This is a genomic window from Enterocloster sp., from assembly GCF_057861365.1.
Window position 1 is genome coordinate 57,672 of the sequence record NZ_DBMACH010000011.1, and the last position, 41,097, is coordinate 98,768.

42 protein-coding genes and 1 pseudogene (1 of these 43 cut by a window edge) are annotated in these 41,097 nt (G+C 46.9%); 7 read left to right on the forward strand and 36 right to left on the reverse strand.

Going from position 1 to position 41,097, the window contains the following annotated elements; genetic code table 11:
- The 5 genes from hflX to mscL all read right to left on the reverse strand — a co-directional run.
- Positions 1 to 405, reverse strand: partial view of a GTPase HflX gene (gene hflX, locus ACZM6M_RS12265; RefSeq protein WP_337932822.1) — the start only. 858 nt of this gene lie to the left of the window's left edge; 405 of the gene's 1,263 nt are visible here — the first part of the coding sequence; the start codon lies at positions 403 to 405; the stop codon falls past the left edge of the window.
- Positions 406 to 413: 8 nt separating this feature from the next.
- Complete coding sequence (locus ACZM6M_RS12270) at positions 414 to 1,451, reverse strand: tetratricopeptide repeat protein (protein WP_418926518.1); 1,038 nt, start codon at positions 1,449 to 1,451, stop codon at positions 414 to 416.
- Between the two features lie 2 nt (positions 1,452 to 1,453).
- Entirely contained in the window at positions 1,454 to 1,969 is a 516-nt protein-coding gene (locus ACZM6M_RS12275) for a dCTP deaminase/dUTPase family protein (protein ID WP_066544017.1), read from the reverse strand.
- An 83-nt stretch (positions 1,970 to 2,052) separates the two neighbouring features.
- Positions 2,053 to 2,553 (reverse strand): anaerobic ribonucleoside-triphosphate reductase activating protein, encoded by a 501-nt coding sequence (nrdG, locus tag ACZM6M_RS12280; RefSeq protein ID WP_337433220.1) that lies wholly within the window; start codon positions 2,551 to 2,553, stop codon positions 2,053 to 2,055.
- Positions 2,554 to 2,571: 18 nt separating this feature from the next.
- A complete protein-coding gene (gene mscL / locus ACZM6M_RS12285; RefSeq protein ID WP_066543613.1) occupies positions 2,572 to 3,033 on the reverse strand; it encodes a large conductance mechanosensitive channel protein MscL in 462 nt (153 codons plus the stop codon).
- A 462-nt stretch (positions 3,034 to 3,495) separates the two neighbouring features.
- Here mscL and ACZM6M_RS12290 point away from each other — a divergent pair, with 462 nt between their 5' ends.
- Positions 3,496 to 3,789 carry a helix-turn-helix domain-containing protein gene (locus ACZM6M_RS12290; protein ID WP_296037354.1) on the forward strand — a complete coding sequence of 98 codons (294 nt, stop codon included), beginning with the start codon at positions 3,496 to 3,498 and terminating at the stop codon, positions 3,787 to 3,789.
- Positions 3,790 to 3,969: 180 nt separating this feature from the next.
- Positions 3,970 to 4,308 (forward strand): helix-turn-helix transcriptional regulator, encoded by a 339-nt coding sequence (locus ACZM6M_RS12295; protein WP_331623664.1) that lies wholly within the window; start codon positions 3,970 to 3,972, stop codon positions 4,306 to 4,308.
- A 56-nt stretch (positions 4,309 to 4,364) separates the two neighbouring features.
- Here the strand turns inward: ACZM6M_RS12295 and nrdD are convergent, their stop codons facing one another.
- The 6 genes from nrdD to ACZM6M_RS12325 form a co-directional block, all read right to left on the reverse strand.
- Positions 4,365 to 6,497, reverse strand: coding sequence for an anaerobic ribonucleoside-triphosphate reductase (nrdD, locus tag ACZM6M_RS12300; RefSeq protein WP_066543607.1), 2,133 nt, complete (start codon positions 6,495 to 6,497; stop codon positions 4,365 to 4,367).
- A 153-nt stretch (positions 6,498 to 6,650) separates the two neighbouring features.
- A complete protein-coding gene (locus ACZM6M_RS12305) occupies positions 6,651 to 8,057 on the reverse strand; it encodes an alanine/glycine:cation symporter family protein (protein WP_337433221.1) in 1,407 nt (468 codons plus the stop codon).
- 121 nt (positions 8,058 to 8,178) lie between these two features.
- Positions 8,179 to 8,799 carry a manganese efflux pump gene (locus ACZM6M_RS12310; protein WP_337932465.1) on the reverse strand — a complete coding sequence of 207 codons (621 nt, stop codon included), beginning with the start codon at positions 8,797 to 8,799 and terminating at the stop codon, positions 8,179 to 8,181.
- Between the two features lie 102 nt (positions 8,800 to 8,901).
- On the reverse strand, positions 8,902 to 9,531 hold the full coding sequence (gene scpB / locus ACZM6M_RS12315; RefSeq protein WP_066543603.1) for an SMC-Scp complex subunit ScpB: 630 nt from the start codon (positions 9,529 to 9,531) through the stop codon (positions 8,902 to 8,904).
- Positions 9,532 to 9,534: 3 nt separating this feature from the next.
- Positions 9,535 to 10,335 (reverse strand): segregation and condensation protein A, encoded by an 801-nt coding sequence (locus ACZM6M_RS12320; protein WP_418926515.1) that lies wholly within the window; start codon positions 10,333 to 10,335, stop codon positions 9,535 to 9,537.
- 2 nt (positions 10,336 to 10,337) lie between these two features.
- Complete coding sequence (locus tag ACZM6M_RS12325; protein WP_418926514.1) at positions 10,338 to 11,213, reverse strand: metallophosphoesterase; 876 nt, start codon at positions 11,211 to 11,213, stop codon at positions 10,338 to 10,340.
- A 149-nt stretch (positions 11,214 to 11,362) separates the two neighbouring features.
- On the opposite strand from ACZM6M_RS12325, the gene ACZM6M_RS12330 reads away from it, so the two are divergent.
- From ACZM6M_RS12330 to ACZM6M_RS12340, 3 genes and pseudogenes are all read left to right on the forward strand, one after another.
- A complete protein-coding gene (locus ACZM6M_RS12330; RefSeq protein WP_317437718.1) occupies positions 11,363 to 11,773 on the forward strand; it encodes a helix-turn-helix domain-containing protein in 411 nt (136 codons plus the stop codon).
- Positions 11,774 to 11,841: 68 nt separating this feature from the next.
- Positions 11,842 to 12,114, forward strand: a complete 273-nt coding sequence (locus ACZM6M_RS12335) for a type II toxin-antitoxin system RelB/DinJ family antitoxin (RefSeq protein ID WP_066543598.1) — start codon at positions 11,842 to 11,844, stop codon at positions 12,112 to 12,114.
- Positions 12,115 to 12,393 (forward strand): annotated as a pseudogene (locus ACZM6M_RS12340) (type II toxin-antitoxin system YafQ family toxin).
- A 102-nt stretch (positions 12,394 to 12,495) separates the two neighbouring features.
- Here the strand turns inward: ACZM6M_RS12340 and ACZM6M_RS12345 are convergent.
- The 5 genes from ACZM6M_RS12345 to argC all read right to left on the reverse strand — a co-directional run bounded on the left by ACZM6M_RS12345 (position 12,496) and on the right by argC (position 17,479).
- On the reverse strand, positions 12,496 to 13,734 hold the full coding sequence (locus ACZM6M_RS12345) for an aspartate aminotransferase family protein (protein ID WP_417301564.1): 1,239 nt from the start codon (positions 13,732 to 13,734) through the stop codon (positions 12,496 to 12,498).
- Positions 13,727 to 14,617, reverse strand: coding sequence for an acetylglutamate kinase (argB, locus tag ACZM6M_RS12350; RefSeq protein ID WP_340276671.1), 891 nt, complete (start codon positions 14,615 to 14,617; stop codon positions 13,727 to 13,729). The genes ACZM6M_RS12345 and argB overlap by 8 nt, the downstream gene beginning before the upstream one ends.
- Positions 14,618 to 14,671: 54 nt before the next feature.
- Complete coding sequence (gene argJ / locus ACZM6M_RS12355) at positions 14,672 to 15,898, reverse strand: bifunctional glutamate N-acetyltransferase/amino-acid acetyltransferase ArgJ (RefSeq protein WP_489490452.1); 1,227 nt, start codon at positions 15,896 to 15,898, stop codon at positions 14,672 to 14,674.
- A gap of 13 nt (positions 15,899 to 15,911) precedes the next feature.
- Positions 15,912 to 16,376 (reverse strand): GNAT family N-acetyltransferase, encoded by a 465-nt coding sequence (locus ACZM6M_RS12360; protein WP_317437725.1) that lies wholly within the window; start codon positions 16,374 to 16,376, stop codon positions 15,912 to 15,914.
- A gap of 62 nt (positions 16,377 to 16,438) precedes the next feature.
- The gene (argC, locus tag ACZM6M_RS12365; protein ID WP_337433238.1) at positions 16,439 to 17,479 is read right to left on the reverse strand and encodes an N-acetyl-gamma-glutamyl-phosphate reductase; all 1,041 of its coding nucleotides are present in this window, start codon (positions 17,477 to 17,479) and stop codon (positions 16,439 to 16,441) included.
- Positions 17,480 to 17,727: 248 nt separating this feature from the next.
- Here argC and ACZM6M_RS12370 point away from each other — a divergent pair, with 248 nt between their 5' ends.
- Entirely contained in the window at positions 17,728 to 18,960 is a 1,233-nt protein-coding gene (locus tag ACZM6M_RS12370; protein ID WP_066543591.1) for an argininosuccinate synthase, read from the forward strand.
- Positions 18,961 to 19,373: 413 nt separating this feature from the next.
- Here ACZM6M_RS12370 and ACZM6M_RS12375 read toward each other — a convergent pair whose 3' ends face one another.
- The 9 genes from ACZM6M_RS12375 to ACZM6M_RS12415 form a co-directional block, all read right to left on the reverse strand.
- Positions 19,374 to 20,111 (reverse strand): MgtC/SapB family protein, encoded by a 738-nt coding sequence (locus ACZM6M_RS12375; RefSeq protein WP_242962920.1) that lies wholly within the window; start codon positions 20,109 to 20,111, stop codon positions 19,374 to 19,376.
- A 36-nt stretch (positions 20,112 to 20,147) separates the two neighbouring features.
- Entirely contained in the window at positions 20,148 to 20,816 is a 669-nt protein-coding gene (gene deoC / locus ACZM6M_RS12380; protein WP_296037382.1) for a deoxyribose-phosphate aldolase, read from the reverse strand.
- An 89-nt stretch (positions 20,817 to 20,905) separates the two neighbouring features.
- Positions 20,906 to 22,264: an ABC transporter substrate-binding protein gene (locus tag ACZM6M_RS12385; protein WP_489490453.1), complete on the reverse strand. Its 1,359-nt coding sequence runs from the start codon at positions 22,262 to 22,264 to the stop codon at positions 20,906 to 20,908.
- A gap of 34 nt (positions 22,265 to 22,298) precedes the next feature.
- Complete coding sequence (locus ACZM6M_RS12390) at positions 22,299 to 23,597, reverse strand: alkaline phosphatase family protein (protein WP_489490454.1); 1,299 nt, start codon at positions 23,595 to 23,597, stop codon at positions 22,299 to 22,301.
- A 15-nt stretch (positions 23,598 to 23,612) separates the two neighbouring features.
- Positions 23,613 to 24,458 carry a carbohydrate ABC transporter permease gene (locus ACZM6M_RS12395; protein WP_242962919.1) on the reverse strand — a complete coding sequence of 282 codons (846 nt, stop codon included), beginning with the start codon at positions 24,456 to 24,458 and terminating at the stop codon, positions 23,613 to 23,615.
- Positions 24,459 to 24,473: 15 nt separating this feature from the next.
- Entirely contained in the window at positions 24,474 to 25,400 is a 927-nt protein-coding gene (locus ACZM6M_RS12400; protein ID WP_066543586.1) for a carbohydrate ABC transporter permease, read from the reverse strand.
- A 3-nt stretch (positions 25,401 to 25,403) separates the two neighbouring features.
- Positions 25,404 to 26,438 (reverse strand): ABC transporter ATP-binding protein, encoded by a 1,035-nt coding sequence (locus tag ACZM6M_RS12405; protein WP_296037391.1) that lies wholly within the window; start codon positions 26,436 to 26,438, stop codon positions 25,404 to 25,406.
- 15 nt (positions 26,439 to 26,453) lie between these two features.
- Positions 26,454 to 27,386, reverse strand: a complete 933-nt coding sequence (gene rbsK, locus ACZM6M_RS12410; RefSeq protein ID WP_066543583.1) for a ribokinase — start codon at positions 27,384 to 27,386, stop codon at positions 26,454 to 26,456.
- A 24-nt stretch (positions 27,387 to 27,410) separates the two neighbouring features.
- On the reverse strand, positions 27,411 to 28,469 hold the full coding sequence (locus ACZM6M_RS12415) for a LacI family DNA-binding transcriptional regulator (RefSeq protein WP_167544848.1): 1,059 nt from the start codon (positions 28,467 to 28,469) through the stop codon (positions 27,411 to 27,413).
- Positions 28,470 to 29,046: 577 nt separating this feature from the next.
- On the opposite strand from ACZM6M_RS12415, the gene ACZM6M_RS12420 reads away from it, so the two are divergent.
- Complete coding sequence (locus ACZM6M_RS12420) at positions 29,047 to 29,484, forward strand: RbsD/FucU family protein (protein ID WP_066543581.1); 438 nt, start codon at positions 29,047 to 29,049, stop codon at positions 29,482 to 29,484.
- A gap of 130 nt (positions 29,485 to 29,614) precedes the next feature.
- Here ACZM6M_RS12420 and ACZM6M_RS12425 read toward each other — a convergent pair whose 3' ends face one another.
- From ACZM6M_RS12425 to yfcC, 11 genes are all read right to left on the reverse strand, one after another.
- Complete coding sequence (locus ACZM6M_RS12425) at positions 29,615 to 30,619, reverse strand: LacI family DNA-binding transcriptional regulator (protein WP_066543580.1); 1,005 nt, start codon at positions 30,617 to 30,619, stop codon at positions 29,615 to 29,617.
- Between the two features lie 85 nt (positions 30,620 to 30,704).
- Positions 30,705 to 32,783: a heparinase II/III family protein gene (locus tag ACZM6M_RS12430; protein ID WP_337934125.1), complete on the reverse strand. Its 2,079-nt coding sequence runs from the start codon at positions 32,781 to 32,783 to the stop codon at positions 30,705 to 30,707.
- Positions 32,784 to 32,864: 81 nt separating this feature from the next.
- Positions 32,865 to 33,674 carry a PTS system mannose/fructose/sorbose family transporter subunit IID gene (locus tag ACZM6M_RS12435; RefSeq protein ID WP_066543574.1) on the reverse strand — a complete coding sequence of 270 codons (810 nt, stop codon included), beginning with the start codon at positions 33,672 to 33,674 and terminating at the stop codon, positions 32,865 to 32,867.
- Entirely contained in the window at positions 33,664 to 34,452 is a 789-nt protein-coding gene (locus ACZM6M_RS12440; RefSeq protein ID WP_317437731.1) for a PTS mannose/fructose/sorbose/N-acetylgalactosamine transporter subunit IIC, read from the reverse strand. Before ACZM6M_RS12440 ends, ACZM6M_RS12435 begins: the two co-directional genes overlap by 11 nt.
- Positions 34,453 to 34,473: 21 nt before the next feature.
- Positions 34,474 to 34,965: a PTS sugar transporter subunit IIB gene (locus ACZM6M_RS12445; RefSeq protein WP_317437732.1), complete on the reverse strand. Its 492-nt coding sequence runs from the start codon at positions 34,963 to 34,965 to the stop codon at positions 34,474 to 34,476.
- A gap of 18 nt (positions 34,966 to 34,983) precedes the next feature.
- Positions 34,984 to 36,120 carry a glycoside hydrolase family 88 protein gene (locus tag ACZM6M_RS12450; RefSeq protein ID WP_489490456.1) on the reverse strand — a complete coding sequence of 379 codons (1,137 nt, stop codon included), beginning with the start codon at positions 36,118 to 36,120 and terminating at the stop codon, positions 34,984 to 34,986.
- Positions 36,121 to 36,214: 94 nt separating this feature from the next.
- The gene (locus ACZM6M_RS12455) at positions 36,215 to 36,658 is read right to left on the reverse strand and encodes a PTS sugar transporter subunit IIA (protein ID WP_066543569.1); all 444 of its coding nucleotides are present in this window, start codon (positions 36,656 to 36,658) and stop codon (positions 36,215 to 36,217) included.
- A gap of 569 nt (positions 36,659 to 37,227) precedes the next feature.
- Positions 37,228 to 37,851, reverse strand: a complete 624-nt coding sequence (locus ACZM6M_RS12460) for a DUF47 domain-containing protein (protein WP_317437734.1) — start codon at positions 37,849 to 37,851, stop codon at positions 37,228 to 37,230.
- Between the two features lie 26 nt (positions 37,852 to 37,877).
- Positions 37,878 to 38,930: an inorganic phosphate transporter gene (locus tag ACZM6M_RS12465; RefSeq protein WP_296037412.1), complete on the reverse strand. Its 1,053-nt coding sequence runs from the start codon at positions 38,928 to 38,930 to the stop codon at positions 37,878 to 37,880.
- Between the two features lie 71 nt (positions 38,931 to 39,001).
- Positions 39,002 to 39,322 carry a cyclic-di-AMP receptor gene (locus tag ACZM6M_RS12470; protein ID WP_418762175.1) on the reverse strand — a complete coding sequence of 107 codons (321 nt, stop codon included), beginning with the start codon at positions 39,320 to 39,322 and terminating at the stop codon, positions 39,002 to 39,004.
- Between the two features lie 21 nt (positions 39,323 to 39,343).
- Positions 39,344 to 40,861 carry a putative basic amino acid antiporter YfcC gene (gene yfcC, locus ACZM6M_RS12475; RefSeq protein ID WP_337433234.1) on the reverse strand — a complete coding sequence of 506 codons (1,518 nt, stop codon included), beginning with the start codon at positions 40,859 to 40,861 and terminating at the stop codon, positions 39,344 to 39,346.
- Positions 40,862 to 41,097 lie beyond the last annotated feature (236 nt).

Sequence of the window (41,097 nt, forward strand, 5' to 3'; positions counted from 1 at the left end):
GTAACGCAGCTGCGCCAGTTCCACCTGGATCTTTCCTTCTCTTGTATGAGCCCTGGAGGCAAAAATATCCAGGATCACCATGGTGCGGTCCATGACCTTTGTATCCAGCGCATCTTCCAGATTGCGCAGCTGGGCCGGGGAAAGCTCATCATCACAGATGACACCCGTTGCCCCCGTGTCAGCCAGGAGCTCTCGAACCTCTAAAATCTTCCCTTTTCCCAGATAGGTCCCAGGATGAACAGCTTCACGGTTCTGAACGATCCTTGCAATGGGGACTGCTCCCGCAGTCTGAGCCAGTTCTTCCAGTTCATCCAGAGAAGCTGACGTCTCCCTCTCATCGCCCACATTTACAGCGATCAGGATCACCCGCTCCTCCAGTTCCTTTAAATCAATCAGTTCTGCCATATATCTCCCTACCGTATCCTGGTATTTAAAAAGTCAATCTCATGCTGCGCCGCCTCATCCGGCCCAAATACCTGGATATATGTTTCAAAACGGCTTTTGGCCTCTTCATAGTTCTGCATATACTCACAGACAGCCGCCTGGTAAAACGCCAGCTTCTTAAGAAGCTGCCAGTCTGCCTGATTTTCCTCTGTGATTGCTGCCGCTGCCTGATCCAGGCTGGCTCCCGTACCTGCCTTATAACTGGTGATCAGCCGGTCATATCCCTGATAAAACGAATCAGCAGCTCCTTCGTAGTCCTCTTCAGCCATCTGGTATAAGCCCATCTGGCAGCGAACCCTGCTTTCAAATCTCCCATCTCCTCCTGTCGTTCTTAAGGCCTCTTCATATAATACCTTGGCGCCCTCATGGTCTCCTGCCTCCATACAGGCTTCTCCTGCTGCCAAAAGAGCCTGTTCATAACCAGGGGATGTTTTTCCTTTTTCTTCCATCCCCAGAGTCTCTCTGTATAAAGCCACTGCCTGATCCTTATTCCCCAGACGGCTCTCGCAAAAGCTCTTCATATACCGCCCGGAAATGGGATCTCCTCCCTGTTCCAGGATCAGATCCCAGCTGTGTTTTGCTGCCTCAAAATCATCCAGCATCATCTCTGCCTCGGCCCGATAAGAAAGAACGTCGATATTAAAGGTTTTGCTTTTATCTCCCGCCGCTGCTAAGGCCTCATCAAACGCAGAAACGGCGCCGCCTGCATCTCCTCCCCTTAAAAGCTCAATACCCTGAGCTCTGAGCTTCTTTTTCTTTGAAAAATGAAAGGAGCCTGCCAGACGGCTTACGCCAAAGGCGATTCCTCCTGTGAGAATAAGGCAGAACGCTGCTGTGAGAATCCGTTTCATCAGGCGCTTTCTCCTTCTCCGCCTGGGGTTTCCCCCATTTCTCCGGCCGGATGAAGAGCCGGCCCTTACCGGCCGCCGGCCTGCATCACCGGGACGGCCTGCTCCCAGCGGACGGCTCCCCCCTGGATAGGAGCTTCTTCTCCTGCTGCCTTCCATGATCAGTTCCTTCCTTTATCTGTGCTTCCAAAGCCGCCGTTTCTCTGTCCGCTGCTGGCGTCATCTAAGGTGATGCCGAAAGGCAGGAAAATCCCCTGGACAACGCCTGCGCCCTTTGGCAGTTCCAGCGTTTTATCTTCATTGGAATCATTCGTTATCTTAATAAACATATGGCCTTCATTATCTGAGTAAAAATAATCGCTGTCAATAATACCTACCGTATTATTAAGCTGCAGGCGGTACTTAAATCCCAGGCTGCTTCTTGGAAATAAAGCCAGCACCCAGCCCTCATCAATTTCTGCCCGGATGCCTGTAGGGATCTTTACCGTTTCCCCCGGCTGAATGACAAATGCTTTTGGAGCAAAAAAATCGTACCCTGCAGAGCCTGAAGTAGCACGCTCTGGAAGACGGATATCCTCATAAATACTGCGTATATCCTCCTGCTTTCCAAAGGTATCCTCCCAGTCTCCTTTAAATTGTTCAAAGCTTACTTTATGAAATTTTGCAATACGGCTGATCATCGTTTTTCTGTTCTCCTGTATTTTGTTCTCAATCTCTTATTTTATCCCTTTTCGCCGGTTTTCTGCCAAAGGGCTCTGCCTCATGTGTCCGGCTCCTCATACAGAACCGCTTCCCCCATAAGAAGGGATCTCTGCACATCGATCACTCTCTGATTGGAGCTTCCCTTCCAGTGAAGGCTGACGTCCTTATATGCTTCTATGAATTCTCCATCCACCACTACATCTATATTTTTAAGCAGCGCAAATTCACAGATCTGCTCCCAGTCATAGCCTGTATACAGCCATATGGTCTTATTGGGATAACGCCCGCGGATCTCCTCTGCCAGACGGGCTATGTCCTCTCTGTTGGCCGGATGAAGGGGATCTCCTCCGCTGAAGGTCACACCTGAAATATAATCCTTCTCCAGTTCAGCAAACAGCTCCTCTTTTGCCGCCTCATCAAACGGCAGTCCGCCCCTCACATCCCAGGTCACGGGATTGTGGCAGCCGGGACAGTTATGGCTGCATCCTGCCACCCACAGCACAGTCCGCAGCCCTTCTCCGTTCAGCATATCATCCTTTGTAATATTGTGATACCGCATCTTATTTATTCTCCTGCTTTATTTTTCCTGTTCATCCAGATTAGAGGTGCAGTGAGGGCACCGCACAGCACTCAACGGGATCATGGTGCTGCAGTAGGGGCATTTTTTCTCCGTAGGAGCTTTAGGCGCTTCCGGCTGTTTTCCTATTTTTTCCAGACGACTGATGGCCTTTACTGCCAGAAATACCACCAGAGCCATTAACAGAAAATTGATGGTCTGAGTAATAAAAGAACCATAGTTAATGGTAGCCGTCACTTCTTTAGCCGCCTCCAAGGTAGGATATTTATTCCCATCCAGAGCAATAAACATATTGGAAAAATCGATTTTTCCCGTAAAAATACTCAGCACAGGCATAAAAATATCATTCACCAGCGAATTAACAATACTGGTAAACGCACTGCCGATAATCATACCAACTGCCAGATCGACCATATTGCCCTTCAGTGCAAATGCCTTAAACTCTTCAATAAACTTTTTCATATACGCCAGCCTTTCTTTTGTACTACCTACCAGTCTAACATAAACCCGCTTTTTTTTCCACCTGATTTTCCCTCATGGAAATTCATGGAAGTGCATACTTCCTTCCTCACAGTATCCCAAGCCCCCTCCTCCATCCGTTTCCCAGGGCGACTTTGAAGGCTGTTAGTAAATCTTAGAGGATCAAATTTTTCGTTAAACGGCATATCAAGCCTGTCTGAGCGCAGCGAGTTTTTGATATGCCGTTTGTTTTTAGAAAAATTTCAGCCTCTTAGATTTACTTACAGCCGGAAACCGGAGCCCTGGGAAACGGACGGAGGAGGGGGCGACCCCTATTCCACAAAATTTATTTTCCCAAATTTCATTATTGGAACCTTTTTTTCGATTTTCTTCATTACAATCAGTTAGTACATAACCATTATTTTACAGGTGTGCCTTGTGTACACCATTAATTCAGGAGTTTTTATGCGAAAGATAACCACCAGTGAGCAGAAAAATATCATTGGCAGCCGGATCCGCCAGCTGCGGATGGCTCGAAAGCTGACTCAGGATGAACTGGCCGCCAGACTGCAGGTCAATGGCTACAATTTTTCCAAGCTGACCATTCTGCGGATCGAGCTCGGCAAACGTCTGGTGACTGACATTGAACTGAAAGGCCTGTGTGAATTCTTTGAAACAGACCCAAACAGCCTCCTTGGCTACCGCCCCGACTCTCCCAAAGAAGAAGCGCTTAAAGATCCTTTCATCCGCAGATTCTAACTGTATATTTCTGCGCATAAGGTAATTTTTATTCATTTGTACACTATTTCGTGCATAAATCATGCACTCTATTTCAGCCTGATGTTTTTTATAACTGTGGGATACAATAATACAAAGCACGAAAATGACAGCACAACAGGAGGCAGAAGCAGATGATCCTCTAAGGATGTCTCTTCTGATATGACTACAATGAGTTTTGAGCTGGAACGTATTGAAGAACTCTGCCGCATCAGAGGCTGGAGCCATTACCGCCTTGCAAAGGAAATGGACGTTTCCCCAAACAGCATAGGAAATCTTTTCCGCCGCACTTCCATCCCCAGTGTCCCCACCATACGCCATATCTGCGAGGCCATGGGCATTACCATTTCCCAGTTTTACAGTACGGACGGCTCCGCCGCTACAATCACAGAGCAGCAAAAGGCCTTTCTGGAACTGTTTGACCGGTTAAGTCCGGGAGATAAGAAAAAGGCAGAAGGATATATAGAAGGGTTACTGGCTAAATCCCAGTCTGAGCCATAAAAGGCCGCCGGTCTGATGAACGCATCAGATACCGACGGCCTTTTTGCTCATTTCTCTTACATGCTCTTTCTCTCTGCTATTTCAGCCATCTTGGCTTCATTCAAACGGGTATCTCCCTTTACTCTCGAATAACTCAGGTAACCGTTCATACGGTCAATCTTTGTCAGGTTGCGGCTGCCGCAGACAGGACACACATCCATCTCCAGTTCCTCATGGCCGCAGTCGTCACAGTAAGCCAGCGACAGATTTACTCCCTCATAAAAGCCCATCTTCATCGCCCGGCGCACCAGAGTACGGATGGCTTCTTTATTGTAGCTGATGGGGTATTTCACATACTGGATCTTTCCTCCGTTGCTCAGTTCCCAGAAACGGTACTCCAGATCCTGCTTTTCAATCGGCGTAATGTCCTCTGTCACATGACAATGGAAGCCGTTGCTCACATACTCCCTGTCCGACACATTTTCAATGATGCCGTACTTTTCACGGAACTGCTTTACCTGAAGGCCGCAGAGATTTTCCGCCGGAGTCGCATAAATGGCATACAGATTGCCATCCTCTTCCTTAAATTCCTCAATCTTTTTATTGATATGCTCCAGAACCTCCAGCGCAAACTGTCCATCTTCTACCAGAGACTTTTTGTTATACAGCTGCTGAAGCTCATTAAAGGCTGTGATGCCAAAGGATGCTGTGGCAGTTTTAAGAAGGGGCTTGATCTTATCATGCAGACCCAGATGACCGCCGTAAAAACCGCCTTCACAGTAGGCCAGCGGATTGGTAGATGCCTTCAGCTCGCCCAGGTAAGCGTAGGTGCGGATATGGATCTTGCGGATCAGCTCCAGATAGTAGTCCAGCACCTCGTAGAAATCCCGGCTCTCCTGTCTTGCCTTTGCAAGGATCATAGGAAGGTGAAGGCTGACTACGCCGATATTAAACCGTCCCACAAATACGGGAGAGTCCTTATCATCTGCCGGATACATTCCGCCCCGCTCATACCAGGGGGATAAAAAGGCACGGCAGCCCATAGGGGAAATGATTTTGCCATAGCGCTTATACATACTGGCGATATACCCCTTTCCCGTCAGGGACAGCCAGTCGGGATACATGGTCTTGCTGGAGCAGTCGATCCCTGCCTCAAACACATCCTCCAGCTCGCCTCCCGGCCCGTGAAGAGCCTCATCATAAAGGAATACGATCTTCGGGAAAAGCACAGGCTTTTTATGATCCTTCTTTCCCTGTCCGCCCTTGCGCACATTGAGCATGGTCATAGTCGCCATCTTGGCAAAACGGCTCGTTCCCGTGCCTGCTGTCATGGTGATAAAGGGGTAATCTCCCCGGCTGGAAGAAACGGAGTTAAACTTGTACTCCCATCCCTGAAAGCCCTGCTCCATATCCCTCTGTACATCCTTCCAGGCCACCTCTTTGGCCTTGTCCGCTGCAAGACCCAGATCCAGATATTTTTCAATGTACTTTTCATAAGACTTTTCCGCATAGGGCGCCAGGATCTCCTCCACGCTGGGAACCGTAAAACCTCCGTACTGCTGGCTGGCCGCACTTAAGACAATATCCCCGATCACATCAAAGGCCACATCCAACGTTTTCGGCTCGTTATACCAGAGATTTCCCATCTCAAAGCCCCCGGTCAGAACCGCCTTTACATCAAACAGACAGCAGTTCATGGTGTCGCGTCTGGCAGACATATCATGGATGTAAATATACCCCTCTCGGCAGGCCTGAAGCTCCTCCACGGTCATAAAAAACTTCTGATACAGGGATTTATTTAATTCATTAAAAATCAGGCTGCGCTTCGTAGATACCAGGGCGCTGTCCGTATTGCTGTTCTCCTTATCACCGATGTACATAATAGACTGGCTCTTCTTATACACATCATCCAGCATCCGGACAAAATCCTGCTTATAGTTTCTGTAATCCCGATAGCTCTTTGCCACCAGAGGATTTACCTTTTCAAGAGCGCCTTCTACAATATTGTGCATCTGGGGAATTGGGATCAGCTCCTGATCCAGCTCCTGAACCTTCTCTTCTACAAATTCGCAGATAAAATTCAGTTCTGCCTTTGAAAATGTGATCATGGCCCTCTCAGCGGACTTGCTGATGGCGGAAATCACCTTCTGAACGTTAAAATCCTCTTTTGTTCCGTCTTTTTTTACTACCTTTACTCTGGTTAGATCCATACGTCACCTCTCAATAGAACGATTACATTATATACTATATATTGTGTTTTATCTTTTTTGTCAGCACACTATGTATTGTGTCTTAATTGGTGATGCTATCTTACCATGGATACAAGGCTCCGTCAATAGGCGTATTAAAATCAGACTTCTATCTTATTTTTTCATTCGTTTCCAGTAATCTCCCGTTTCTGCTGCAACAACTCCGCTGAGGGCAAGTACCGCAATCAGATTGGGAATTGCCATCAGCGCATTAAAGATATCGGCAATCGTCCAGACCGCCTCAACCGTCATAAACGGCCCGATAAAAATAGCAAGGATATATAAGAAACGATACGTCATTACTGCACGTCTGCTTCCTCCTGACAAATACTCCAGACAGCGTTCCCCATAATAATTCCATCCTATAATAGTTGTAAATGCAAAGAAAATCAGGCACGCCATCAGAAGAAAGGAACTGGCCCAGGCGGGCAGAGGAAGCCCGTGATTAAAGGCATAAGTGGTTACTGCAACCCCCTCCAGACCTGTCTCATAGGCTCCGGTCAGCACAATTGAAAGACCTGTCATGGTACAGATTATAATCGTATCTATAAAGGTTCCCGTCATCGAAACCAGTCCCTGACGAACCGGTTCTCTGGTACGGGCTGCTGCAGCAGCAATGGGAGCGCTTCCCAATCCTGCCTCATTTGAAAAAATGCCTCTTGCGATTCCCTTCTGCATTGCAAGAAGAATGCTTCCCAAAGCGCCTCCTGCTGCCGGCCGAAGCCCAAAGGCGCTTTCCAGTATCATCTTAAATGCCATAGGAACCCTTTGTGCATTTACACATAAAATCGTAATGCATGCAGCCACATAAAAGACAGCCATAAACGGCACGATAATCTGGGAAACAGTAGCAATACGCTCCAATCCACCCAAAACCACCAGTGCAACACAAATTGTCAAAATCAGTCCGGCGATCAGCACGGCCACCGTATACTCTCTTCCAAACAGCGCCACTGTACAGGCTTTCTGACTATCAAAAAAATCTCCTACTGCAGAAGTAATGCCATTAACCTGAGTAAAGGTTCCGATTCCCAGAAGACCGACACCGGCGCCAAAAAAAGCAAATATTTTTCCCAGCCATCTCCATTTCTTTCCCATTCCGTTTTCGATATAGTAAAAGGGACCTCCCAAAACATGACCGGTTTCTTTGTCTACACTTCGATAGCAGATTGCCAGAACACCCTCTGCATATTTGGTTGCCATTCCAAATAAAGCGGCAATCCACATCCAGAATAAAGCGCCCGGTCCACCAGCCACAATGGCGGTCGCTACACCTACAATATTTCCCGTTCCGATCGTTGCTGACATGGCAGTACAAAGAGCTCCAAAGCTGGTAACCTCTCCGCTTCCCTCTTCTTCATTCTGAACCATGTAGCGCAGAGCAGCGGGAAGTTTTCGGATCTGCATCCCCTTCAGACGTACCGTCAGATAAATCCCTGTTGCCAAAATCAGCACAATCAGCGGAACTCCCCATACAAGATCATCAATGGCCTTTAACGCAGTATTCAAAAATTGCAGCATCTTCCTGTCCTCCCTTTGCATTGTAAATACACTTCTTCACTTTACCAGAGTAATGTATCATACAATCAAAGGGGTTGCAAGTTTTTTTATGTGTACATTTTTACCAAGAGCTTCCGCCCCCCTACAGCTTCCCAATCCCCACCGCTATCAAAAGCAGACCGCTGAGCCATCCCAGGTCTCTCTGCCCTTTCTCAGCGGCAAAGCGGCCGGCCATAAGCCCGGCTTCTGTGACCGCAGTTCCCACCAAAAGAGACAAAAGCACTGTAAGAGCAATTCTTCCCTCTGAAAGGGCTGCTGCAGCTCCGGCAGCCAGACTGTCTAAGGACATTGCAAGGCTTAAAATAAATGTTTCCTTCCATTCCAGACTGTGAGAGCCATCTGCATCTGCTTCCATGGGATCACTCCAGATCCGTATAAGCACATGAATACCGGAACGAGAAAAGCAGAAACTGCGTCCATTCTCCCAATGCATCCGGATCCATCTTCGCAGAGAAAAGTCCGTGAGACGAAACAATCCCATAAAAATAAGGCTTCCTCCGCAGAGAGTGCGAAGATTGATCCCCGAAAGCCTCTCTGCGGCAAAAAAGCCTGCTGTCATAGCCAGTCCCAGACAGACGCTGCAGATTCCATTTAAAAACAGCACCTTTCCAAAACCGACCCGTATTCGATTTGTCCCATAGGCAAGACCTGCCCCAAAGGTGTCGGCACACAGCGCCAGCACCAGAATAAAACTCTGAAACACAAAACCGCTCCTCTTCAAACGGGTTACCCTAGCATATTCCCATTTGTCCCCTGAGGTGACGGACTGCGGCATCAGTTTCCGGCACCTGATTCTTTTCTCCGGCTATTCCTCCATATCTTTCTGAAGCTCCTCCACGCTCAGCTGCAGCTCCTCCTCTACCTCTGCCCGGATGAGAGCCTCCTGTTCCGGATCCACATCCGGAAGCTCTCCCAGAGAATCCACACCGAACCGGCGCATAAATTCCTCTGTAGTGGCAAACAGGGCGGGACGGCCCGGTGCATCCAGACGGCCCGCCTCATAGACCAGATCATACTCCACCAGACGGTTTACCGCATGATCCGACTTTACCCCGCGGATCTTCTCAATCTCCATCTTTGTCACCGGCTGCCGGTAAGCAATAATAGACAGTGTTTCCAGAACCACATCGGACAACACCTGCTTTTTAGGCGCTGCCGCCACGCGGATGAGGTTTTCATAATATTCAGAGCGGGTACACATCTGATAGCTGTCCTCTAACTGTTTAATCTCCATTCCCCTTGTTTCTTCCCGGTAACGCTTTGCCAGCCGCTCTACCGCCCTTTTGGCCGTTTCCTTATCCTGTCCAATGGCCGCTGCCAGCTGGCGCAGCTCCACGGCCCCGCCTATGGTAAAAAGCACTGCCTCAATAACGGCCTCCTGATCCTTTTCATTTTCCACAGGCTCAAAATTTACATTGATACTGCTGTTTTCCATTTCCTATTCCTCAAAATCACTCAGTTCTGCAAGATCCGGCTCTTCATCCATGCCCTCCGGTTCCAGAGCTTCAATATCCATATCTCCAAAGGTTTCCTCCTGGGTCAGATGGATCTTTCCAATTTTCATCAGCTCCAGCACTGCCAGAAAGGTTACTACGATCTCCAGCTTATCGGACTGGCGCTCTAAAAGCTGGCGAAAACTGAAACGCCGTTTTTTTCTCGCATAAGCCAGTACAGAACCTATCTTTGTTTCAAGACTTACCGGCTCTCTCCGGATCGTTCCAAATTTACTGCGGATAGGATCCACCTTATTTTCCTGGCGTTTCATCACCTGCTCAAAAATCCGTTTCAGCTTTGCAAGCGTCATTCCATCCAAAAGCTCATCCAGATCTACCGGCGGCTGGTATTTTGCAACCTCAGGCGGAAGGGTAGACGCCTTATAAAAATGCATCAGCGCTCCCTCCTCCCGCTCTGCCAGTTCTTCTGCCAAAAGTTTATAACGCTTGTATTCCAGCAGACGGCTCACAAGCTCTGCCCTGGGGTCTATTTCCTCCCCTTCCTCATTTACTTCCTTCGGAAGAAGCATCCTGGCCTTGATATCCAGAAGGGTTGCAGCCATGACAAGAAAGTCGCTGACTATATTTAAGTCTTCCCGTTCCATCCGGCGCACATAGGCCAGATATTGAGCCGTAATTTCCACAATGGGAATATCATAGATATCAATCTTGTTCTTTTCGATCAGATGGAGCAGAAGATCCAGAGGGCCTTCAAAATGCTCCAGTTTATAGGTAATTGTTTCCATAATTACGTTATTTTCCTCTTTAACCGGACGACTAAAAGCTGAGGCCGGTTATTTAACCGGATATTGATGGAATGAGTTCCAAGGCCTCTGCTCACCGCCATATATTTCCCGCCCTTTTCATGGGTTCCGGCACATTCCGGCAGAAAAAACTGATACTGGGGCGTCATCACGCCTCCCAAAACCGGAAGCCGTATGGTGCCTCCATGAAAATGGCCGGACAGCGTCAAATCGGCTCCCCACTTCCTGTATGCCTCAAAAAAGAGCGGCGAATGGGCCAGAAGGATCTGAAAATGATCCCTGCTGGCAGGCCCCAGCTTTTTCTCTATATAAGCTTGATCCATCAATGCCAGTTTTTTGGAATATGCCTTTTTATAAAAACAGGGATCCAGTTCCAGCCCGGAAACCCGTATCTCGTCTCCGACCAGTACAGACTGATCTTCTAAAAGACAGATTCCCAGCTTCTTAAGATATGCTCTGTATTGTTCATAGCCATCTTTGTATTCTTCCTTCCGCCATCTCATGCGGCTTTCGTGATTGCCGTTTCCGCAGTATATGGGATAACGGGAAGCCAGCGCGGCCAGAAGGGTCTCCGATACTCTTGTTCTTGCCTGTCCCTTTTTCGTGACGATCAGATCGCCTCCAATTAAAATCCCATCCGGCTTTATGCGGTCAATGGCTGCTATCAGCTGTTCATTTTCCGGCCCAAATTCATTTTCATGGAGATCGGAAAGAAATACAAAGATCCAGTCTCTGGTAAGACGATCCGAAAACACCTCTGTTTCCTCCACAGACAGCGATTTTCTCTCATATTTTGAACGGGCTGCCAGAGCAGCCCCCAGGGCAGCTCCGCAGACTGCCGCTATCCTGTAAGCCAGCATACAATCTCCTCATACTATACGATGCTCAGTAAATTATATCATTGTGCTGTAGGTTTGTCATTCGTTATTTTTTCAGTCCCTCTTGTATCCATATCCATCTTATGATATAATCCGTTTACTGATAATATATTATTTAGGAGGAATGGTCAATGATTCGATATGACCGTTTATGGGATACCATGACAAACCGCGGTATGACCCAGTATAAACTAATCAAATTTCATGGCTTCAGCGCCGGACAGATCGGACGCCTGAAAAAAAATATGCACGTTTCTACTCACACACTTGAAACACTCTGCCGCCTTTTAGACTGCCGTATTGAGGATATCGTGGAATATAGGGCAGATGAACAGATACCGTCTGATCCGCCAGCTTCCAGCCCTCAATCTCCCGCCCCGGACACTGTACCTCCGATCACAGATACCACTCCAGAGCTTCAGGATTCTGATTTTCTGTCCGTTGGCCGCTCCGACAAACCGGTAAAAACAAAAAAAGGCTCCAAGGCTAAAAAAGCCTCAAAAAAGAGCCTTAAAAATGCTAAAAAATCAAGGAAAAAGTGATTTTACCATCTATTTGATTGACATTGTAAACCAAATTACGTATAATATACCTGAAAGGCGGTGATTATATGGCAACAGCACCTACCCAGATCAGAATTGATGCAGACATCAAAAAACAGGCCACTGATTTGTTTAATACCCTTGGACTCGATATGTCTGGTGCAGTAAATTTGTTTCTTCATCAATGTGTGCTTAGAGGCGGACTTCCATTTAATATTGAAATGCCCCATTACAATCAGCGCACACTTGATGCCATGGATGAAGCCAAACGCATCTCCCGTGATCCTGACGTCAAGGGATATAATAGTATGTATGAACTGCGAAGGACACTTGAAGAATAAATGTACACAGTAAAATTCACAACCGCTTACAAAAAAAGCTACAAACTCATGAAAAAAAGGGGACTGGATCTTGCCTTTTTGGATTATGTTGTTGACACACTTCGTCAGGGTAAACAACTGGAACCAAAATATCATGATCACGAATTAAGCGGCTAGTTAAAAGGCTTCCGTGAATGTCATATTAAACCAGATTGGCTTTTAGTTTATCTTATCGAAAATGACATCCTGACCCTCACTCTGGTGGACACAGGAACACATGCGGATATTTTCAATCTTTAGCAATCAGGGGGATAAATCAATCATCTGGCATTGATGATTGATTTATCCCCCTATTTTTATACAACTCTGTCTTTTCGCTTATATACGAATCTTTTACACACCTTATAAATTTTTCAGCACCCGTTCCATCCGCGCCGCCATTTCATCCACATCCAACTTCTGAATAATAAGCGGCGGCACAAACCGGATAATATGGCTGCCTGCACTGATCAAAACCAGCTTCTCCTCTAAAAGAGCTTTTGATACAATAGGGCCTGCAGGAACGGTAAACTCCAGCCCCTGGATCAATCCCCGACCTCTGTGGCCGCAGATGATATCGTATTTTTTGGTAAGCTCCTCCAGTTTTTCATAAAGGTAAGCTCCCACCTCTTTGACATGGTCTGTGATCTGTCTCTTTTCAAAAATATCAAGAACTGCTCCCGCTGCCGCTGTCACCAGGGGATTTCCGCCGTAGGTGGTGCCGTGGTCTCCCGGAACCATAGCTGTGGCTGCCTTTCCGCAGGCCAGGAAGGCTCCGATGGGAACGCCGTTTCCAAGGGCCTTTGCCACGGTCATCACATCCGGCTTTACGCCGTAATGCTGCCAGGCGAACATCTCTCCGGTGCGTCCCATTCCGCACTGGATCTCATCCAGGATCAGCAGGATATCGTGCTCATCGCACAGCGCCCGGACGCCCTTTAAAAAGGCTTCCTCTGCCGGGTAAATTCCTCCCTCTCCCTGGATGGTTTCCATGATAATGGCGCAGGTCTTGTCTGTAATCTGTGATTTCACACTGTCCAGATCGTTAAAATCCGCAAAACGGATTCCCGGGATCAGCGGAGCAAAGGGCGCCTGATAGTGGGCATTTCCCGTTACGGACAAAGCGCCCAGGCTGCGGCCGTGAAAGGAATGGTTCATGGCAATGATCTCTCCTGTCATGTCGATTTCCTTTTCCTCGCAGCCGTCAAAGCCGTCCCCCATTGTTTCATGAAGCTTATTATAATGATATCTCTTTGCGATCTTTAACGCTCCTTCAACCGCCTCGGTGCCGCTGTTGGTAAAAAACACCTTGTCCATGCCGGAGACTTTTAACAGCTTCTCTCCTGCTGTGATTGAAGGTTCATTGTAAAACAGGTTGGAAATATGGGTCAATTTATCCAGCTGGGCCTTTACCGCCTGGGTGTATTCCTCATCTGCGTATCCCAGACCCATAACCGCAATTCCTGCGCCGAAGTCCAGATATTCCTGCCCCTCGCTGTCCCAGAGAGTTACTCCTTTTCCGTGGTCAAACACCACCGGGAAGCGATTGTATGTTTTATACAGAACCTGTTCAGCCCGATTGATCATTTTTTCATCAGCCATGGTAATACCTCTCATCCTCTTTTGAATTATAGATGGCAGTTCCGATACCCTTATCTGTAAAGATTTCAAGCAGCAGGCAGTGTGGAATCCGTCCATCCAGAATATGAACTCTGGAAACGCCGTTTTTAATGGCGTCAATGCAGTTTTGAAGCTTTGGAAGCATACCGCCTCCCAGGCTTCCGCTGTCTACAAAGGCCTGTGCCTCATCCACTTCCATTTCAGAAATCAGGGAATCCTTATCTTCAAAATCTTTATATACGCCTTCTACATCTGTAAGAAAGGCCAGCTTTTCCGCCTGAACCGCCCTTGCGATGGCGCAGGCTGCATCATCTGCATTGATATTGTAGCTCTGGAAGTGCTCATCATAGCCAATGGGGCAGATAATTGGCAGGAAATCCTTTTCCAAAAGGTCATGGATAATTTCCGGATCTACGGAATCGATTTCTCCCACATAGCCGATATCCTGACCGCCGGAAAGCTTTTTATGGCATTTTAACATCATGCCGTCTTTTCCGCTGATTCCCACTGCCTTGATGCCAAGCTCATTTACCAGCTGTACCAGGCTCTTATTTACCTTATTTAATACCATTTCCGCAATCTCCATGGTAGGCTCGTCGGTAACGCGCAGGCCGTTGATAAAATAGGGTTCCATGCCTACCTTTCCGACCCAGCGGCTGATTTCCTTTCCTCCGCCGTGGACAATTATGGGCTTAAAGCCTACCAGTTTTAAAAGAACTACGTCCTGAATGACCTTTTTCTTTAACTCTTCATCTACCATGGCGCTGCCGCCGTATTTTACCACTACAATTTTGCGGTTAAAACGCTGAATATATGGAAGGGCCTCAATTAAAACAGCCGCCTTCTGCATTGGTTCCAGATTCATTTCTCATTTCCTCCCTGAATTCATATTCTGTATTCCCTGTTTTCTGCCGCCATTTTATGACCGGTAGTCTGCGTTGATCTTTACATAATCAAAGGTCAGGTCACAGCCCCAGGATGCCGCCTCCTCGGTTCCCATCTTAATATCCGCAATGGCTGTAACCTCCGGCTCGGAAAGGATCTTTGTAGCCTGCTCCTCACTGTAGTCTACAGCCACGCCATCCTTTATGATCTGCATGCTGCCTGCGGCGCTCTCAAAATACAGATCCACCTGCTCCGGATCAAACTCTGCGCCGGAATAGCCCATGGCGCAGAGGATGCGGCCCCAGTTGGCGTCATGACCGAAAATCGCCGCCTTTGTAAGGCTGGAAGTGATCACGGATTTTGCCAGAATCTTTGCCTGCTCCTTTGTCTGCGCTCCCTTGATCTTTACCTCAAAAAGAGCCGTACAGCCTTCTCCGTCTCCTGCCATCTTCTTTGCAAGTGTTTCATTGATATAATTTAATGCCTCGCAGAAGGCTTTGTAATCCTCATTTTTCTCTGTGATCTCAGGATTTCCTGCAAGGCCGTTTGCCAGAAGAAGCACCGTATCATTGGTAGAAGTGTCCCCGTCTACGGAAATCATGTTGTAGGTATCCTTGATATCCTCGCTTAATGCCTCCTGCAGAAGTTCCTTGGAAATGGCTGCGTCTGTTGTGACAAAGCTTAACATGGTGCACATATTGGGGTGGATCATGCCGGATCCCTTACACATGCCGCCGATGGTAACAGGTACGCCCCCAAGAACTACTTTGACAGCCACTTCCTTATTCTTCGTATCCGTTGTCATAATAGCCTTTGAAGCCTCAGTTCCGCTCTCTAAGCTATCCCCCAATTCAGGGGCCATGGCCCGGATCCCTGCTTCAATGCGTTCCATGGGGAGCTGCATTCCGATCACTCCGGTGGAGGCCACAAGGACGCTGTCTTCCTTAATATTTAATGCTTCTGCTGCAGCCTTGGCAGTCTGAGCGCAGTAGTCCATTCCCTCTTTTCCCGTACAGGCATTGGCGATTCCTGCATTTACGATCACTGCCTGGGCTTTCGCGCCGCTTGTCACCTGGGCCTTATCCCATTTGACAGGAGCCGCCTTTACAAGATTGGTGGTAAAGGTTCCTGCGGACTCACAGGGAACCTGGCTGTAGATCATAGCCATATCGGGACGGTTCTTATATTTAATTCCTGCTGCCGTAAATGCTGCCATAAATCCCTTTGCGGCTGTAACGCCGCCCTGAATCACTTCATACATAATACATTTCCTCCTATTTTACAAACCGTGTGATATTTTCCTCATTCAATATAAATTCATAGCTGTTGATATCTTCCCGTTCCGTCCAGCCAATGCCCTGCCAGAAGGCATTTCCAATCTCATTGCTCTTAAAGGCAATGAGGCTGATCTTGCTGACACCCTCTTTCTGCAGGGCGTGAATGGCGGCTCTTACCATCCGGTAACCAATCCCGTGCTTGCGGTAATCCGGATCTACACAGACATGATAGAAGCAGCCCGTGCGCCCGTCATGGCCGCAGAGAATATTTCCCACAATCCGTCCATTCTGAACTGCCACTACGCTGGTGGTGGGATTGCGTTTCAGAAATCGCTCCACTCCCTCTTTTGAATCATCTATACTCCGGATTCCAAAGCCCCGGATCTCTGTCCACAGATGATATACCGCTTCATAATCCTCTATGGTCATTTCACGGATCAGAATCTCCATTGTTCCTGACATTGGTACTGCTCCCTCCTGTCTCTTTTGAAAAATGATGTGTCAAACGGCTTTCAGCCCCTGTATCACGGGAATAACGGCACCTGCTTTAAGCCTGTGTTTTCCGGAAGGCCAAACATCAGGTTCATATTCTGGACTGCCTGTCCGGCTGCGCCCTTTACCATATTGTCAATGGCTCCCATCATCACGACCCTCTTAGTTCTGGGATCAAGCTTGAAGTTTACGTCTGCAAAATTGCTTCCCTCAACCCATCTTGTCTGGGGAACCACTCCCGGTTCTAAGAGGCGGACAAAATATTCATTCTTATAATATTTCTCATAGGCGGCTCTGATCTCTTCTTCCGTTACATCTTTTGCAAGAGATGCGTAGGCTGTTACCAGAATGCCCCGGTTCATGGGAACCAGGTGCGGGGTGAAACTGATAGTAACGGGTTTTCCTGCCGCATAGGACAGCTGCTCCTCAATCTCAGGCGTATGGCGGTGGACGCCTACCCCGTATGCCTTGATATTTTCATTTACCTCACAGTACAGGCTGTCTACCTTTGCGCCTCTTCCTGCCCCTGAGGTGCCGGACTTGGCGTCAATGATCAGTGTATTGGGATCAATGATTCCTTCTTTCACTAAAGGATATGTGGATAAAAAGGAACAGGTAGGAAAGCAGCCCGGATTGGCAATCAGCCTTGCATCCTTAATCTTGTCCCGGTTAATCTCCGGCAGTCCGTAAACAGCTTCCTTAATATATTCCGGTGAACCATGCTCCAGCTTATACCACTGTTTATAAATTTCCACATCCTTAATACGGAAATCTGCGCTGAGGTCAATGATCTTTACTTTGGAAAGAACATCCTCATTTACCAGAGTGGAGCATAAGCCCTGGGGAGTAGCGGTAAATACCACATCCACCTGCTCTGCCAGTTCCTTCATATTGTCATCCATACACTCTGCATCCACCAGTTTAAACATATTCTGATAAACAGATGCATATTTCTGGTCAATGTAGCTTCTGGAACCGTACCATTTGATCTCCACATCTTCTCTCTGAAGCAAAAGCCTTGCCAGCTCTCCTCCTGCATATCCTGTGGATCCGATAATTCCTGCCTTAATCATCATTCATACTCTCCTTTATATAAGAAACCATTCATATTTAAACATCCCGCTAATTGAGATTTTTTGAGGGAAAATGAGCCGTTCTTTTTCCCTGAATCTCTTCCTCTGGAGTTTTGATTTCATAATTATACATCCAAGATGCATAATATGCAACATTTTTTTATTTTTTTATTTTATACTTGCATTTTCCCGAATTGTGGTGTATATTTATGAAAGATTGTTGAATATGATTTTTGGAGGATATAACGATGAAAGAAAAAGTTGTTTTAGCTTATTCCGGCGGTCTGGACACCACTGCTGTTATTCCGTGGTTAAAGGAAAATTTTGGATATGACGTAATCTGCTGCTGCATCGACTGCGGACAGGGCAAAGAGTTGGAAGGTCTGGAAGAGAGAGCAAAGCTTTCCGGCGCTTCCAAATTATATATTGAAGACCTGGTAGATGATTTCTGTGATAACTACATTATGCCCTGCGTAAAGGCAGATGCTGTTTATGAGAATAAATACCTGTTAGGTACCTCTATGGCCCGTCCTGCCATCGCAAAACGCCTGGTTGACATCGCCCGCAAGGAAGGTGCAGTTGCCATCTGCCACGGTGCTACCGGCAAGGGAAATGACCAGATCCGTTTTGAATTATCCATCAAGGCTCTGGCTCCCGACATCAAGATCATCGCTCCCTGGCGTATGACCGATGTATGGAAAATGCAGTCCCGTGAGGATGAGATTGAATACTGCAAGCAGCACGGCATCGATCTTCCCTTCGATCACAGCCACAGCTACAGCCGCGACTGCAATATCTGGCACATCAGTCATGAGGGACTGGAGCTTGAAGATCCTTCCTTAGAGCCAAACTTTGCAAATATGCTGGTACTTGGCGTTACTCCTGAGGAAGCTCCCGATCAAGGCGAATATGTAACCATGACCTTTGAAAAGGGCGTTCCCACCAGCGTAAACGGCGTACAGATGAAGGTTTCCGATGTGATCCGCAAGTTAAATGAGCTGGGCGGAAAGCATGGTATCGGTATTGTAGATATTGTAGAAAACCGTGTAGTAGGAATGAAGTCCAGAGGCGTTTATGAGACTCCCGGTGGAACCATCCTGATGGAGGCTCACAAGCAGTTAGAGGAGCTGGTTCTGGACCGCGCTACTATGGATGTAAAGAAGGACATGAGCAACCGTATGGCTCAGATCGTATATGAAGGAAAATGGTTTACTCCTCTGCGCGAGGCTGTTCAGGCATTCGTAGAGTCCACTCAGGAATATGTAACCGGCGAGGTTAAGTTCAAGCTCTACAAGGGCAACATCATCAAGGCCGGAACCACCTCTCCTTACTCCTTATACAGCGAGTCCCTGGCTTCCTTCACCACCGGCGACCTCTATGACCACCATGATGCAGACGGATTTATCACCCTGTTCGGCCTGCCATTGAAGGTTCGTGCAATGAAGATGGCTGAGATGAAGGCAGAGAAGAATAGTAACTAAATATTTTATAAAACAAAGAGAAGGGCATTGTAAAACGAAGTTCCTATGGAAGCTTTCCGTTTTGCAATGCCCCTGTTTCATTGAATTCCTCATATTAGAAAGATTTTAACAGAATGTTTGAAACAATTAAGTTACAATTAATTACAGTTACAGTTTGCGGAAACTCAAAAAGAAAATGAATCTTGACAGCCGCAATAAACGTTGTATAATGATAGCAACAGAACCCACCACGCCTCTGATTTTTCATGCGCAACCCGGCGAGACTTTCGACGGAGTGTTACGATAAGCACTCCGCCATTTTTATTTCATATTTTGTTAGGCCGCTTATCCGCTGTATCAAAAAAGGAGATGAACGCCATACATATGAAACGTTTCATCTCCTTTTTAGAAAAACAACAGCTTAAAGCCCGGCTCTACAATACCTCCAGTTCTTCAACATACCTGACCTCCTGAAAACTGGAAAAATCTGCAATGACCTGAACATGATCGGCAGGAGCATTTAAATCCACCCAGAATACAGCTCCCACCAGATCTCCCACTGTATCCTTGCTCCGATTGATCTCTACATCATAAATCTTGTAATTTTTATCCCTCATCATATGGATAAATTCTCCCAGAGCTTTCATGGACTTAAATTCTGCAAAAAAACTGATTTGCTTTGCATTTTTGCGAAGACGGGTATCCAGCTTTGACATACACGAAAATACTAAAAGCAAAAAAATTCCGCATGTGATAGCTCCGGCATAAAAACCGGCTCCCACTGCCAGCCCCAGACAGGCAGAAGCCCACAGACCGGCAGCCGTTGTAAGTCCCTTCACCTGTTTGGAAGTGATAATGATGGTTCCAGCGCCGAGAAAACCGATGCCGCTTATGACCTGGGCTCCCAGTCGGGAAGGATCTCCTGTATGAAATGTTTCAAACAGAAACTGGCCGGTAAGCATCACCAATGCACTGGCCATACACACGATCATGTATGTGCGCAGACCGGCAGGACGTCTCCTTCTCCCGCGTTCAATGCCTAAAACTCCCCCCAGAAGAAGAGCCAGCCCAAGGCGCATGACCGTTGAAAACAGATTCACATCGGAAAGCATGGCGATCATATCCCTCACCATCTCAATCTTCTCCTCCTTCTCCCTTTCCCGCAGCTTCAAAACCGCTATCTCAACACAAATAATCCCCCGGATTCTTTAATATGCTTCCTGTGCTTTCGTTCCTTCCATAATGGACACACCGTTGCTCGTTCCAAGACGGCTGCACCCTGATTCCACGTATCGTTTCGCATCTTCCGTAGTACGGATACCGCCGGAGGCCTTCATCTTTGCCGGTATCTTCAAGTATTTCTTAAACAGCTCAATATCTTCAAAATTTGCACCTCTGGAACCATAGCCTGTGGATGTTTTAATAAAATCCGCATGGGTACTTTCCACAATGCGGCACATGGCTTTAATCTGCTCCTCATTGAGATAGCAGGTTTCAATAATAACCTTGAGAATTTTTCCTCTCTCATGGCACAGCTGTACCAAAGCGGCTACCTCCTGTTCCACGTACGCCTCATCTCCCTGGATCAGACGTCCTACATTGATTACCATATCGATTTCATCTGCTCCATTGTCCAGAGCTTCTCTGGTCTCAAACAGCTTCGTCTTAGTAGTATGAGTACCAAAAGGGAAGCCTACTACGCTGCAGACAGCCACATCGCTTCCTGCCAGCTCCTTTGCTACCAGCGGAACATTACAGGGGTTCACGCACACCGACGCGAAATGATATTTCTTTGCTTCGTCACAGATTCTGATAATATCCGATTCCATTGCAAAAGGCTTTAAATATGTATGGTCAATATACTTGTTCAATTCCATTTTTTCCTCCATGTTTATGCATTTTCCCTTTGATGCAGGAAGCACAGGTTTGATTCCTGTGCTTCCATACGTTATGATACTTGCTTTGTTTATTTAGCTAAAAGAGCTTTCGTCTGCTCGGAGATTGCTGTTACAGCCTGCTCCGGTGTATAAGAAGGCTCCTCAATGCAGCGCTGAATCTCTGTCATCATGATCTCAGAGTGGATCTGTGGATAATCCTCATTGATGGGTCTTGGAATATCCGTGTACTGCATCTGCTCCAGGGCAGTCTTGGCATTGCCATTAGCACTGATATACTCCTGATATACATCTGTATCTGCTGCAGCCTGGCTGGAAGGTACATAACCAGTCTTTGTAGCCCAATATGCTGCAACCTCAGGGCTGGTTAAGTATTTCAGGAAATCCATGGTAGCTGCCGAATCTTCTTCCAAACCAGCCATCATTACCACATTCGCTCCTCCGGTAGGAACACCAAACCGGGTATTTTTAGGAAGGAATGCAGTCCCTACTTCAAAATCACAGGAGCTGTTCAGAGTACCCAGATCACCGGAAGATGTCACAATCATGCCAGTGATACCCGCGGAGAAATCTGAGCGGGCTGCTTCATAGGAATTGTACTCTTTTCCTGGAGGCGCCTTCATGATGCCTTCACTGATCATGCTCTTCCACATAGCCAGAGGTTCTGTTCCCGTCTCGTTGTTAAAGCCTATGTCTGTCTCATCCTCATTCAAAATCCGTCCATCCGACTGCATAATAAATGCTTCGTAGAACCAGGCGTCAATGGGCATCTCAAATCCCCATCGCTCGTCGGGAATAGAAAGCTTTGCAGCATATTCTTTCAGTTCATCCCAGGTCTGAGGCGGAGCTTCCGGATCCAATCCCACTTCTTCAAACATATCTTTATTGTAGTAGAACATAGGAGTGCTGCGGTTAAAGGGAAGCGCATATAATCCCTCTCCCCAGTCACAGCTGCTCATAAGGCCTTTAAAAAACATACTGGTATCCAGCCCTGTCTCCTGAGCCAGTTCTGTCATATCCTGAAGAACGCCATAATCTGCAAACATTTTTGTACGGCCCATTTCCAGCTGTGCTACATGAGGCATCTCGCCGGAAGTAACTGCTGTCTGCAGCTTGGCTGCCATATCATAATAGTTTCCCTGGAATTCTACCGTCACATGAACCTTGTCCTGGCTGGCATTATAATTATTTACAATCTCTTCAATCGTCTCACCCATACCGCCGCTTAAACTGATCCAGAACAGAACTTCCGTAGCATCGGGATTCACAGCAGCTGTCTCCCCAGCCTCTGCCTGAGACTGGTTTTCTCCCTGAGCTTGCGTCTGCGCCGCCTCCTGAGTCTTTTCAGCGTCCGACTGGCCGCCTCCGCATCCGGACAGCAGCGAGGTCATCAGCAATGCGCTCATTACCAAAGCTCCTCTTCTTTTCATAAAACGTACCTTCCTTTCTCCTCCTTGTAGGAATTTATTTTAAAATTTCTTTTAAAACCGTACCTTTTGCATCTGGCAGATCGAACCCGAAAATCTTTGCAAACGTAGGTGCCTCGTCGATGATCCGCTGTCTGGGGATCACTGCCCCTTTCTTCACGTCCGGTCCGGCTATCATAAATACAGGCTGTGGGCCCTTGTGGGGCAGATGGCCGTGAGACGCTACCGAGAATTTATAATCGGAATTATCCGGCTTCACTAAAACTTCCCCGGTGCAGGCAGCTCCAAAGCTTGTCCCTGCCATTCCTTCCAGCACATACTCAAAATCTCCGGTAAGATGCTGCTCTTTCTCCACCTCTTCCTTATTATATACACATTCCACACCATAGGCAGGATTCTTCCTCATCTGGTACAGCAGCGCTTCCAGCTTATCCCTCACCTCTTTGTCTGCCGGATCTTTTAACACCACCTGACAGGACAGCGAGGTTGAATTACAATAAGCATCCCAGCTGGCAATCCTTCCATTTTCATCCAACCGGATGAAGCCTTCTTCTGCTAAAAGAACATTGGGATTGAACATCTGCTTCACTGGCAAATGGCCATGATCGCTGATCACTGCAAAATTTGTATCTTCATAAACCCCTGCATCCATAGCAGCCTCCATCAGGCGGCCAAGCCAGTCATCATTGGCAATGATCGCCTGGTTCACAGCCGGCCCATGAATCCCATTGGCATGTCGGGTATGATCCAGATGGGCCAGATGAATAAACAGTATATCCGGCTGATAACGGCGTATGATATCGCAGGATGCACCTACCATCATCTGATCCATAAAGGGCTGGGTGGTTTTTCTCAGCTTGTGCCAATGGCGCTCCATAACTCCCCCCGCCTCAAACATGTTTTCACTGCATCCTGTCTTTAAAATAGGTCTGGGATCCACTTTATCATTCTCAGGCCAAATCTCTGCCACCAGCCAGTCCACATTGGAATCTGTTCCCATACAGGGCCAGCCCACACACGCAGTCGTAAGCCCCTGCCGGTGAGCCACATCCAAAATGGTATCCACCTTTAGATCCTTATGGTACCAATACCAATCCGGCGAAGGATTTCCCACATCTAACTTCTCGTTATGGTAAATTCCATGGAACTCCGGCCAGGTTCCCGTGATAATGGATGCATGGGCGGGATATGTGAAAGAAGGATAGACACTCCTCATCCCGCCTTCCGCGTAACAGCCTTGATCCAGTATCTTCTTAAAATTAGGAAGAGTTTTTAAAAATTCCATGTCCTCGTCAAACAGCGAGTCCACCGACAGTACAACTAATTTCTTTTTCATGTGCAGCCTCCGTTTTTATTTAATTCCAGAATAAGCAAATGCCTTGCGAATCTGTTTATTTGCAAACAGATAAACGATCAGGATCGGAACCACCAGAAACATATTTCCAGCCATCAGGACATTCCAGAGCCTTCCGCCCTCCTGGCTGTTCAACATAGCCACACCGATCGGCAGTGTGCGGTAAGCATCCTTAGTCGTCATGATAAGCGGCCAGAAATAGGAATTCCAGCTGGAAATAAAGCTGAGAAGTCCAATCGTAAAAATAGCCGGCCTTGCCATGGGGATCATAATCCTCAAAATGATTTTTAACTCTCCCGCATCATCCAGTCTGGCCGCCTCAATAATCTCCTCCGGGATCTGCATAAAATACTGCCGGAGCAGGAAGATTCCAAACGCGTTGGAGATAAACGGAAGAATTTGGGGAATCAGGCTCTGGAGCAGCCCTGCCTTGCTGAACATCAGATAAATAGGAATAAAGGTAACCTGCTGAGGAATCATAAAACCAAGCAGTACGATACCAAAGAAAAATCCCTTAAAACGGAATTTACATCTGGCAAAGGCATAAGCTGCCGGTACAATCACCAGATACTGAAGTACCAGAACAGTCAGGCTTACAATCAGGGAATTCTTAAGAAACGTTGCCACATCCACCATTTCCAACGCCTTTACATACCCTTCTGTTGTCCAGTTGGTAGGGAGCAGGGTAGGCGGATAAATCGTTGTCTCCTTATACGGTTTAAAAGATGTAAATACCATCCAGATAAAAGGATACGCGATCAGAAAGATTAAAAGAAGCTTTAATGCCGCATTCAACGCTCCTCCCAGAATGCGTCCCTTTTTTTTCATAACTGTCTTTTTCACGTCGCAGCCTCCTTTTTATTGATAATGTACCTTCTTGCCCAGGAAGAAGAAATACAGGAAGGTTAAAATTCCTACCATAGTCAAAAGCACTACTGCCTCTGCCGTCGCCGGTCCCAGCTTTAAGTACTTAAAAGCATCCGAATAGATCTGGTATACCAACGTGTTGGTGGAGTTCACCGGGCCTCCCTGAGTCATCAGATTTACCGTCTCAAACACCTGAAAGGAACTGATGGTAGCCACAATCGTAGTGAAAAACAGAGTAGGACTGATCATAGGCAGGGTAATCCGAAAGAATGTACGGATTTTGGGTGTATCATCAATCTCGGCAGCCTCATAAATGTCCTTTGGTACTCCCTGCAGAGCCGCCAGAATTAAGAGTGAATAATATCCCAGGCTTTTCCACACCATCATGCCTACCAGAGATGCCAATGCAGTTTTACTGCTGGCTAAAAATGGGAAGGGCTTTAAGCCCAGTGTGCGCAACACATAATTGATTGCTCCAATCTGGGGATCCATGATCCATAAAAATACCGTAGATACAGAAACCAGAGAAATAATATGAGGGGTAAACACTGCTGCTAATGTCACACTATTTAAACGCTTCTGAGCTTTTCCATTCACCCATACAGCAAGCAAAGTAGCCAGCACCATAAGGATTGCCACCAGACCAACGGAATAAATAAACGTATTTTTCAGAGTCGTGTGAAAATCCACACTTTTGAACAGAGTGATAAAGTTTTCCAGGCCTACAAACTCCCTCTTTTTACTTAAAAGGCTTCCATCCCGAAGGCTGGAGTCCAGCAGGTAAAAAATAGGGTAAATCGTAAAAATCCCCAGAAGCAGAATGGATGGAAAAATCAGAAGATAGCCTTTTAAGGCATCCTTGCGGTCATGATTCCAAAAGTTCCCCTTCTGTTTTACAGAACCTTTTTTATCCTCCATACTCTACACCCCTTTCTCCACCTGTTCCAAAGCCTTTTTAATCTCCTCTGTCACAGGAATGCGGTTTCCGTCCTCCCCAAAGGCAAAGACATTCTTTTCCCGGATGTACAGACGGCATTCTTGACCTTCAATATCATCCTCCGTCTTTACCATCACCTTTCCAAAGGCCGTTTCAATCGAATAGTTCATCTCAGCTCCCAGCTGTTCCTTGGTAATGATCCGTCCCTGAATGGAAAGGACAGCGTCTCCCGGATCAATGAGGGAAGTCTTTTCCGGCCTGAATCCCACCTGGATCCCTTTCACCATATTGCTCACAATATTCATGGGCGGCGTACCAATAAACTGGGCTGTGTAGACATTCTGGGGATTGTGATACATTTCCTTAGGCGTAGAGCGCTGCATAATAATGCCCTTATCCATAAGGATAATATTATCTCCCATACTCATAGCCTCAACCTGATCATGGGTCACATAAATGAATGTAGTTCCCAAACGCTTGTGCAGTTCAATCAGCTCCACACGCATCTGCTGACGCAGCTTGGCATCCAGGTTGGACAGAGGCTCGTCCATCAAAAATACCTTGGGATTTTTTACCATGGCTCTGGCCAATGCCACACGCTGTCTCTGTCCGCCGGACAGTTCAGATGGCTTTCTGCTCAGATACGGCGTCAGGCCAACAACCTCGCTCACATCGGCAATCAGTTTATTTCTCTCTTCCTTCGGCACTTTTTTATTCTTCAATCCAAATTCGATGTTGTCCCGCACGGACATGGTGGGGTATAATGCATAATTTTGGAATACCATAGCGATGCCCCGCTTGCCCGGATCTACATCCACTACGTTTTCATCATCAATAAAAATTTCTCCTGATGTGGGTTTTTCCAGTCCCGCGATCATCCGTAAGGTGGTTGATTTTCCGCAGCCGGAAGGTCCTACCAATACAGTAAAGGAACCGTCTTCAATGGTAAAATTAAGATCCGGAATGATCACGTCCTTTCCGTAAGCCTTATGAATGTTCTTCAATGTGATTGAACTCATGCTCTATTCCCCTCCTTAAAATTTGATCTGTTCTTTTTCAATAAAAACGTCTATTTCTTGCTTTGTTGGCATAGCAGGGGCCGTTCCCAGCTTCGTCACCGCAAGATTCGATACCACGTTTCCATATCGAGCTGCAGAAAGAAGCTCCATTCCCTGACTGAGCCCTGCTAAAAGTCCTCCGTTAAACGCATCTCCTGCTCCGGTGGTATCAAGCACTTTCACATTATAATTTCCAATGATTTCCTCGGTCTCTCCGTCATAATAATACACGCCCCGCTTGCCGATGGTGATGATCACCCGCTCCACGCCTTTTTCCATAAATGCCCTGGCCGCCTGCCTGCACCCTTCTATGTCATCGCAGGCAATTTCTGTAAGGATTCTGGCTTCCACCTCATTAGGCGTTACCAGATACAGCTTAGAATATAACTCTTCTGAAAGCTGCTGTACCGGCGCCGGATTTAAAATCACACGAATCCCCATATCGTAGGCCATGGAAATCAATCTTTCTGTAGCCTCCCGATTGATCTCCATCTGAAGAAGCAGGTATTCACAGCCCGAAAGTGCCTCCTTAAGCTTTTCCAGATCCTCCTCCTCATAAGTGGCGCTGGCTCCTAAAATCACGATAATTTCATTCTGGGAGGTAACTTCATCCACAGAAATCAGTGCCGCTCCTGTGGCAGCCTTCTCCGTCTCAAACACATAATCCATGGAAATCCCGTTTTCCGCAAAGGAGGCCCTGGCAATCTCTGCAAAGCTGTCCTTACCAATCTTTGTGGAGTATACCAGATTGCTTCCTGCCCGCTTGGCAGCCACTGCCTGATTCCCTCCTTTACCTCCCGGTCCAGCCTTAAAAAAGCTTCCCATCACCGTTTCTCCCGGCTCTGGAAGATGAGGCGTCCTGGCCATAAGATCCACAATAAAGCTTCCAATCACCGCCACTTTTTTCATAACCTGTCATTCTCCTTTCCCTGTTTAATCTGCCGGCCTGCACAGCCGTTCCGAACCGCGGATAATTAGCTTGGGAATCAGAATGATTCTCCGCGTCATATCAGTGCGTTTTCCGTTCATCATTTTAGCCAGAATTTTAACAGCCTGATGTCCCATCTCTTTGGTGGGCCTGCCTACCACCGTAATTTCATAGCCAAGCTGATTCAGGATCGGAATGTCATCGAATCCTATCACCGCCATATCCTCCGGTATTTTAAGCCCTTCCTCAAAAAGGCGGGAAAGACAGCCGATCGTCATATGGTTGTTAGAAGAAAAAATAGCCGTTACCTCCGGATGTTCCCTTAATATCATTTCCGTGGCCTCTCTGCCTCCCTGAATACTAAAATGCCCCTCATAGATCAATTCCTCCCTTAAGGGTACATTCATAAATTCAAATGCATTGCGGTAGCCTTCTTCTCTTCCACGCCCCGGCACCGTATTTAAAGGGCCAGAAATCATGGCAATATTGCGATGCCCGTTTTCTAAAAGAAGCTTCACTGCATTAAAGGCCCCATTTTCATTATCAATAAATACACCGTCCAGCTGAGAGTATTTCACATCCCTGTCCAGTAAAACTACCGGAATTTTCATGTCGATCAAAAGATTTAAATACTCATTGTTCATATAGTCATTATCATCGGATGTGGGAGTCATAATGATCCCGCATACATGCATTTCCTTTAACATCCGAAGATACCTCACTTCTTCCTGGTCGGACTCCTTCGTATGGCAAATAATGGTGGTCAGTCCCGCTTCCCTGGCATATTCTTCGATTCCCAAAATGCACTCTGAAAAAAAAGAATTGGACAGATCTGGCACCAGAATTCCCACAATTCTGGTATCCATCCTGGCACTGCGTACCAGTTCCCCTGCTGTTACCTGAAGCTGTCTCATCGCTTCTTCCACTTTTTTTCTGGTTTCCGGCTTTACCTGCTCCGATTGATGTAACACTCTTGAAACAGTTGCAGCAGAAACATTGGCTTTTTTTGCAATTTCTCTTACGTTTACGGCCATCCGCTTCCCTTTCTGCGGGTTCTGTTTCATCCGCCTATTTTTGGTCATTTCGTTACATTTCTTCTTTATATTTCTATGTAATCACACATTTTGCACAAAGTAAATGTACACTTTTCACATTCTTGTATCTGTCTTGTTGGATATTGTGTCGAAAATCAGCCGTTTTTTCATTCCGTTTCATTCTGTTTCATAAATTCTTTTGCCTTTTATCATTTGACTGCCGCTTGCAAACCATGCCGGCTGTTAAAATAAACATTACAAAGATATACCCTTTTTTAGATTTCAGCCCACCGGATCGGATGAATATAAGTATAAAAAAAGAAATGTAAAATTTACTATCAGATTTTGGAAAAACTATTGTAAAAAAATCATAACGTCATGATACTAAAATGTACACTTTTCACATTCTTTTATCTATCTTGTTGGATATTGTGTTGAAAATCAGCCGTTTTTCCATTCCGTTTCATTCTGTTTCATAATTTGTTTTTGCTTTTTTTTAACGGCTGTGCTATTTTGTAGTCAGAGACAGAAATAACCACTTTTATCATCAAACTGCTGCCTGCAAATGATACCGGCAGTTAAAATAACGATTACGGAGGTACACATTATGTTAAGAGGAATTCCAAACTGTCTTTCCCCTGATCTTTTAAAAGTCCTTGCAGAAATGGGTCATGGAGATACTCTGGTCATTGGAGACGCGTTTTATCCCTCCGCCTCCAGCGCCCGCCACAGTATGCTGGTGAGAGCTGATGGAGTACGGGCTACAGAACTTTTAGACGCGATTCTGCATTTTTTCCCTCTGGACGCTTCTGTAAAAGCTCCAGTTCTGATCATGGACAAACAGGAATGTGACAAAGACATACCCACCCCCATTTGGGAAGAATACCGCCAGATCGTCCGGCGCCATGACCCCCGTGGTGATGACTGTATCGGTATGATTGAACGTTTTGATTTCTATAAGGCTGCAGAACATGCTTATGCTGTAGTAGCTACTGGTGAAACTGCACTCTACGGATGTATCATCCTTCAGAAAGGTACTCTGTAATTCCCTGCAGGATAAGCTGGCTGCCAACAGAGTTTCTCTGAATTTTTTCATGTATAAATGTATAAAACGAGGGTACCGCCCAATCATCTGATTTGATAATGATTGGGCGATACCCTCATTTTTATAGCGCTCAGACCGTAGTCCCTCTCCATTTCACAATATTCTTAAACACAACCTCTGTATCCTTCTTTTTTCCGTCCAGCAGCTCTAAAAGCTCCGTCATGGCACGTTTTCCCTCTTCCTGCGCCGGGGGGATAATAGCGGAAACCGGCGGGCTGGTCATCCGCGTCCAGCCTTCGGGGTCAAAGCCAATGAGCCCCAGATGCTCAGGAAAAAGGCGTTCATAATCCGGAAGGGAACGCAGCGCCTGAAAAACAGCCTTTAAAAGTTCTGGAGCCGCTACATAGATCAGGGTATGGAGACTTAAATCCAGTTCATCCTTTAAGGCCTCAAAAATCTGAGCCGACCGTGCGCCGGACTGAACGTACAGGGTTCTCCCCTCCAGTCCTGCATCCTGTAAGGCATCTCTGTAACCGGCTGTATTCTCGAAGGCAGTTCCCATAGAACTCTCACCATCAGAAATCATCAGAAAGTCTCCATATCCCTTTTTGATACATTCTGTAATCACCTGATAGACGCAGTCATAATTATTTCCCTTCACATACCTGCCCTTAAAATCATAGGGCTTGGCCTCCAGATAGATAATGGGCTTGCGCTTTTTTTCCAGTTCGCCAGCCAGCATTCCAAACCGGTAGGTGGCCTGAATGATAAATCCCTCTGCCCCTGCTTTTAACATCCGTTCCACATGCTCCCGCTCGTTTTTAAAGGTATAGCCGCTGCTTCCAATAAGAATCTGATACTCCGTCTCACCGGCTGCCTCTCCCATTCCCTTTAAGGCTCTGGCACAGTAGGGATCTGCCGCATCCTTTAAGATCACGCCAATGAGACCGCTGCTTTTGGCCTTCATGGCTCTGGCCGCCGCGCTGGGCTCATACCCTGTTTCATCAATAATCTGCTGAATCCGCTGCTGGGTTTCCTCAGACATCTTATTGGCTTTTCCATTGAGGTAAAAAGACACGGTTGTCTTGGACACGCCTGCTTTTTCCGCAATTTCATTTATCGTCAGTTTTTTCATGCTCTGTTCTTCCAATCTTCTACCAAACTTATACTTTACTATACCACAAAAAAACGGGTTGGGAAATGCTTTCCCGGCGCTCTTTTTAATTTCTGAGCCGAATCCAGGTCTGTTCTCCTCCAAGTCTGTGGATAGCTCCCGCCTTTCCATAAACAGGGACTCCGCTGCACTCATACATCTTTCCCCCCCGGAAGGTCTCACGGTTCCATACTAAAAAGGTCCAGGATTCTTCCTCTGACAGATGGAAAGTTTTGGCAGCGACACGGCCGTCTGATACCGGCTCCCCGGCCCCAAATTGATATACTTCAGGAGCCGAAACCTGTACTCCGGCCCCACAGAAGGCACTGCTGCTTACAAAAGAGTCTGAAAAGCTTCCTTCTTTTACCAGACACATACTATCCGAAAGTCGGTTGTACTCCAGTGAAACCTTACAGCTTTCCAGCTGAAATGGAATCGGAACCGGCTGGGTCCATGGCCCATGCTCCTGCGGCTCTCCCAGCGCCTTTAACTGTACAGATCCGTTTGTAAGGAGAATCTCATCTTCTGCCACCCTTGCTTCTGCACCGGGATCAAGATGGTAATATTCTCTTACCGTATGCTTTCCCTCACACCAGATATCATTGACAATCAGCCACAGCCCCTCTCTGGCTGTCATAACCTTCCTCGTAACCAGACAGCCTTCTCCGCTTGCAAGCCTTCCGCGGTAAGCCATCTCGCAGTAGGAGATCCCTTCCTTTTCCCGGTAATATGTCTTAAAACAGTCCCCGTAGGAATGAAAGCTCCATGAACCGTCCGGACGGATCACAGAACCGTCGTCAACCACACAGACATTGTGGGCCTGAAGCATTTTAAACTCCATCCTCAGCGGTTCATCCTCCCGGTAGGAATACCGGCCGCTGTCAATCAAAAATGGTTTTCCCTGATAGTACAGGGAAATGTGCGTCAGATCCCCATGACCATGACCGCTTCCCTGAGGGCCGCAGGAAAGGTATGTGTAGTTTGCGTCCTCTTTCCAGCTGCTCCGTATATAGATATTACCTGTATCCTGGGCATGATAGTTCAGGCGCTCCGGCTCCCTGGATACAGCTGCTTCATACCGCTCCGCTCCCTTTCGTCCAAAAAGCCACAGGCTTTCCAGATCCAGAGCCTCATATCCGCAAAACCGAAATACGCCATTTCCAGTAAGAACAGCCGCCTTTACCATAATGTCCCTTACATCAGTCCGATCGCTGTCACACTGGGCCGGCTGCCTGTGATCCGGACCGGCACAATAAAGCACATAGAGGCTCATTTTCTCTATAAGGGCTTTCAGCCAATCCCATTCCTCCGAAAAATCGCTTCTGTATCTCTCTGGACACAGATTATTTTCTTCCAGTTCTTTCCATTTCATCAGCCGCATGGAGGCCAAAAGTACCTCCATATGGTACATGACAGACTGCTCCCAGTGGGAACCGTCATCCATAACCTGCAAATCAAGCTGGCGCTTTAACTCCTGCCAGGCCCATTTTCCCGTATCAGGATGACAAAGACTGTCTCCGAACAGCAGATAACCCTCGCAGATCGCTGTTGTCTGAAGAAGCCCCCAGTTGCTTAAGGTATATTTCCCGATGTAACGCTGTCTTAAATTTTCAAACTGCTCATCCAGCTTTAAGAGAAGCTCATCCAGCTCCTCCTGCGTGAGCATCCCGTTTCCTGCCAGATGGAGGATCAGATCTTCCCAGTTCATACAGCGGATTCCCGTATCTATGGTACGGGTGCTGTCAGAGCCTTCAGGCAGTATGGGATTATGACACATCCAGTGAAACAGATACCATTTCAGCTTATCTGTATAAGCCTCGTTTCCTGTCAGGTAATAGGCCATCATAAGCTTATGAAGGTAATCGTGGCGGTTTAACATAAATATCCACTCCGGATCCCCGTTTGGCGTCCTCTGCCACTCCATCTCTGTCAGGGTATAGGGCTCTCTGCATGGCTCCATATCCCATTTATCTGCAAACACAAAGGTCTGATCCATCAGCTCCCCGGCCCGTATAAGAAGCTCTTCCGCCTCTGCTTCCTCCCGTTTTTTCATATAACCGGCTGCAAACTCCAGATCAAATCCTTTTACAAAATTCTCTGCCCGTTCTGTCACGGCGGCGAGAATCTTCTTTCTTTCCTCTGTCATTTTTTCTCCTTTTAATGCACCAACAGGGGAGCCGCCGAAATGCGTCTCCCCTGGGTAAATCTCCCCTTTTTGAATCTTTTTTTATGCGATCACATGAAGGCAGGACAGTACCACGCCGATGATGATCGTTAAAACAACTAACTTGTAAGTGGTCCACTTCTTTACCTTGATCAGGTAGAAGATCAGACCTGTAAATAATACAGGCAGCAGATTTGGCGCAATGGCGTCAATCATGTCCTGAATTGCAACGATCTTCTGCTGGTTATCAGGCATCTGCGCCACATACTGGATTGGCGTTGTAATCTTTACAAAGTTTACAGCCAGTCCGGAAATAACGGTTACGCCGATCATGCTTGCCACGCTGGAGATCTGCTCCATACGGGTGCTCAGGCTTTCAATAATGCTTGTTCCTACCTTATATCCCCACATACCGGTAGCGATCTTTAAGGCTAACAGCACCAGGTTCATTCCCAGGAAGAACAGGATCGGTCCCATGATCAGGCCTTCCTGTGCCAGGGATGCGCCGATGGTTGCAAAGAGGGGCGCCAGACAGAACTGAGCCAGAGAATCGCCGATACCTGCCAGCGGTCCCATAAGAGCCATCTTGATGTTACGAATCTCCTTGGAAGGAGTCTTATTTTCCAGCATAACCAGATGAAGACTGGTAATAAATGGAAGGAAATGGATATTGGTATTGAAAAACTCAATATTTTCTCTTAATGCTTCCTGAAGCTTATCATCGTCATCCTTGTACAGCTTGCGCAGAGCCGGATACATTACATTGGCATAGCCAAGGCCCTGATAGTTTCCGTAGTTAAATCCGTTCTGCAGAAAAAAAGCACGCAGGGACGTTTTTAAATAATCTTTCTTTTCCAAACGATTAGATGCCATCTTCAAACTCAACCTCCACTTCTTCTACTGAATCGTCACCCTTTCTGCCGGCATTAAAGAATACCAGCAGCGCAATTGCTGTTCCCAGTACAGCCACGCCCATTACAGGAAGCTTAATATAAGCAATTGCAATGTAACCTAACAGTACGAATGGAATCAGCTCTTTCTTTGCCATTACATTTAAAATCATAGCAAATCCGATGGCAGGAAGCATCTTTCCAGCCATACCCAGACCGGTACTCAGCCATGCAGGAATCAGAGAAATAACCTTCTGAAGTCCTTCTGCGCTGAATGCGCCTCCAAAACCAATGATAAAGCCTACCAGAGCGAAAATACATACAGTAGCGTTGGCTGCCAGACGGAAACCTCTGAAATCCTTGCGGTCTAATGCCTTGTAGGCCAGACCGGTAAGTGTGGTTGCGAATGTATAGGTAGCTGTAATCACAAACTGGAATGCTACTGCAAATGGGAAGGATAATGCCAGGGCAGAACCTGTATCAATGCCGGAATCCTTCATAGTGATTGCCATAATGGTTCCCACAATACCAGGACCCATTGGGTTTGGCGGAACAGATCCGCCCTGAGATACGCCGAATCCCATAAATGCAAGCTCACCGACAGCCCCCATTGCAAGTCCTGTAGGAAGATCTCCCAAAATCAGTCCCACGCCTGCAGACATGATCAGACAACGGTTGGTATAAATACCGAACAGCATACCTGCCAAACAGAATGCGGTCCACAGACCGATCAAAACACACTGCGTAATTGAAATAGTCACTTTTTTTCCCTCCTGTATCCTTTATAAATACTTATTCAGATCGACCTTTCCGGAACCGTCGTCACCGGATGCTGTCGCTCTTGTGTTAAATGTAATTCCATAGGAATCACGAAGCTCTCTTAAAGCTGCCTTGTCATCCTCGCCCAGAGCGATATATTTGCTGATCTCCTCTTTCCCTGGAGCTCTGTGGATATTTCCCACATTGATCTCCTTCACCGGAACGCCGCCCTTTACCAGACGCAGCGCATCTGCCGGAGTCTTGCAGACAATGAAAATGGTCTGCTTGGGAGAAGCCTTCATGATCACGTCACAGGTATGCTGAACAGAGAAGAAACGCATGGCAATGGTCTTTGGAACAACTGCCTTCATTAACATCTGCTGCATAGGATCCTCGCTTGCGCCGTCATCTGCAACGATTACTGTATTTGCACCTAAAGCCTTGATCCAGAGCTGTCCCTGTCCGTGGATCAGACGCTCATCAATACGAAATGCTACAATATTTGGTTCTGCCATTTTTAAATCCTCCATTTTTTACCAATATAACTGCCAATCTTTATAAAACCGCAGTAAAGCTTCCATATAGAAATAATCTCCCCAGATATTTCCCTCATCCACACCTTTACCGGAATGCCAGGAGTAAACGCCATGAAGCAGGATAGGTGCTCCCGGATGCATATCCGGATTTACATATCCCTGAATCAGAGAACGCAGGATGCCGTGCATGGCTCTCCGGTAGGTTTCCTTCTCTTCATCCGTCTCAGGCAGATACTTCATCATCTCATGTATACCGCACACAGCCACAGCCGCTGCTGAGGAATCTCTGGACTGTCCGGAGCCGTCTCCGAAGATCAGATCCCAGTAGCACACATCATCGGCCGGAAGACGGTTTAAGAAATAATTCGTCATGCCCTCAAACAAGTTAAATGCGCTTTCGTCCTTTGTGTAGCGGTAATTAAATGGAATACCGCTGATACCCCAGGCCTGTCCCCTTGCCCATGCAGAATCATCACTATAGCCCTGACGTGTTACACCCTTTAAAGGAGCCCCTGTCTCCGGGTCAAAGTAAAATGTATGATAAGCGGAAGCATCGTCTCTGATTACATAGTTGCAGGCTGTTTCATAGTGGCGCTTTGCCGCGTCTGCATACTTCTTATCTCCTGTTGTCTCCGTTGCCCAGTAAAGCAGAGGGATATTCAAAAGACAGTCAATAATGAGACGGTAATTATCTCTGGCTCCCAGTGCTCCCCACGCCTGAATGAAGCCTCCCTTTTCCTGAAAACGCTCCATCAGCTTGTCTGCCGCCAGAATTCCAGCCCGCTTTCCTGTCTCAGAACCGGTCAGTTTATATCCTGCCACACAGGAAGAAATGTAAAGAAATCCCAGATCATGGTGATCCAGTTCAATACGCTTCTCCACTCGATTTAAGAAAGAAGCCATATTTTCCTCAGCACGTTTCCTGAACTTCTCATCCTTGGTGTACTCGTAGCAGAGCCATAAAAGACCGGTCCAGAAGCCGTCTGTCCATTCGATGTTGTCAATGATCTCATATGTACCCTGTTTTGCAGCTGGCCATGGGAAGCGTGTGCCGAAATACTCCATATTCAGCTCTGTCTGCTTCACTACCCGGTCCATGGCTGTTTTTACCTCTTCCTTTGTAAGGAAGGGCATATTCAAAAAATGCTCCCGATTCTTAATCGGTTCAACCTGAATCGTCTTTATCACTTCGTCCTCCTCCTTATCTTCCGGCTTTTGCCCCGGTATCTTACAGGCCGTCCTCAAACTCAGGCGCTTCCTCTTCTTCCTCGTCTGCCAGAGCTTCCAGACTGCAAAGTCCCTCTTTTCCCGCCTTCATCACACCTGCTGCCAGCTCTTCTAAAGAACCATACATCACTCTTGAAAATACACCTTCCACAAGCGCAGGCATATTGACACCAGAAACTACTGCAAAATGCTTCTCTGTCTCTTCCATCTTAACAGCGGCTGCCATATTGAAAGGCGTTCCTCCGGTAAGATCTGCTAAAATCAGAATCTCCTGTTCCTCCAGACGGTCTGCTGCCTCCTTTAACTGCCCTTTCAGTTCTTCGGAGCTCATTCCCTCTGTAAAATCAACGGCTTCTACCTTTTCAGGCTTACCTGCCACCAGACTTACCGCGCTTAAAAGCCCGGTTGGAAAATGGCCATGTCCTGTTATGATAATCCCTGTCATTTTTCCCTCATCCTTTCTGAATCTGTCACAGATCTGTCAATCCTTAATCTGCGAACAGTCACCCTGTCCTCCCCGAACAGGTTTACTTTTGTTTACCATTCGTATTTCTTTTTTACTTTGTGATATCCCGTACAGCTGTATCTGTTGCTTTTGGTAAATTGGTTTACCTATGGCTTGAGTATAGTATTTTTGATGATTCCTGTCAATACTTTTTTATTTATTTTCTTATATTCTAATATTTTACACAATTTATATATAATGTTTTTGTACATATTGTACGAATCACCGTATTTATGCAACTCTCGTTTCTCTTACACGCGTCTCTATTGTTTACCTAATTTCTCCCCATTGGTTTACCATTCATCTTCCAGGTTTTGTGTTTACCTTCTTTTGTTATCCCCGCGGTCATTTCAAAAATCCGACTATTTTCTACGCTTTTCCAATATATAACAGCAAAAAACGGATCTGACCGGCAGGCATTTTTTCCTCCGTTCAAATCCGTTTACCAAATATTTCTCTCTCTTAAGTAAATTTTACCAAACTTCCGCTTCTGCTCTTTCTGCCGTGTATCAGGTGTTCTTCAGTATGACACGTTCTGCCGCATTTGCCGTATGTTCACAGGCATCACAGCATTTTTCCAGATAAATATAGATTTCTCTCCAGACAATTACCTCCAGAGAATCCGAACCCTCTGTATGCAGCCTGCGCATAGCCTGTATAAAAAGGCGGTCTCCCTCTCCTTCCAGTGTATGGAGTTCCACCATAAGTCCATAAAGCTTTTTTGACTTTTTAAAGTTTTTAAATTCCTCCATAAGCCTGCTTAAGGTTTTGCAGCAGCGTGTGATCAAATGGGCAAATGCTTCCGCATCCGGACGGATCATACGGATATTGTTGATATAAAGCCGGATCATCACATCCTCAATCGTATCGGTCACCTCATCGATTGCCTCACTGAGCAGGATAATATCCTCCCGTTCGATCGGTGTGATAAATTCCTTTACCAGGGCCGCCAGCATCTCATGCTTTTTCTGATCTGCGGCATGTTCGATTCCATGGATTTCATCCAGCCTTTCTGATAAATGGGTCACGTCAAACTCTTTTAAATTCCGTTCCAGCATACGGGCAGCCTCCTCCCCGTACTCTGCACAGATCACGAAATTCTTAAAATAATAATTGTCGCTTTTTTTTGACATTTTCCCTCCCAAGCATTCTGCTTTTCCTAAAACAATACCATAAAAAGCTTCGCCATCAGAAACCCGATCACTCCGCAGCCTGGAAAGGTCAGTACCCACGTCAGCATCATTTCCCTTACGACCTGAAAATTGACAGCCGACAGCCGCTTTACCGCTCCCACGCCCATGACAGCCGTTGTCTTTGTATGAGTGGTACTCACAGGAATCCCAAACACAGAGGATAAAAGCAGGCACAGCGCTCCAGCCAGATCAGCAGAAAATCCCTGATATTTTTCCAGCTTTACCATATCCATCCCTACTGATTTAATAATCTTTTTTCCCCCAATCGAGGTTCCTGTCCCCATGATCAGAGAACAGAGGAGCATCATCCATACAGGAAGCCGGATCCCTGCTGCATTGTCATTTCCTCCGGACAGACAGATTCCAAGAAGCAGTACCCCCAGAAACTTCTGCCCATCCTGAGCGCCATGCATAAAAGCCATAGCTGCCGCTCCTCCGATCTGAGCTCCCTTAAAAAAACCGTCTGTCCTTCTCCGGTCGAATCTCCCGCACAAAACGGATACCAGCTTGCAGACAAAAAAGCCCAGAACAAACCCCAAAACCGTCGAAAGTCCCAGTCCGTAGATGACCTTGATCCATTCACTGCCATTGATGCCCCAAATGCCGCCCTGCATTGCAATGGCAGCGCCTGAGAGCCCTGCGATCAAAGCGTGGCTCTCACTGGTAGGAATGCCGAAATACCAGGCCAGCACCGCCCATGCCACAATGGCAAACAGAGCCGCGCAGAGAGCTATAAGAGCCCGATGATTATCTCCCCCAAAATTTACCATATTTGTAATGGTCATGGCCACGGTAGAATTTACCATAGTCATCACCATTACTCCGGCAAAATTGCAGACAGCTGCCATGATGATCGCCAGCTCCACATCCATAGACCGTGTAGAAACACAGGTCGCAATGGCATTGGGGGCATCCGTCCACCCATTTACGAAGATCACACACAGGGTCAGAAAAACAGTGATCATTAAAGCCGGACTTCCAAGAACCTGTTTCCAGAAAAAGGCGAATGAAAGATCCATGTAAGTTCCATCCTTTTACACATTTCAGTTTCATCTTATCACGACCTGCATATGATGTAAAGGCACGGAGATTAAAACTTCTGCATCCGGTCAATATCTATAAAAAATACGGTAGCTCCGCCCACCTTTACTCCTTTTGTCACATCCACCATTGTCATACCGTTAAATTCACTGACCAGGCGCTCCTCTTCCCGCTCGATACAGCTGCTGCGGATATAGCCCAGTATTTCCTCTTCTCTTTCTTTTGGAATACATACCATCAAAGTAATATTTCGTTTATTCAGATACAGTCCTTCTGTACAGAATTTAGTTGCCAGTACATGATTGTGGATAAATGCACTGGACAGCCTGGGAAAATCCAATTCCTGAACAATAATGATCAAAAGCTCCATACCCGCTCTCCTTTCCCTGTCTTATGACAGACCTGTAAGCACACCAAGAATCACAGCTGCAGAACCGCAGGCTGCAAGCAACGCCTGAAAACGGATCTGAAATTTCGCCCACTGGCCCCATTCCAGCCTGGCTGCGGCAAGGGCTCCCAACAGACAGCCCGATGTCGGAACAATAAAATTCGTAAAGGCATCGCCCAGCTGGAAGGCAACGACTGCCACCTGACGCTCCACGCCTACCAGATCTGCTAATGGCGCCATGATCGGCATAGTGAGCGCAGCCTGCCCGGAACCGGAAACAACAAAGAAGTTGAACACCGACTGGAACAGATACATAAACCAGGCAGAAATCACCGGCGGGAAATTCTTCATCCCATCACTGAGCGTATGAAGAATAGTATTGAGAACGGTTCCCTGAGACGGATCTGTACCACCCAGAATGATAATGATCCCCTGCGCCATACCTACACAAAGAGCCGCTCCCAGAAGATCTGCCGCTCCATGGTCAAAGGCTCTTGGAATATCATTCAGCCTCATATCATTTAAGTGAAATGCAACGCCAATGATGCCTGCCGCAAGGCCCATTACAAAAAACTGGGAGGCTATCTCCGGAATATAATACCCCTTTTCCACTACGCCCCAGATGGTCCAGATAATACATAAAAATACATCCAGGATGACCAGCTTGTGCCCCAGAGTGAAGGGCAGCTCATCTCTGCCCCGTTTTGCAAATTCCTCGCGATACTCCTGATCGGACTCATAGGCTGCAGATAATTTCGGATTTTTCTTTATCCTTGCCGCGTACCGCATGGTAAATACAATTGTAAGGACTGTAAAAAAGATCCACAGCGGGATACGAAACCATGCGCCGGACATAACCGGAACTCCGGCAATTCCCTGTGCCACAGCCAGACCAAATGGATTCTGCCAGGAGCTGCCAAAGCCAATCTGAGTTGCCACATAGCTGCACATGATGCCTACGATCGCATCATATCCCATAGCAATAAACATGGGAACTAGGATCATTACAAAGGGAATTGCCTCTTCTCCCATTCCAAAAACTGCTCCTCCCAGTGAAAACAGGGTAATCAGAATCGGAATCAGAAGAATTTCTTTTCCATTCGTCAGATCGATCACACGCATAATGCCGCTTTCAATGGCACCTGTCCGCAGAACAACGCCAAAGGCACCTCCTACCACCAGGATAAATGCGATGATTCCCACAGCGCCGGAACTCTTATCTCCTGTGGTAAGGCCTTCAAAAACATAGTTCAGGATACCTCCCCGGCCTCCTACACTCTCTGTGCCAAAAAGAGGTGCTGCCTGGGTGACTTTATCTCCGTTTTCATCCAGTACATAACGGAAGCTGTCCGGATCCACTACTGTTCGGGTCTTTTCCTCCCCATTCACAGTGTAGGTAATCGCCTTTGTGTCATACTGTCCCAAAGGGATAAAAAGCGTCAAAATTGCCGCCACAAGAATCACCCCAAAAATAATAATATAGGTGTGTGGCATCTGAAAAGATCGTTTCTTTTTCTCCATTTATTTCCTCCATAAATTTCATTTTCAGCAGTAACAATTATATCACTCAACGCCTTATTTCATCAAGGAGCATTTTCTGTTTATATGTTTTTACACACGAAAAAACCGCCCTTTCAGGCGGTCTCACACTCATTCATACATACCTTCAAAACCACATACTGAACAACCAAGCCACAACCGTTTTCCCTAAACCTTCTGGTCAAGCCCTCGACCGATTAGTATCAGTCAGCTCCATG

Coding starts and splice junctions, on each gene's coding strand:
- ACZM6M_RS12270 (WP_418926518.1), bottom strand. CDS start 1,451: ATGGAAGGCAGCAGGAGAAGAAGCTCCTATCCAGGGGGGAGCCGTCCG.
- nrdG (WP_337433220.1), bottom strand. CDS start 2,553: ATGCGGTATCACAATATTACAAAGGATGATATGCTGAACGGAGAAGGG.
- mscL (WP_066543613.1), bottom strand. CDS start 3,033: ATGAAAAAGTTTATTGAAGAGTTTAAGGCATTTGCACTGAAGGGCAAT.
- ACZM6M_RS12290 (WP_296037354.1), top strand. CDS start 3,496: ATGCGAAAGATAACCACCAGTGAGCAGAAAAATATCATTGGCAGCCGG.
- ACZM6M_RS12295 (WP_331623664.1), top strand. CDS start 3,970: ATGACTACAATGAGTTTTGAGCTGGAACGTATTGAAGAACTCTGCCGC.
- nrdD (WP_066543607.1), bottom strand. CDS start 6,497: ATGGATCTAACCAGAGTAAAGGTAGTAAAAAAAGACGGAACAAAAGAG.
- ACZM6M_RS12305 (WP_337433221.1), bottom strand. CDS start 8,057: ATGCTGCAATTTTTGAATACTGCGTTAAAGGCCATTGATGATCTTGTA.
- scpB (WP_066543603.1), bottom strand. CDS start 9,531: ATGGAAAACAGCAGTATCAATGTAAATTTTGAGCCTGTGGAAAATGAA.
- ACZM6M_RS12320 (WP_418926515.1), bottom strand. CDS start 10,335: ATGGAAACAATTACCTATAAACTGGAGCATTTTGAAGGCCCTCTGGAT.
- ACZM6M_RS12325 (WP_418926514.1), bottom strand. CDS start 11,213: ATGCTGGCTTACAGGATAGCGGCAGTCTGCGGAGCTGCCCTGGGGGCT.
- ACZM6M_RS12330 (WP_317437718.1), top strand. CDS start 11,363: ATGATTCGATATGACCGTTTATGGGATACCATGACAAACCGCGGTATG.
- ACZM6M_RS12335 (WP_066543598.1), top strand. CDS start 11,842: ATGGCAACAGCACCTACCCAGATCAGAATTGATGCAGACATCAAAAAA.
- ACZM6M_RS12345 (WP_417301564.1), bottom strand. CDS start 13,734: ATGGCTGATGAAAAAATGATCAATCGGGCTGAACAGGTTCTGTATAAA.
- argB (WP_340276671.1), bottom strand. CDS start 14,617: ATGAATCTGGAACCAATGCAGAAGGCGGCTGTTTTAATTGAGGCCCTT.
- argJ (WP_489490452.1), bottom strand. CDS start 15,898: ATGTATGAAGTGATTCAGGGCGGCGTTACAGCCGCAAAGGGATTTATG.
- ACZM6M_RS12360 (WP_317437725.1), bottom strand. CDS start 16,376: ATGTCAGGAACAATGGAGATTCTGATCCGTGAAATGACCATAGAGGAT.
- argC (WP_337433238.1), bottom strand. CDS start 17,479: ATGATTAAGGCAGGAATTATCGGATCCACAGGATATGCAGGAGGAGAG.
- ACZM6M_RS12370 (WP_066543591.1), top strand. CDS start 17,728: ATGAAAGAAAAAGTTGTTTTAGCTTATTCCGGCGGTCTGGACACCACT.
- deoC (WP_296037382.1), bottom strand. CDS start 20,816: ATGGAATTGAACAAGTATATTGACCATACATATTTAAAGCCTTTTGCA.
- ACZM6M_RS12385 (WP_489490453.1), bottom strand. CDS start 22,264: ATGAAAAGAAGAGGAGCTTTGGTAATGAGCGCATTGCTGATGACCTCG.
- ACZM6M_RS12390 (WP_489490454.1), bottom strand. CDS start 23,597: ATGAAAAAGAAATTAGTTGTACTGTCGGTGGACTCGCTGTTTGACGAG.
- ACZM6M_RS12400 (WP_066543586.1), bottom strand. CDS start 25,400: ATGGAGGATAAAAAAGGTTCTGTAAAACAGAAGGGGAACTTTTGGAAT.
- ACZM6M_RS12405 (WP_296037391.1), bottom strand. CDS start 26,438: ATGAGTTCAATCACATTGAAGAACATTCATAAGGCTTACGGAAAGGAC.
- rbsK (WP_066543583.1), bottom strand. CDS start 27,386: ATGAAAAAAGTGGCGGTGATTGGAAGCTTTATTGTGGATCTTATGGCC.
- ACZM6M_RS12415 (WP_167544848.1), bottom strand. CDS start 28,469: ATGAAACAGAACCCGCAGAAAGGGAAGCGGATGGCCGTAAACGTAAGA.
- ACZM6M_RS12420 (WP_066543581.1), top strand. CDS start 29,047: ATGTTAAGAGGAATTCCAAACTGTCTTTCCCCTGATCTTTTAAAAGTC.
- ACZM6M_RS12425 (WP_066543580.1), bottom strand. CDS start 30,619: ATGAAAAAACTGACGATAAATGAAATTGCGGAAAAAGCAGGCGTGTCC.
- ACZM6M_RS12430 (WP_337934125.1), bottom strand. CDS start 32,783: ATGACAGAGGAAAGAAAGAAGATTCTCGCCGCCGTGACAGAACGGGCA.
- ACZM6M_RS12435 (WP_066543574.1), bottom strand. CDS start 33,674: ATGGCATCTAATCGTTTGGAAAAGAAAGATTATTTAAAAACGTCCCTG.
- ACZM6M_RS12445 (WP_317437732.1), bottom strand. CDS start 34,965: ATGGCAGAACCAAATATTGTAGCATTTCGTATTGATGAGCGTCTGATC.
- ACZM6M_RS12450 (WP_489490456.1), bottom strand. CDS start 36,120: ATGCCCTTCCTTACAAAGGAAGAGGTAAAAACAGCCATGGACCGGGTA.
- ACZM6M_RS12455 (WP_066543569.1), bottom strand. CDS start 36,658: ATGACAGGGATTATCATAACAGGACATGGCCATTTTCCAACCGGGCTT.
- ACZM6M_RS12460 (WP_317437734.1), bottom strand. CDS start 37,851: ATGTCAAAAAAAAGCGACAATTATTATTTTAAGAATTTCGTGATCTGT.
- ACZM6M_RS12465 (WP_296037412.1), bottom strand. CDS start 38,930: ATGGATCTTTCATTCGCCTTTTTCTGGAAACAGGTTCTTGGAAGTCCG.
- ACZM6M_RS12470 (WP_418762175.1), bottom strand. CDS start 39,322: ATGGAGCTTTTGATCATTATTGTTCAGGAATTGGATTTTCCCAGGCTG.
- yfcC (WP_337433234.1), bottom strand. CDS start 40,861: ATGGAGAAAAAGAAACGATCTTTTCAGATGCCACACACCTATATTATT.